Consider the following 55,962-nt stretch of genomic DNA (forward strand, 5'->3'; position numbering starts at 1 on the left):
GCGGAGTTAGCATGTCTTCACGTACCGCCCGCCGACCTTCCGCCGCCAGCCGAACGATGAGCGCGCTAGCGTCGGCAACGCTGTTGATGCTGGCCCTGGCCGCCCCGCCGGCCCTTGCCCAGTCCTCTCCCGTGGACGAGCTGCCGCTGGAGGACATCCAGACCTTCGCCGAGGTGTTCGAACGCATCAAGCGCGCCTACGTGGAAGAGGTGGACGACAGCACCCTTCTGCGCAACGCCATGCGCGGCATGCTCAGCGAACTCGATCCTCACTCCGCCTACCTCGACCGGAGCGAATTCCAGAGCCTGCGCGAATCCACCGAAGGCGAGTTCGGCGGTATCGGCATCGAGGTCGGCCTGGAAGAGGGGCGTCTGACGATCATCACGCCGATCGACGACACGCCCGCTTCCCGCGCGGGCCTGCAGGCCCGCGACGTGATTCTGGAGATCGACGGCAACCCCACCGAACGACTGTCGCTGCAGGAGTCGGTGACGCTGATGCGCGGCGAGCCCGGCAGCCAGATTCGCCTGAACATCCTGCGCAGCGGCCAGGAGGCGCCTCTCGACGTCACCCTGACCCGCGAGATCATTCGCACCGAAAGCGTGCGCAGCGAGATGCTGGAGCCAGGCTACGGCTACCTGCGGGTCAGCCAATTCCAGAGCCGCAGCGGCGAGCAGGTCAACAACGCCATTCGCCGAATGGAGCGCGACGGCCCGCTGCAGGGCCTGGTGCTCGATCTGCGTAACAACCCGGGCGGCGTACTGCAGGCCGCCGTCGCCGTGGCCGACGCCTTCCTGCAGAGCGGCTTGGTGGTCTACACCGAAGGGCGCCTGCCGGACACCCAGATGCGCTTCTCCGCCAGCCGCGAGACGGCCGCCCCCGACGTACCCCTCGTGGTTCTGATCAACGGCGGCAGCGCCTCCGCCGCGGAAATCGTCGCCGGCGCGCTGCAGGACCAGCGCCGCGGCGTGATCATGGGCACCGAGAGCTTCGGCAAGGGCTCGGTGCAGCAGGTGATGCCGCTGGGCAACGGTGAAGGGCTGAAGCTGACCACGGCGCTCTACTACACGCCCAACGGCCGCTCGATCCAGGCCATGGGCATCGAGCCCGACGTCAGGGTAGTACGCGGCCGCCTGGAAGTAACCGAGAGCAGCCGCCAGCTGCGTGAAGCGGACCTGGAAGGCCATCTGCGCTCGCGCAGCGAGCCTCGGGCCATGACCCAGGAAATGAGCGAGCGGCTGCGCGAGGACTACCAACTCGGCGAAGCGCTCAATCTGCTGAAGGCGCTCAACGTACTCGAGCGCCGCTAGCCCCTTGCTGGTTGATAGCTGAACGGGCTGGTGGTTGAATGGACTGATGCTTGAACGGACCGCAGGGAGCCGGCAGCGCTGGCTCCCTGCGTCCAGAGTCAACGGCAGGAGGCCGGCAGCCGCCCCCGCTCGCCGATGGCCTGACGCATCAGCAGGCGCTTGATCGGCACCAGCCGGTCGACCCCGGAAAGTCCCAGGTTGCGCGACAGCGTCACCAGCGGGTGACGGGTGCCGAACAGCAGCCGGAAGCCGTCCATCAGCGCCAGCATGGCGCTATTGTCGCCGCGTCGACGCCGCGCATAGCGCGCCAGCATGCGCGGCTCGCCCAGGTCGATGCCGCGCCGCCGCGCCGTGACGAGCTCTTCGGCCAGCACCGCCACATCCATCAGTCCCAGATTGACGCCCTGGCCCGCCAGCGGGTGAATGCTGTGCGCCGCATCACCCACCAGGGCGAAGCCGGACTGCACGTAATCCTGCGCGTGCCGCTGGGTAAGCGGCACCGACACTGCCCGGTCGACGACCTCTACCGCTCCCAGGCGCGCCTCGAAGGCGACCTCGAGCGCCTGCCCCAGTGCCTCGGCATCGAGCGCCGTGAGCCGCTCGGCGTCCTCAGGAATGGTCGACCAGACGATCGAGCAGTAGTGCGCGTCGCCGTCGATGGTCAGCGGCAGGAACGCCAGCGGGCCGCTGTCGCGGAACACCTGGCGCGCCACGCCGCCATGCCCCCGCTGGGTACGCACCGTCGTGACCACGGCCACGTGGCCGGTATCGCGGGCATCCACGGCGATGCCCGCCATCTCGCGCAGCGGCGACTGGGCGCCATCGGCGGCCACCACCAGCGGTGCCGTGAGACGGCGGCCATCCTCGAGCAGTACGCTGCGCTCACCGCCCGCCTCTTCGAGCCCGGTCACGCGCCTGCCCAGCTCGACGCAGACCGTGGGCAGCTCGGCCAGGCGCCGCTCCAGTGCGGCCAGCACTACGTCGTTCTCGACGATATGACCCAGCACCGGCACGCCGGCCTGCTCCGCCGAGAAGTTGACCTCGCCGCTGCCCTCGCTGTCCCACACCTGCATGAAGCGATAGGGCGTCACCCGGCGCACCGCCATCCACGGCCAGGCGCCGAGCCCCTCCAGCAGACGTTGGGAGATCGGCGTCAGGGCGCTGACACGCAGCGCCGGCCTGCCCGTACCCACCGCCTCGGCGGCCAGCGGCTCGGGGCGCGCATCGAGCAGCGCCACGCTGATGCCCGCCTGTCCCAGCAGCGCCGCCAGGGCAGCTCCTACCATGCCGCCACCGACCACGATCACCTCGAATCGGGTCGCTGGCTGCCGTGCCGTTTCCGTCATTGCTCGCTCCAACCTCATCTCTCCAACCCCATGGCGCGGCGCGCCAGTCCCCGGCGCAGCGGGCCGAACAGGTTGAGCCCCACCAGCCCGGCCGCCCGGGCGTGGGCCAGCAGGCCGCTGTCGATGCCGAACAGGCGTACCAGGCCATCGCTGAAGCGAATCACCTGATGACGGTCGACGATGCGCCTGGCCTCGAAGTCGCGCAGCGTCAGCATGCCGCCCAGCGACTCGCCGCTGGCCAAGGCCTGTTCGAGCGCAGCCGTCAGGTCGGTCACGCCGCGCAGCGCCAGGTTGAACCCTTGCCCCGCTACCGGGTGCAGCGAGTGGGCGGCGTTGCCCAGCACCGCCAGGCCGGGCCGTATGGTCTCCTTGGCGGTGACCAGGCTCAGCGGATAAGCGTGACGGCTGCCGACGCGGCGGAAGCGCCCGACGCGGTCGCCGAACGCTTGCTGCAGCTCGGCAAGGAAGTCGCCGTCACCAAGCGCGAGGTGGGCCGCTTCACGCCCGGCAGGCAGGGTCCAGATCAGCGCCATCTGCTGGCCCGGCAGCGGCAGCAGGGCGATGGGCCCCTCTCGAGTGAAGCGCTCGTAGGCGATACCGTCGTGAGGGCGACTGACTTCGACGTTGGCGATCAGCGCCACCTGGTCGTAGGACGCCGAGTCGCTGGCGATGCCCAACTGCTCCTTGAGCCCCGAGCGGCCGCCATCGGCCAGCACCGTCAATGCCGCCTGCAGCGTACAGCCATCGGAAAGGGTGAGCCGATGCCCCTCTCCCTCGGGCACGACCGCCTCGACGCCGGCCGGGCAGTGCCACTCGATGGGCAGCTCGGCCAAGCGTCGATGCAGCACCTGCCCCATCCAGGCGTTGGGCAGTACGTAGCCCAGCGCCGGCTGATCGAGCTCGGCGGCGGTGAGCCGGGTCACCCCCAGACGCCCCCTTTCGCTGACATGAATGCGCCGGATGGCGGCGGCCTGATCGGCCATCTCTTGCCACAGGCCCATGGCGCGAAAGCGCTCCGCCGAGCCCTGGGCGATGGCACTGGAGCGCGCATCGAAGCTGGGCTGCCACGCTGTGGCCGCCAGCTCCGGCATGGGAGCGGCCTCGATCACGGCCACCGACAGCCCGTGGCGCTCGATCAGCGGCGCCAGGGCACAGGCCAGACTGGCCCCCACCAGGCCGCCTCCGACGATGGCGACATCCACCTGACGCGTAGCGACCGCCGTCATGAGGCCAGACCCGTACTACAGCCTGCCGTTTCGTAACGTAAATTACGTAATAACATGAAGAAAACGTCCTTTACTGGTTACTCGCTAGCCATCAACGTCTCGATATCGGCCACCCGCTTTGGCACATCGCCAGTCAACACCTCGCATCCCTCGGCCGTCACCGCCACATCGTCTTCGATACGAATGCCAATGCCACGATAGGGCAGCGGGATGTCGTCATCGGCCGGCACGTACAGCCCGGGCTCCACCGTCAGCACCATGCCCGCTTCCAGCGGCCGCGGCTTGCCGTCGAGGCGATAGCTGCCCACGTCGTGCACGTCGAGTCCCAGCCAGTGCGAGGTCGAGTGCAGATAGAAGCGCTTGTAGCTTTCGTCCTCGATGCGTGCTTCCACTTCGCCCTGGAGCAGGCCCAGCCGGATCAGCCCGGCCGTGAGGTCGCGCACCACGCCGTCATGAATCTCGACCAGGGTCGCACCAGGGCGAACGGCGGCCACGGCGCGCTCCTGGGCGGCCAGCACCAACTCGTAGAGCTCGCGCTGGGCCTCGCTGAAACGGCCACCGACGGGAAAGGTGCGGGTGATGTCGCCGGCATAGAGATCGAACTCGACGCCAGCGTCGATCAGCACCAGTTCGCCGTCACGCAGCGGCTCGCTATTCTCGATGTAGTGCAGCACACAGGCGTTGGCGCCGCCACCCACGATGCTGGCGTAGGCCGGGCCGCTGCCGCCATGCCAGCGGAATTCGTGCTCCAGCTCGGCCTGCAGATGGTATTCGGCCAGGCCGGGGCGGGCAGCCAGCATTGCGCGCCGGTGAGCGCGGGCAGAGATTCCGGCCGCGTGGCGCATCAGGGCGAGTTCAGCCTCGCTCTTGATCAGACGCATTTCATGCAGCAGCGGGGCGAGATCGACATAGCGCTGCGGCGGGCAGGCGCCGCGCCGCACCCGTGCGGTCAGGCGCTCGCGTATCTCATCGGCCAGCGCCATGCTCTCGGCGTCGCCGAGCATCAGGTAGAGACTGGTACGCCCATCGAGCAGGGTCTCCAGCCGTTCATCGCGCTCGGCGTTCTCGAAGGCTTGATCGAGGCCATGCTCGCGCACCGCGCCCTCGGCGCCCAGGCGAATGCCGTTCCAGGCTTCGAGGCTCGGGTCGCGGTCCTGGCAGAACAGCACGCTTTCGCCTTCGCTGCGGCCCGGCAGGAGCAGCAGCAGGGCGTCGGGCTCGGCAAAGCCGGAGAGGTAGTGAAGGTCGCTGTTCTGGCGGAAGGGGTAATCGCTGTCCCGCGAACGGGTGACCAGGCCGGCGCCGGGCAGCAGCACGGCGCCGTCGGTAGGCAGCTGCGCCATCAGCGCCTGGCGGCGGGCGCGATATTCGTCGTTGCCGATCGGCTCAGGGCGGGGCAGGGGGGGGGCGGGCAGCATCGTGGCTCCTTGCGTGCTCCGGATGAATGGGGGTGGTTCGGGTTCAGTGCCGGGTGGACTCGCCGCGCTCCACCTGCGGCTGACCGGGATGCTGTTCGGTATAGAGCAGCATGGCGGCCATGCGCGCATGCTCGGTCAAGGCGAACAGGTCGTTCTCGTTCTCGGCGCTGTCGTCGATGTCGGTCTCGATGACCGCGAGCCCGGTCAGGTCCTCGATGGCTTCGCGCAGCGCCTGGGACCAACCTTCGCGCTTGGCCTCGCCGGCGTCGTCGATGACCTCGAGGAAGCCGAGCGTCCACTCCTGCAGGCCCCGAGCCCGTTCGGCCAGGGAGAAGAGCTCGTCGGGCAGTAGCGGTTCGTAGTTGAGACCACTGTCGGCCAGCGCGTCGAGGCTCTGGCGACGCCAGGCCAGCAGCGTCTCGCCGCTCTCGCGGTCGCGGGGCTGCTCGACGCCGAGCCCCAGGCATACCTCTTCGAGCCAGGCTTCGGCGGAGACGTCGTGCAGCGCCAGCTCGGCACACAGCCTGCCATCGAGAAAGGCCGGCGACTGCATGCTGCCGTGAAGCAGGAAGAGATCGGCCAGGGTGGAAAAATCCAGGCGTTCATCGGGCGAAGACATGCAACGATACCTCTTGAGAATCGCGGTGAGAGGCCTGATGCCGGCGGCGCTGCGTTGACCGCCTGCGAAGGGCTCTCTTATAGTTAGTGGATGATCGAATTGATGTGTCTTGATTCGCCGATGTTAACGCATCGGGCCGACAAGCCGACACCGGAGCCCTCCATGAGCGATGACGCCACTCGCCCCACCGCCCAGGTGACCCTGCTGGGTAGGCACTATGTGTTCGCCTGCAACCCCGGCGAAGAGCGCAAGCTGGAGCGGGCCGCACGCTATCTGGATCGCGCCATGCAGGGCATACATTCGCAGAACAATCTGCTCGCCAGTGAGAACGTGGCACTGATGGCCGCACTGAACATCGCCCACGAGCTGCTCGAGATCCAGGACGCCCGGCGTGACGAGGAGCAGCAGCTGGGGCAGCTCAGCGAGCGCCTGGAGCGGGCCATGGCAGGCGCGGCCCTGGGTAACAGAACTCCTTCCGAATGACATTGGACGCACCCGGCAGCTCTGTTAGGATGAAGGTGTTCCCTGGGGTGTTGGCCAGTCGTTGAAGTCCCTCGAGCCTATGAGCAATACCCAGGGCGGCCATTAGCTAGCCGGACCCGTGTGCATGTCCGTGCGTCGGAAAGCCTGACGGTTCGGCTGCGGCCACCCACCTTGAACCAAGGGTTCAAGGGCCAGAACGACAGCGGCATTCTGGGGAACCTTACCTTGCCATGAATCTTCCTATTGACGCTCTCAGCGCCGATGCTTTCTCTTCTCGTCGCGAGCTACGCCAGGAGCTGAGACGCCGACGCCGGGCTCTGAGCGCAAGCCAGCGCAAGCAGGCCGATCGCGCCCTGTGTCAGCGCCTGAAGCGACTGCCCGAGGTGCACCGGGCCAGGCGTGTCGCACTCTACCTGCCCAACGACGGCGAGATCGATCCGCGACCGCTCATTGCCTGGCTCGATCGGCGCGGAGTTCGCATTTACCTGCCGGTGTTGAAGCCGCTCTCGGACAACAGCCTGTGGTTCGTCCACTACCATCCGGGCACGCCCATGCGGCGCAATCGCTTCGGCATTCCCGAGCCCCATACCCGCCATGGCGCGCATCGCGCTCGCCGCATGCAGGCCTGGGCGCTGGATCTGATTCTGCTACCGCTGGTGGGTTTCGACGACCTGGGCCAGCGCATGGGCATGGGCGGCGGCTTCTACGACCGCAGCCTGGCCTTCACCCAGCGGCCTGGCCCCCGGCCGACCCTGATCGGCCTGGCCCACGACTGCCAGCGGGTGGACCGCCTGCCGGCAGCGCCCTGGGACGTACCGCTGGACGCCATTGTCAGCGATACCCGTGTCGTGCGCCCCTGAGCCTCGCGAAGGCTATAAAATGCGGGCGTAAAAAAACCGGCCGAAGCCTGGCTTCGACCGGTTTTATTGCTTTCGGATCCTGCGCTTATCTGATCATGGCACTGCCTGCCGACTCAGCCGCCTGTGAGTGCCTGGGCGTACCCGGTGACGACGACGCCAATGCCAAAGGCCAGCACCAGTGCCATGACCAGATCGGGCTTACGCTTCATTATTACCAACTCCTGACGTTCCCGTGATTGAACCGTGACGGCGGTAGCCGCGACAGCGCCGACTATAGGGCTTGACAGGCGTTGATGACAACCGCTTGAAGCGACGATTACAAAAAGAAACCCATGCCACTTCTCGCCTTTGCCGTAAGTCAGCGCTCACCCCACGGTTTTTCGGGCTCAGGCCATGAACAGGCGATAGGCGTCGTTGTCCGACTCCTTCCAGTAGCGATAGCCGATCTCGTCGAAGTGCTCCTCGACGTGGGAGCGATCGCCGTTGGGAATCTGCATGCCGACCAGTACGCGACCGAAGGCAGCGCCGTGGTTGCGGTAGTGGAACAGCGAGATGTTCCAGTCCTGGGGCAGGTGGGTGAGGAAGTTCATCAGCGCCCCGGGGCGCTCGGGGAACTCGAAGCGGTAGACCTCCTCGTCGAAGTGCTCCTTGGGCCGGCCGCCGCCAAGGTGGCGAATGTGCAGCTTGGCCAGCTCGTTGTCGGTGAGATCGACCACCGGGTAGCCGGCTTCACGCAGCTTTTCGATCACCGCCTGACGATCCTCGCCGTCCGGCTTGACCTGCACGCCGACGAAGATGTGCGCCTCCTCGGGGTCGGCGTAGCGATAGTTGAACTCGGTCACCATGCGCTTGCCGATGGTGCGGCAGAACTTCTTGAAGCTGCCGGGGCGCTCGGGAATGGTCACGGCCAGGATCGCCTCGCGCTGCTCGCCGAGCTCGGTACGCTCGGCGATGTGCTGCAGGCGGTCGAAGTTGGTGTTGGCGCCCGAATTGATGCACAGCAGGGTCTGGCCCTCGACGCCGGTCTGTTGGATGTACTTCTTCAGCCCGGCTAGCGACAGCGCCCCGGAGGTCTCGGATACCGCCCGGGTGTCGTCGAAGATGTCCTTCACCGCCGCGCACATCTCGTCGGCGTTGACGGTGATGACGTCGTCGATCAGGTTGCGCACGATCTTGAACGGTATCTTGCCGATCTGCGCCACCGCCACGCCCTCGGCGAACACCCCGACCTGCTCCAGCGTCACGCGCTTGCCGGCGGCCATCGCCGCCTTGAGACAGGCGCTGTCCTCGGCCTCCACCCCGATCACCTTGATGTCCGGGCGCAGGTACTTGACGTAGGCCGCCACACCGGCGATCAGCCCGCCGCCGCCCACTGGCACGAAGATGGCATCCAGCGGCCCGGTGTGCTGACGCAGGATCTCCACCGCCACGGTGCCCTGGCCGGCGATGACGTCGATGTCGTCGAAGGGCGGGATGTAGGTGTAGCCGTGCTCGGCCATCAGCTCCTGGGCATGCTCGGCGGCGGCGGCGAAGGCGTCGCCCTTGAGCACCACCTTGGCGCCGCGGGCGCGCACCGCCTGGACCTTGATCTCCGGGGTGATGCGCGGCATGACGATCACCGCCTTGACGCCCATCAGCTTGGCCGCCATGGCCAGCCCCTGGGCATGGTTGCCGGCCGAGGCGGCGATCACGCCCTTGGCCTTCTGCTCCTCGGAGAGCTGCGCCATCTTGTTGTAGGCGCCGCGAATCTTGAACGAGTAGACCGGCTGCAGGTCCTCGCGCTTGATCAGGATCTGGTTGCTGAAGCGCCGTGACAGGAAGGGGGCCGGGGAAATGGGCGTTTCACGGGCCGCTTCGTAGACGTGGGCCTGGAGGATCTTCTTGACGGTAGCTTCGAGCATCCTGACGTTTCCAAGGGTGGCGCAGAGGGGCGGCAGCCTGTGCTGCACTGCAGAGAACCCCTATAGGTAGCATTCTCGGCGCCTCGCCGTCCAGCGAACGCGTCGGCAGGAAGCATAACGTGGCCTATAATGGCGCGGCACCCGCCATCCACTCTGATACGAGCAAGACATGACCCAGGACGAACTGAAGGACGCCGTGGCCGCCGCCGCCATCGCCGAAATCGAACCGTGGCTCGAGCGCGACACCATTCTCGGCATCGGCACTGGCTCCACCGCCAACCTGTTCATCGACCGCCTGGCGCGGCTGCGCGACGACTTCAAGGGCGCCGTAGCCAGCTCGGAGGCCAGCGCCAAGCGTCTGCGCGACCACGGCATCGAGGTGTTCGAGCTCAACAGCGTCGGCACGGTGCCTTTCTACATCGACGGTGCAGACGAAGTGAACGCTCACCTTCATATGATCAAAGGCGGCGGTGCGGCGCTCACCCGCGAGAAGATCGTGGCGGCCTGCGCCGAACGCTTTATCTGCATCGCCGACGGCTCGAAGCGGGTCGAGCGCTTGGGCGCCTTCCCGCTGCCGGTGGAGGTGATTCCCATGGCCCGCTCCTATGTCGCACGCGAACTGGTCAAGCTGGGCGCCGACCCGGTCTACCGCGAGGGGGTGGTCACCGACAACGGCAATCAGATCCTCGATTGCTTCGAGTTCATGATCGACGACCCGGTGGCCATGGAGGCCCGCATCAACGCCATCGTCGGCGTGGTGACCAACGGTCTGTTCGCCGCCCGCGGCGCCGACGTGCTATTGCTGGGCACTGAGCAGGGGGTGGAGCGGATGACCCCGGCCTGACAGTTAGCAGGTGCTCACTCACCTGGCAGTAGCTGCTCAAGGCCGGCCATGGTGCGTGCCAGGGCGCCGCGGTTGGCTGCCACCACCGCCAGGCCGGCCTCGGCCAGGCGGTGGCGCTCGGCCTCATCGAGGAACAGGGTGACCAGCGTATCGGCCAGCATGGCGCTGTCCCTCACTTCCACCAGCGCGCCACCCTGACGCAGCGTCTCGGCCACGTCGGCGAAGTTGGCCAGCTCCGGGCCGGTCAGCACCGGTACGCCCATGGCGGCAGGCTCGAGCAGGTTGTGTCCGCCCACCGGCACCAGACTGCCGCCGACGAAGGCCAGGTCGGCGGCGCCGTAGAGCATCAGCAGCTCGCCCATGGTGTCGCCCAGATAGACGCCAGTTCGTCCATCCGGCCACTCATCGCGGGAGCGCCGCGCCAGCGCCATGCCGCGCTCGCGGCAGAGCTCGGCCACCGCCTCGAAGCGCTGCGGATGGCGCGGCACCAGGATCAGCAGCGCGTTGGGGTAGGACTGACGCAGGCGGGCATGCGCCTCGAGCAGCCGCTCGTCCTCGCCGGGGTGGGTGGAGCCGGCCACCCACACGGGACGCGAGCCCAGCCGCGTGCACAGCCGCTTGCTCTGCTCGCTCGCGGCATCGTCCGGGGTCAGGTCGTACTTGAGCGAGCCCACCACGTCGGTGCGGGTGGCCGGCATGCCCAGGGCACGGAAGCGCTCGGCATCGCCGCGGGACTTGGCAGCCAGCCAGTCGAGCTGGGCCAGCGCCGAGGCCATCAAGGGCCGCAGGCGGCGATAGCCGCGAAAGGCGCGCGGCGAGAGACGTCCGTTGACCACCGCCGTGGGCACGCCGCGACGGCGACACACCGTCAGCAGGTTGGGCCAAAGCTCGGTCTCGAAGAAGATGGCGAGCTCCGGGCACAGGCGTGCGACGAAGCGCTTCGCGGCCCCGGGGTAGTCCAGCGGCAGGAAGCGATGGGCAAGACGCTCGGGCTCGCCTGTCCGGCGTCGCGCCTCGATCAGGGCATGCACCCGCTCGGCGCCGGTGGCGGTCATGGTGGTCACCAGCAGCCGATGGCGGGGGTAGTGTGCCAGCAGCGCCTCGATCAGCGGGCGGGCCGCCTGCACCTCGCCCACCGAGGCGCAGTGCAGCCATAGCCAGGGGCCGCTGGCGGGTGAGCGAGACAGCAGCCCGAGCCGCTCCCAGCGGGAGTTAGTGAGCGCATGCTCACGCCATACCCTGCGCCAGACGAGAGGCGAGAGCAGATAGAGTGCCGCCGAGTAGAGCCAGCGCGGCCAGCGGCGCGGCGCCGACATCAGCTCTCGCGGTCGAGAATGGTGGCGATCATGGCGGTGGTGGAAACCCCGTCCTCGAAGCCCAGCACCTTCACCTCACCGCCGGCGGCACGTACGGCATTGCCACCGGCAATCTCGTCGACGCGATAGTCGCCGCCCTTGACCAGCACGTCGGGCAGCACCGCCTCGATCAGGCGCTGCGGGGTGTCCTCGCTGAACGGCACCACCCAGTCCACCGCACCGAGGCCGGCCAGCACCTGCATGCGCCGGGCGAGGGGATTGATCGGCCGCTTAGGCCCCTTGAGCCGACCGATGGAGGCGTCGTCGTTGACCGCCACCACCAGCCGGTCGCCGAGCTGCCGGGCGTGCTCCAGGTAGGCCACGTGGCCGGCGTGGAGGATGTCGAAGCAGCCATTGGTCATCACCACCCGCTCGCCGCGCATCTGGGCGGCACGCACCGCCTCGACCAGCGCCGTCTCCTCGATGACGCCGAACTCGGCCAGCTTGTCGCCATGCACGGCGGTATAGAGCTCGGCGATGGAGAGCGTGGCGGTACCGGGCTTGGCCACCACCAGGCCGGCGGCCAGGTTGGCCAGGGTCATCGCCTCGGGGAAGCCGTGGCCGGCCGCCAGCGCCAGCCCCAGTACGCCGATCACGGTGTCGCCGGCGCCGGTGACGTCGAACACTTCCCGCGCCCGGGTGGGCAGGTGCAGCGGTTCGTGATCGCCGCGAATCAGGGTCATGCCTTTCTCGCTACGGGTGATCAGCAGCGCCTCGAGCTCGAGCCGGGCGCACAGCGCCGCGCCCTTGGCGGCCAGCTCCTCGTCGTCGCGGCAGTGGCCGACCACCGCCTCGAACTCGGCCAAGTTGGGGGTGATCACGCTGGCGCCGCGGTATTTGGTGAAGTCGCTGCCCTTGGGATCGATCAATACGCGCTTGCCCGCGCTGCGCACCAGTGCGATCAGCTCCTCGACCCGGCTGAGCGTACCCTTGCCGTAGTCGGAGAGGATCACCAGGTCGCAGTCGGGAAGCCCCTGTTCGACCCGCGCCAGCAGTCCGCGGGTGTCGAGCTCGTCCAGGCCATCCTCGAAGTCGAGCCGGATCAGCTGCTGGTTGCGGCTCATCACGCGCAGCTTGGTGATGGTGGGAATACCGGGGCTGCTCTGGAAGTAGGTGTCGACCCCGGCGGCGTCCAGCCGCTCGACCAGTCGGCGGGCATTGTCGTCGTCGCCGACCATGCCGCTGAGGGCGGCATGCGCCCCCAGCGAGGCGATGTTGAGCGCCACGTTGGCCGCCCCGCCGGGCCGGTCCTCGCACTCTTCCACCCGGACCACCGGCACCGGGGCCTCCGGCGAGATGCGTGAGGTGCCACCATGCCAGTAGCGGTCGAGCATCACGTCACCCACCACCAGCACGTGCGCCTGTTCCAGCGCGGTCAGGTCAAGCTTCATCGGGACGTTCCTCTTCCTTGCGGTCGTTGGGGCGCACCAGCAGCGCATCGAGCCGTTCGACGACATCGTCGACGCGAATCAGCGTCATGGCATCGGGATGGCGTACACGCTGGCCCCAGGTGATGTCGTCGGGTTCGCGGTGCATGTAGGCACGCACCGCATCCGGGTAGCGGTTGACCACGTAGTCGCGCCACAGGTAGGGCGCGGCGCGGTCCGGATTGGTGGTAGCGAACAGCCCCACTACCGGCGTGCCCATGGCATTGGCCATGTGCACGGGGCCGGAGTCGGGAGCGATCACCGCCCGGGCGCCGGCGATCAGCGCCAACAGCCCCTTGAGCGAGGTAGCGCCGATGGCATCGATCACCGCTTCCGGCCGGCTGAGGGCAGCGATACGCTCGCCCATTTCGCGTTCCTGGGTGCTGCCGCCGCCGGTGAGCACCGTCTTCAGACCGTACTGAGCCCAGGCGTGTTCAATGACGGCGGCATAGCCCTCCGCCGACCAGTTGCGAAAATTGCGCAGCCGCGGGTTGGCGCAGGGGCTCATCAGCAGGTAGGCGGCTTCGCCGGTCAGCGCCGTGGCCTCTTCGAAGGCCGTCGCCGGCACCGGCATGTCCCAGGCCAGCGAGGTGTCCTCCACCCCCAGCAGGCGGGCGAAGTCGAGGAACGACTCCAGCACGTGGGCACGGGGATGGGGTGCCAGCTGACGATGGGTGAACCAGTGCTGGGCATCCTTGGCGCGCGCCTTGTCGTAGCCCACCCGCACCTTGGCCCTGAGCCCCAGCGAAAGCACGCTGGCCCGCAGCGCCTGCTGCATGTGCAGCAGCACGTCAAAGCGGGTATCGCCCAGCTCACGCCACAGCCGGCGCATACCGGCAAGCCCCGAGGCCTTGTCGTAGACCACGAATTCGACCCCCGACAGGCCAGCCAGTAAACTGTGTTCCGCCTTGCCGATGATCCAGGTGATGCGCACGCTGGGCCACTGGCGCTGCAGGGCGCGTATGGTGGGCACCAGGTTGCAGACGTCGCCGAGGGCGGAGAGTCGCAGCACGGCGATGTGACGCGGTTGGGCGGGCAGAGGATGCTTCATGCAGTTGGCAACGTGTCGAACGGGAAAGACCTTCATTCTATATGATGCGGACAGTGTATGTGACGCCGAGCCGGCGCCACAAATCGGCCCGCCGCTGTTCGACCCCGCGCATTGGCACCGCTGTGGAAAGGTGCTCGGCGAAGCCCCCGGGCGCGGCAGCAGCCTGTTTCTCGACGCCGGACGCGAGCAGTGGGTGCTGCGTCCCTACCGTCGCGGCGGCCTGATCGCCAGGTTGAGCGAGAGCCGCTATCTATGGACGGGGCTCGAACGCACCCGCGCCTTTCGCGAGCTGCGCCTCACCGCCCACCTGCACCGCGAGGGGCTGCCGGTGCCGCGACCGGTGGCCGCCTCGGTTACTCGCTGCGGGCCGACCTACACGGCCGCCCTGATCACCGTGCGCATCCCCGAAGCCGGGGCCCTGGCCGAACGCCTTGCCGAGGCCGAGCCGGCGCTGCTCGAACGGGTCGGCGCCACCATCCGCCGCTTTCACGCGGCGGGCCTCGATCATGTCGACCTCAACGCCCGCAACCTGCTGATCGATGCCGACGGTAGCGTCTGGCTGATCGATCTTGACCGCTGCCGGCTGCGCCCACCCGGCGCCTGGCAAGAGGCGAACCTGGCGCGACTGGCCCGCTCGCTGAGCAAGTTCGGCGCGCCCGCCGCGGCCATGGAGACGATACGCCGCGGCTACGCCTCCGATGACGCCGGCTGACGCGCCTTGCCGCGCTCGGGGTAGAGCCGCTGGAGCAGCTCCTCGAGGCCCTGCAGGATATCCATCCTGCCCGGCACCTGGCCGTCACGGTGGAACACCGCCTCGTGGCAGTCCTCGTAGCGCGGCCAGTAGCGAAACGGCACGGTCATGAAGAAGATCCCCAGCGTCGGGGTATGAGTCGCCAGCGCCAGGTTGCGCACGCCGGTATCCCCCGACACCAGCACGCTGGACGCCGCCATCCACGGCGCCAGCCGCTCCAGGTCCATGCGTCCCTCGATCTCCACATTGTCGTGGCGGGCCGCCACCTCGGCGAGGAAGTCGCCGGACTCCTCGGATTTGTGGCCTTCGAGCAGCACATGGCGATAGCCGGGAAATTCGACGGCTGCCTGCTCGATCAGTTGGCGCCATGACTCCTGGGACAGCGACTTTTCCGCCACGGCGGCATAGGGGAAGTAGACGATGCGCGGCTTCGCCAGAGCGCGCTGATGGCGCGGCATGGCGAATTCCAGCGGGTACTGCGGCTTGTGCCCCATGATCTTGAGAAAGTCGAGCAGTACCTCGGCTTCGTAGTGAAAGTCCGAGCGCAGGATGCCGACATCGAACAGCAGCTTGTTGAGCCCGCTGCGGTAGGGAAAGCCGAGCTTGACCCGCGCCGACGTCAGCAGGGTCTGCAGGCGCGAGCGGGCCGTATCGGCCAGATCGAAGAGCACGTCGACCTCGCGGTACTGGCGCAGGGAGTGCAACTGCTCACGCAGCGAACCGCGGGAGTCCAGCACGTGCACCTCGTCGACCAGGTCGTCGGGCACCGCATACTGGTACTTGCTCACCGTACTCAGGGTGATGTGCGCCTGGGGAAACAGGCGCCGGAGTTCGACCAGGAACGGCCGTGTCGCCATCATGTCGCCGAAGGCGCACTGGCGGATCACCAGAATGCGGCGCACCTGCTCCACGTGCAGCCGCGACAGCCATTTGCGACCGCGATTGTTGAGATAGCCGCCCTTTTCGATCCAGGCTTTCATGATGTTGGCTCCTTCCCGGCGTATTCTCGAATCAGGGCTTCGACATGCGCCGCCACGCCGAAATGGCGCTCGGCTCTTGCCCTTGCCGTCTGGCCGAGGCGCTCGCGCAGGGCCGCGTCCTGGCCTAGCTCCGCCATGGCCTCGGCCCAGGCCTGCGACTCCTCGGCTGCGGCAAGGCGCCCGCAGTCGGCCTCGAGCAGCTCGGGAATCGCCCCGCTGTCGGCACCGACGATGGCCTTGCCGGCGGCCATGGCCTCTACCACGGTAAGGCCGAAGGCCTCATTACGCGATGGCACGCAGACGATGTCCAGTGCCTCGAACAGGCGCGGCAGGTCAGGACGAAACCCGGCAAAAGTCACGCGCTGCCCCAGCTTCAGCTCCTCGATCCGCGAGCGCAAGTGCGAGACGTAACGTTCGTCGCTGCCTTCGCGGGCGCTGAGCCCGCCGATCAGCACGCCGTGCCAGGCCAGCTCGGGAGCGCGCTCGGCCAGTCGGGCCAGCCCTTCCAGCCACACCTCATGGCCCTTGCCGTCGGTCAGGCGCCCGGGCAGGCCGATCGCCACCTGGCCCGGCATGACGCCCAGCTCGCGGCGCAGCGCCTCACGAGCCGGCTCATCCAGTTGCGGCGCATAGGGCGTCAGGTCGATGCCCAGGTAGAGCCGGCGAATGCGCTCCGGCGGCAACGGAAAGGCCTTCAGGTTGCGCTGGCGGGTGGCCTCGCTGATGGCAAAGAGCCGGCTGACGCGCCCGTAGGCCCAGCGATGGTAAAAATCCTTCTTCGGCCGGGTCACGCCCATGTGATCGGTGAAGAACAGCTGGAGCGTCGGTCGCAGGGTCGCCAGCAGCGCGCCCAGGCGCAGGTCGCTGGACTTGTGACAGTGCAGCACCTCGATACCATGGCGCTTCAGGTAGCCCAGTATGCGCCCCACCTGCAGCAGCGCCCGGCCGCGCGAGGGCACCGTCAGCGGTGCGATACCGGTCGACGCCAGGCTCTCGGCGACCCGCGAACCGGCCAGGGCCAGGCCATGGGCCTGCCACCCCTGACGTTGCAGCTCGGGTATAATCCGCGCAGGATACATTTCGAGTCCGCCCCAGCCATCCGATAGGCAGATATGCATGACCTTGTACGACAAGGCTGTCTCCTTCGTCGGTCAACCGGGGCTCGGGAGCCCAGATGACGTCTTCTTCCCGCGTGGCCGCTCGCCACGCAGCGAATCAGCCGCCGCACATCCTGGTGGTGCGCAACGACAAGCTCGGCGATTTCATGCTCGCCTGGCCGGCGCTGGCCTGTCTCAAGGCCGCCGCTCCGCAAGCGCGGATCAGCGTGCTGGTGCCGGCCTATACGGCACCGCTGGCCCGGCTGTGCCCGTGGATCGACGCGGTCATCGTCGATCCCGGCGACGCCGCCGGCAAGCAGGCGCAGCGCGAACTGCTGGCCCAGCTGCGCAGCGAACGCTTCTGCGCCATGCTCACGCTCTACTCCACGCCGCGCATCGGCTGGCTCGGCTGGCGAGCCGGCATCCCTTGCCGCGTGGCACCGGCCACCAAGTGGGCGCAGCTATTCTACAATCATCGCGTCGTTCAGCGCAGGTCGCGCTCCGACAAACCGGAATACCTGTACAACGTCGAGCTGGCCGAGGCATTGCTGGCAGCCCAGGGCTGGCAGCCCCAGGCGCGCCCAGCGCCGCCGTACTGGCCGCTGTCGCCCGGCACCGCGGCAGCCCAGCGCGAGTCAATAGCCGGGGCCCTGGCGCTGGAGCCGTCACGACCGTGGCTGTTCCTGCATGCCGGCAGCGGCGGCTCGGCGGTCAATCTCTCTTCGTCTCAGTACGCCGAACTGGCCGCCGCCATCGATTCCAGGCTTGCCGCAGACGACATTCGCGCGCATTGGGTGCTGACCGCCGGCCCCGGCGAAGAGCCGGCGGCACACGAATTGTGTGAGATGCTGCACGACAGGCGGTTGCAGGCCAAGGTTCTGCCGCCGCGTACGGGTCTCGCCGACTTCGCCCTGGCGCTGAGCGCCGCGGACCTGTTCGTCGCCGGCTCCACAGGGCCGCTGCACATCGCCGCTTGCCTGAACCGGCCCACGGCCGGCTTCTACCCCGCGCGCCGTTCGGCCACTGCGCTACGCTGGCAAACCTGCAACGACGCGAGCCGCCGCCTCGCCTTCAGCCCCCCCGAGGGCGCCGGCGAAAGCGAGATGTCGGCCATCGACCTCGAGGTCGCGGCCACCGAGATCAGCGCTCTGGTGTCTCGTCGGGTGGCGGCGAAGTCCGCGTCCTGACCCACAGGTCGGCGTACTTGGCGAAGGTGGAGTGTGCCGACAGCAATGCCAGCAACAAGCCCTGGCGACCATCGAGAAAGCCCGCGCGCAGCAGGTACATGCGCAGGAAGCAGCCCACACCATGCACGAGCCCGGCCGAGAGACTGCCCTGTTTGCCACGGGCGGCACGCTGCTCGGCCCAGGCCTGGGCGTAGTGGGCCGACTTCTCGAGATAGTGACGCAGGTCGCGGTAGGTGTAGTGCAGCAGGTCGCCCACCAGCGCCTTGACCGGCAAGCCATCTGGATTGTGCAGCTTTTCGTGGACCAGGGCCGCATCGTAGCCGGCCTTGCCGCGAGGATAGAGCCGTGCCACCCGGTCGGGATACCAGCCCGAATGGCGAATGAAGTCGCCGAAACACCAGGATAGGCGCGGCAGGGTGTGGATCGCCGGCTCGCCGCTGGCGACAGCGGTCTGGATGCTCCGGCGCAGCTCCGGCGTCACCCGCTCGTCGGCATCGACCATCAGGATCCAGTCGCTCTCGACCATGGCTTCGGCACGCTGACGCTGAACGCCGAAGCCCTGCCAGTCGGCGTTCACCGCCACCTTGTCGGTGAATTCCCGGGCGATGGCGCAAGTGTCGTCGTCGCTGCCGGAATCGAGGATCACAATCTCATCCACCCAGCGCAGCGTCTCCAGGCAAGCGCGCAGATGGGCGGCCTCGTTCTTCACGATCAGTACCGCAGCCAGGCTCATCGACCTCTCCTCGTCGGTCCGGCGGGCTGGCCAGTTTACTGCCGCCGAGCGGATGGCGCCAAATCCGAAAACACCTTGCATGGTGCAGGGCGGCGAAGCCTTGTTAAGCTGACAGACGAACTCAATGGAAGCCCTCACCCCATGACGATTTCTTCCAAACTTCTCAAGCTGGCCCACCCACGCTGGCTATCGCTGCTTGTGATCGGACTCTGTCTGGGTTACGCACTGACCGCGTTGACCCGTCTGCCCCACTGGAGCCTGCCGCTGGTGGCCGCGCTGTGGATGGCCATGGGTACATGGCTGAACTGGGGCGCGCCGCAAAGCGCTCCGAGCGCTTCTTCATCGCGGCGTTGGCCATGGAGCCTGGTGCCGATCGCACTGTGGGGGCTTTACATCTACCTCTCCGAGAGCTTCGGCATCGTCGATCTCGGCGCAGTGTTCTTCCACCTGCAGGCCGGCATGACCGACCACGGCGGCGTCAGCCGTATCGGTGCGGCCATCGGCTATACCCTGACCATGGTGGCGCTGCTGGCGGCGATCACCTGGTTGATTCGCCATGACCGCCGCTGGAGCCTGACCGAACCCTTTCTGGCCATGGCGTTACTCGCCACCAATCCGCTGCTCTATGGCGTCACCCAGCGCGGCGCGGCCATCGTCACCGACGACGGCGCCTGGCTCGACCGCCAATACGTACAGCCGGTCATTCTGGAGGCGCCCGAAGAGCGGCCCAACCTCCTGCTCATGTATCTGGAAAGCATCGAGCGCACCTACGCCGACCGGGAGCGTTTCGGTGATGCCTATGCCGACCTGGATGCCATCGGCGAGCATGGCCTGGCCTATGAGGGGGTCTATCAGATCGACAACACCGGCTGGACCATGGCCGGCATGATCGCCAGCCAGTGCGGCAGCCCCCTGATGCCGGCCGGACTGCTGCACGACCGCCAGTTCACGCCGCTGGATAAGGTGGTACCCGGCGTCGACTGCCTGGGAGACCTGCTGGCCGAACAGGGCTATCGGCTCAGCTACCTGGGTGGGGCCAGCACGGCTTTTGCCGGCAAGGGGATCTTCTACAAGGGGCACGGTTTCGAAACCGTGCTCGGGCGTGAAGACCTGCAGCCCCTGCTGGACGATCCCGATTACGTCAACAACTGGGGACTCTACGACGACTCGCTCTATGATTTCACGCTCGAGGAGATGCGGCGGCTCGACCAGGAGCCAGGGCCCTGGGGAGTGGTCAACCTGACCCTTGCCGGCCATGCCCCCCGTGGCTATCCCGCCCAAGCCTGCATCGACCGCCAGGGTGAGTTCGACGGCGTCGACATCCTCTACTCGGTAGAGTGCTCAGCCTGGCTGGCCCGCGACTTCCTCGAGCGCGCCGATGCCGAGGGACTGCTCGACAATACTATCGTGATCATCGCCAGCGATCACCTGACCATGCGTGTCTCGGCCTGGGAGCAGCTGATCCAGGGCGAGCGTGACAACACCTTCATGCTGCTGGGGCCGGGGATTCCCGTGGGACGCGAGAGCCGCGAGGCTTCCATGGTGGATGTCTTCCCCACCATTCTCGAAGCCATGGGTTTCACCATCGACTGGCACCGCGCCGGCCTGGGGGTTTCGCTGCTCTCCGACGAGCCGACACTCCTCGAGGAGTACAGCAAGACCGAGATCAATGCCCGAATGCGTGAAGAGCGGGCGCTTCAGGAGCGCCTGTGGAATGGCCTGGCCCCCGAGCCGCAGCCTGCTCCCGAGCAGGAGAAACAGGAGCAGGTGGTGGAGACTCCGGTGGATTCCACCGGTGAAGAGCCTGCCGCGGTACAGTGAAACGGTCGCTCTGGCTTTCAGTCGCGAGTCACCGGGATGGCGGACTCTGCAAGCACGGCGGCCAGCACCCGCTGAGGCGACAGCTGCACCAGGCAGTTGGTGTGCCCCAGCGGGCAGGTGCGCTCGAAGCAGGGCGAACAACCCAGCCCCAGATAGTGGATCTCGGCCCTGTCGGTGAGCGGCGGCGTATAGGCAGGCGACGACGAGCCATACAGCGCATGCACGCGGGTACCCACCGCCGCGGCCACGTGCATCAGCCCTGAGTCGTTGGTCACGACCTGCTGGCAGTCGGCGAGCAGATCGACCGCATCGGCCAGCCGGGTCTGTCCGCACAGGTTGTGAACGTACGGCAGGCCTGCGGCGATTGCCTCCCCGGCGGCGACGTCCTTGGGGCCACCCATCACGCGAATCTCGAAGCCCTCGTCCACCAGGCGCTCGGCAAGCTCGCGGAAATGGCCCAGCGGCCACTGCTTGGCCGGCCCGTACTCGGCCCCGGGCATCATGCCGACGGCCGGCCGTGAGCTCAGGCCCAGGCGCGTGCGCAGCTCATCGAGGTTATCCGTGTCGATCCGCAAGCGCGGCCGGGGAATGGCGAAATCGCCGCGCCGGGCTTCCTCGGCTGTCAGTCCCAGCGCCACGAAGCGCTTCACGGTCTGGTCCAGCAGGGTCTTGTCGAGTTCGCGGCGATCGTTGAGCAGGCCATAGCGCTGCTCACCGGTGAAGCCGATACGACGCGGAATCCGAGCCAGAAACGGCACCAGCGCCGATTTCCAGGAGCGCGGCAGCACGATGGCCCGGTCGAAACGCCCGCGCAGCCGCCCGGCCAGGGCGCGCCGGGTGGACCAGCCGAACTCACCGTGGCCGACGTCCAGGCTCGCCACTTCATCGACCTCGGCCATGCGCTCCAGAATCGGCTGCGACCAGCCCGGCGCCACCACACCGATGCGGCATCCCGGCTGGTTTTGCTTGAGGGTCATGAACAGGCTCTGGGCCATGACCATGTCGCCGACCCAGGAGGGGCCGACCACCAGGATACGCGGGGCTGTGGAGGCAGCCGCCTGGCTCATCCCCTGGCCCCGGCCAGCCACTCAAGATACGCCTTCACGCCCTCGGCCACGGTGCGGAACTCGCTCTCGTAGCCGGCCTCACGCAGGCGCGAGATGTCGGCGCGGGTATAGCTCTGATAGCGCCCCTTGAGTTCGTCGGGAAAGTCGATGTACTCGATGCGCCCGCGGCCATGGAAGTCGATGACCGCCTCGGCGATGGCCTTGAACGGCTCGGCCCGGCCGGAGCCGAGGTTGAAGATGCCCGACTTGTCGGGGTTGTCGAGGAACCACAGGTTGACGTTCACCACGTCGCCGACATACACGAAGTCGCGACTCTGCATGCCCGCCTCGTAGCCGTCCCAGCCACCGAACAGCCTGAGGCCCTGGCCCGCCGAAATCTGGGTGTGGTTGTGGTAGGCCACGCTCGCCATCTTGCCCTTGTGCTGCTCACGCGGGCCGTAGACGTTGAAGTAGCGGAAGCCCACCACCTGGCTGGTGAACTCATCCCAGTGCTGGCGCACGTACTGATCGAACAGCAGCTTGGAGTAACCGTAGACGTTAAGGGGCTTCTCGTGTTCGGGCTCCTCGCGGAACACCTGGCTGCCGCCGTAGGTGGCCGCCGACGAGGCATAGAGAAAGGGGATGCCCTGCTGCTGGCAGTAGTGCAGCAGCATCTTGGAGTACTCGAAGTTGTTGTCGAGCATGAAGCGGCCGTCCCACTCGGTGGTATCCGAGCAGGCCCCCTCGTGGAAAATCGCCTCGATCGGCGGCAGGCGCGAGGGCTCACCGCGCAGTGCCGCCTCGACGCGGGCACGGAAGTCGTCCTTGTCGAGATAGTCGCCCAGGGTGCAGTCCGCCAGGTTGACGAACTTGGTGCCGTCGGAGAGATCGTCGACCACCAGCACGTCGTTGCGCCCACGCTCGTTGAGAGCCTTGACCAGATTCGAGCCGACGAAGCCGGCGCCACCTGTCACTACGATCATGTAAACCTCGCTGGGGCGCAAGCGCTGCGCCTATAACCCATGTGCCTGTGATTGTATACTTGACGCCCTGTGAATTCATGGCCAACGGTGCTTCCGCAATGACACTCTCGTCAAACCCGTCGCAGACGCTCTCGTCGACCTCGGCCTCAGGGTCGACGCCAGACGCGACCACTTTTCAGGGCCTAATACTCGCCTTGCAGCAGTACTGGGCCGAACACGGCTGCGTAGTGCTCCAGCCGCTGGACATGGAGGTCGGGGCCGGCACCTTCCACCCCGCCACCTTCCTGCGCTCCATCGGCCCGGAGACCTGGAATGCCGCCTACGTGCAGCCTTCCCGTCGCCCCACCGACGGTCGCTACGGCGAGAACCCCAACCGCCTGCAGCACTACTACCAGTTCCAGGTGGTGATGAAGCCCTCCCCCGCCGACCTGCAGGAGCGCTTCCTGGGCTCGCTCGAGCGTATCGGCATCGACCCGCTGGTGCATGACATTCGCTTCGTCGAGGACAACTGGGAGTCGCCGACCCTGGGCGCCTGGGGCCTGGGTTGGGAGGTCTGGCTCAACGGCATGGAGGTGACCCAGTTCACCTACTTCCAGCAGGCCGGCGGACTCGAGTGCTACCCCGTCACCGGTGAGCTCACCTACGGTCTCGAGCGCATCGCCATGTACCTGCAGAACGTCGACAGCGTCTACGACCTGGTGTGGACCATCGCCCCGGACGGCACCAAGGTCACCTACGGCGACGTCTATCTGCAGAACGAGCGCGAGCAGTCGGCCTACAACTTCGAACATGCCGACGTGCCGGTCCTGTTCAACGCCTTCGACCACCACGAGCGCGAGTGCACCAAGCTGCTCGAGGCAGGATTGCCGCTGCCGGCCTATGAGCAGGTGCTCAAGGCCTCTCATACCTTCAACCTGCTGGATGCCCGCCACGCCATCTCGGTGACCGAACGGCAGCGCTTCATCCTGCGTGTGCGCACCATGGCCCGTGACGTGGCCCATGCCTATTACGCCTCGCGCAAGGCCGCCGGCTTCCCGCTGGCCCCCGAAGCCCTGCGCCAGGAGCTGCTGGCTCAGGACATGAACGCCGAACAGGGAGACGCGTGATGGCTGCCAATACCTTTCTGATCGAGCTGGGCGTCGAGGAATTGCCGCCGAGCGCCATCGACACGCTCTCCGACGCCCTGGCCGACGGCATTCGCCGCGGCCTGAGCGAGGCCGAGATCGCCTTCGGCGACATTCGCGCCTATGCCACGCCGCGCCGCCTGGCGGTGCAGGTGATGGAGCTGGCCGACAAGCAGCCCGACCGCGAAGTCGAGCGCCGCGGCCCGGCCTTGGCCGCGGCCTACAAGGACGGCCAGCCGACCAAGGCTGCCGATGGCTTCGCCCGCTCCTGCGGCGTCGAGGTGGTCGACCTGATCCACCTGGAAACCGACAAGGGCACCTGGCTCGGCTACCGCGAACAGCAGCAGGGCGAAGCCACCACACGGCTGCTGCCGGCCATCGTCGACAAGGCCATTGCCGCCCTGCCGGTACCCAAGAACATGCGCTGGGGCGCCTCGCGGATTGAGTTTTCTCGCCCGGTGCACTGGCTGGTGATGCTCTACGGCAGCGAGGTGGTGGCAGCCCAGGCGCTGGGCCTGACCTCGGGCCGCACTACCCGCGGCCACCGCTTCCATGCCCCCGAGACCATCGAGCTGGCCCATGCGAACGACTACCTGGCCACCCTCGAGCAGGCCTGGGTACTGGCCGATCGCGACCGTCGTCGCGAGCGTATCCGCGAGCAGGTACTGGCCGAGGCCGAGGTCCAGGACGCCCAGGCGGTGATCGACGAGGCACTGCTCATCGAAGTGAGCGGTCTGGTGGAATGGCCGGTGGCACTGGCCGGCAGCTTCGACGAACGCTTCCTCGAGGTTCCCGCGGAGTGCCTGATCTCGTCGATGAAGGCCAACCAGAAATACTTCCACCTGCTCGACGACCAGGGCCGGCTCAAGCCGCAGTTCATCACCATCTCGAATATCGACAGCCAGGATCCGCAGCAGGTGATCGAAGGCAACGAGAAGGTCATTCGGCCGCGTCTGGCCGATGCCGCCTTCTTCTACGACACCGACCGCAAGCAGCCGCTGGCGGCACGCATCCCCGGCCTGGCCAACGTGGTGTTCCAGCAGCAGCTTGGCACCCTGGCCGACAAGGCGCACCGCAGCGCCGCCGTGGCCGCCTTCATCGCCGGCCGCATCAACGGCGACGTGGCCCAGGCACGCCGTGCCGCCGAGCTGGCCAAGTGCGATCTGGTCACCGAGATGGTGCTCGAGTTCCCCGAGCTTCAGGGCATCATGGGGCGCTACTACGCGACCCACGACGGCGAACCGGCCGAAGTGGCCCAGGCCCTCGAAGAGCAGTACCTGCCGCGCTTCGCCGGCGACGAGATCCCCGCTTGCCGTACCGGCCAGGCCCTGGCGCTGGCCGACCGCCTCGACACCCTGACTGGCATCTTCGGCATCGGTCAGCGCCCCAGCGGCACCAAGGACCCCTTCGCCCTGCGTCGCGCCGCCATCGGCGTGCTCAACATCATGATCAAGGGCGAACTGGATCTCGACCTGCGCGAGCTGCTGGAGCTGGCCGCTGCGCAGCACCAGGAGCTGCCCTACGCCGAGACGCTGGTCGACGAGGTGCTGGGCTACATGCTCGACCGCTTCCGCGCCTGGGGTCAGGACGAGGGCATTCCTGCCGAGGTCTACCTGGCCGTTCGTGCGCGCCCGGTGACCAAGCCGCTGGATTTTGCCCGCCGCATGCGCGCGGTGCACGTCTTCACCCAGCGTGATGAAGCCGCTGCTCTGGCCGCCGCCAACAAGCGGGTTTCCAACATCCTGGCCAAGCAGGCCGGCGAGCTGGGCGGACAGGTCGACGCGGCACTGTTGCAGGAAGCGGCCGAGCGCACGTTGCACGAAGCCGTTTCGACCAGCCGCGAGCGCGTCCTGCCGCTGTTCGCCGAAGGCCGCTATCGCGAGGCGCTGGACGTTCTTGCCGGCCTGCGCACCCCGGTGGATGCCTTTTTCGATGACGTCATGGTCATGGCCGATGACGACGCCGTGCGACGCAACCGCCTGGCGCTGCTGGCCGGTCTGCAGGCCCTGTTCCTCGAAGTGGCCGACATCGCTCTGCTGCAACAGTAAGCGGTCATGCCGAAAGCCGGCCGGGAGCAAGTAGCCCGGCCGGCTTTTTCATGCCTGCTCTTTCATTGCCTGCCCTGCTGTTTGATACGGACTGTCGCTACGCCTGTGTTTCACGTGAAACATCCCAGCCACAAGCACAGGCTTGGCATGTGGTGTTTCACGTGAAACACTGCCCCTTCTCTTCTTCTGCTTATGGTGCAAGATGCCCAGCGCACCCCGACTCGTGATCCTCGACCGCGACGGCGTCATCAACCGCGATTCCGACGCCTACATCAAATCTCTCGAAGAGTGGATTCCCTACCCCACTTCCATCGAGGCAATAGCCCGGCTGAGCCGAGCCGGTTGGTTGGTGGCCATCGCCACCAACCAGTCCGGCATCGCACGCGGCTACTATGACGAGGCCACCCTGGCCACGATGCACGCCGAGCTCGAACGGTTGGTGGCCGTCGCCGGAGGCGAGATCGCTCATATCGCCTACTGCCCCCACGGCCCGGACGACGGCTGTACCTGTCGCAAGCCCCTGCCCGGCCTGCTCGAGGAGATACGCACCGCGCTGGGGCTGGATAGTCTAGAGGGCAGTTGGATAGTGGGCGACAGCCTGCGCGACCTGCAGGCAGGAGATGCAATGGGCTGTCGTTCCGTGCTCGTACGCACCGGCAAGGGCAGCCGCACCGAGGCGAAAGGCATGGGGTTGGAAAACGCGCAGATTTTCAATGATCTGGCCGCGTTTACTGACTGGCTGCTGAGCCAAGCCTAGACGATTTTCGTACAAGTCCTAAAACGGAGCACTCAACAAGTACCCGAACGTAGCTCGCATGAAAAAGCCGACCTTCGAAGGGTCGGCTTTTTCTGCTCTTGTCACGCACTGTCTGTCACTCACTGCAGGCAGCGGGGGCGATGTTTCACGTGAAACATCGCCGTGTGCACATCACACGTCCAGGTTGGCCACCAGCGCGTTGCTCTCGATGAAGGCACGCCGCGGCTCGACTTCGTCGCCCATCAGCGTGTTGAACATCATGTCGGCGGCCACTGCATCCTCGATGGAAACACGCAGCAGGCGCCGCGTATCGGGATCCATGGTGGTCTCCCACAGCTGATCCGGGTTCATCTCGCCCAGTCCCTTGTAGCGCTGCACCGCAAGGCCGCGCTGGGCCTCGGCCATCAGCCATTCCAAGGCCTGGTAGAAGGTAGTGACCGTCTTCTTGCGCTCACCCCGCGCGATGTAGGCGCCCTCTTCTAGGAGACCGTCCAGCGTCTCGCCAAGCGCTGCCATGGCACGGTAGTCGGCGCTGGTGAAGAAGTCGATGCCCCACACGTAGTCGGAGCTGACACCGTGCGCCGTCAGCGTGACCGCCGGCAGGAACAGTTCGCGCTCGGAGTCCTCTTCGAGACGGAAGGTATAGCGCGGCCCGCCTTCGTAAGCGACCAGCGCGTCCATCTCCTGCTGCAGGTACTCGATCCAGTTCTGCATGGTGACGCGATCCTTGAGGCTCGTTTCACCTTCCAGGCGCGCGGCGTGGACCACCTTGCGCAGCACCTCGTTTGGATAGACACGCGAGAGGCGATCGATTCGCTTCATCACGTCGCGGTACTGGCCCACCAGCGATTCCAGCTGCGCACCGGTAACGGGCGGCGCTTCCGGATTGACGTAGAGCCGGGCGCCGTCCATCGCCGTGGTGGTGAGATAATCGATCAGCGCCTGCTCATCCTTGAGGTAGGTCTCCTGCTTGCCACGCTTGATCTTGTACAGCGGCGGCTGAGCGATGAAGACATGCCCACGCTCGATCAGCAGCGACATCTGACGGAAGAAGAAGGTCAACAGCAGCGTACGAATGTGCGAGCCGTCGACATCTGCGTCGGTCATGATGATGATCGAGTGGTAGCGCAGCTTGTCCGGGTTGAACTCCTCGCGCCCGATGCCGCAGCCCAGGGCAGTGATCAAGGTACCCACCTCGGCGGAAGAGAGCATCTTATCGAAGCGCGCCTTCTCGACGTTCAGGATCTTGCCCTTGAGCGGCAGAATCGCCTGGGTGCGGCGGTCGCGGCCCTGTTTGGCACTGCCGCCGGCCGAGTCACCCTCGACTAGGAACAGCTCGGAGAGGCTTGGGTCCTTTTCCTGGCAGTCGGCCAGCTTGCCCGGCAGGCCGGCGATGTCCAACGCGCCCTTGCGGCGGGTCATGTCGCGCGCCTTGCGCGCCGCTTCACGTGCACGGGCCGCGTCGAGCATCTTGTTGACGATCGACTTCGCGTCGTTGGGACTCTCGATCAGATAGTCCGAGAACAGGCGCCCCATCTCCTGCTCCACCGCGGTCTTGACCTCGGAAGAGACCAGCTTGTCCTTGGTCTGGGAGGAGAACTTGGGATCCGGCACCTTGACCGAAATGATCGCCGTCAGCCCTTCGCGGGCATCGTCCCCGGACGTGGCCACCTTGGACTTCTTGAGCAGCCCTTCGGACTCGATGTAGCCATTCAAGGTACGGGTCAGTGCCGCTCGAAAGCCTGCCAGGTGAGTGCCACCGTCGCGTTGCGGTATGTTATTGGTATAACAGAAAATATTCTCGGCGAACGAGTCGTTCCACTGCATCGCCACCTCGACCACCACGCCGTCCTCGCGCTCGGCTTCGAAGTGAAACACGGGGTTGAGCACGGTTTTGTTGCTGTTGAGGTGATTGACGAACGCTTTCAGCCCGCCCTCGTAGTGGAACAGCTCCTCCTTGCCGCTACGCTCATCGGTCAGACGAATCGCCACCCCGGAGTTGAGGAAGGAGAGTTCGCGCAGCCGCTTGGCCAGAATATCGTAGTGAAACTCGATATTGGCGAAGGTGCCGGGGGAGGGTTTGAAGTGCACCCGGGTACCGGTCTTTTCCGTCTTGCCGACCACGCTGAGCGGCGCCTGGGGCACCCCGTGGTGGTAGATCTGCTCATGCACCTGTCCGGCCCGCCAGATCGTCAGCTTGAGCTCCTCGGACAGCGCATTCACCACCGACACACCTACGCCGTGAAGTCCTCCCGACACCTTGTAGGAGTTGTCGTCGAACTTGCCGCCGGCGTGCAGCACCGTCATGATCACTTCCGCTGCCGACACGCCCTCTTCCTCATGAATGTCGGTAGGTACGCCGCGGCCGTTGTCACTGACGGTGATGGATTCGTCAGGGTGGATGATCACGCGTACTTCGCTGCAGTATCCGGCCAGGGCTTCATCGATGGAGTTGTCCACCAGCTCGAACACCATATGGTGCAGACCTGTCCCGTCATCGGTATCGCCGATGTACATGCCGGGACGCTTTCGCACGGCATCCAGGCCCTTGAGAACCTTGATGCTCGATGAGTCGTAAGCTTGCTCGCTCATTGACTACTCCATGATGAAGTCTATCTGTGCCTCAGACCCTAGCTGCCCTGCTCCGGAATCCGCTTGTTTCACGTGAAACATCGCGATGGGCGTCTGGGGCTCCCATGGCCCCGCCAGGGCGTCGTGTTCGACACTCGTGATGAATGCCTGGCAGCGCATCGATTCGAGCAGGCGACAAAAGACGCGCCTATGCTCGGCATCGAGTTCTGCAGGCAAGTCGTCGATCAGGTAAAGACAGTTTCGTCCTGTCGACAGCTCAAGCAGCCTTCCTTGCGCCAGCTTGAGCGCACTCACTACCAGTTTCTGCTGTCCGCGGGACAGCACCTCCACTGCAGGCCGTCGCCCCAGCCGGATTCTGAGATCGGCACGCTGGGGTCCATGCTGAGTGAAGCCCATATGAAAATCCTGCTCGCGGCCCTGCTCGAGCACTTCATGCAGGTCGCGCTGCTTGTCCCAGCCGCGGGAGTAGCGCAGGCGCAAATCGGGCAGCTCGATCAGGCGGCCGAGGGTTTCCTCGAATACCGGCACGAAGCTTGCCATCCATTCACGGCGCAGCGCATCGACGCGCTCTCCCCAGTGGGCCAGCTCCTGTTCCCAGGCAGCCAGACTGCTGACGTCCATTCTATCACGCCTGAGGAGCGCATTCCGATGCTTCAGCGCACGCTTGGCGCGGCGCCAGGCGTCATAGAAGTCGTGTTTCACGTGAAACACACCCCAGTCGAGAAACTCTCTTCGTCCGGCCGGGGCGCCCTCGAGCAGGCGGAAGGCATCGGGGTTGACCAGCTGAAGAGGAAGGGCCTCGATCAGCTGCGCCAGCCGTGGCACCCGCTCCCCCGCCATGCGCATTTCGAGCTCGCCGCCTTCACGCTCACGCCGCACGCCGATGGGCACGGGAGGCGTACCTGCCAGCCGGGCAAACAGCGTCATTCCCGCTGCGTCATGGGCAATCGCATGCTTCAGCTGCCGTGTGCGGAAAGAGCGGCCCATACCCAGGATGTGCAGCCCCTCGAGCACGCTGGTCTTGCCGCTACCGTTGCGCCCTACGATCAGATTGATACCGGGGCTCGGCGTGACATCGAGCGGGGCCAGATTTCGCAAGCCGGTGAAGGCCAGGCGTTCAATCAGCATGCGGCGTAGCGCAGTACGTGGCGACGGTACCCAGCCGACATTCGCTGCGGCTGGGTACCCAGAGAGGAAAGAGCGGCGTTCGCGAGCCCGGAGATGCCCTGCACGCGTAGCGGTGCGAGAATCGGCGCGAACACGAGGTCATCGCTCCTACAGGCGCATGGGCATGACGACATACATGGCATCGCCGCCACCGGGCTCTTCCATCAAGGCGCTGCTATTGGAATCGGCGAGCGTCATCTGCACGCGATCTTCTCCAATAACATTAAGCACATCAATGAGATACCCAACATTGAAGCCGATTTCGAGCGAGTCGCCGCCATACTCGACCGCCACGTTTTCCTCGGCTTCTTCCTGCTCGGGGTTGTTGGCCATGACCTGCAGATTGCCCTCCTGCAGATGCAGACGCACGCCGCGATACTTCTCATTGGAGAGAATGGAGGTGCGCGAGAGTACCTGGCGCAGCTCGGCGCGCTCGGCAATGAAGACCTTGTCGCCGCCGCGCGGCACCACACGCTCGTAGTCGGGGAACTTGCCGTCGACCAGCTTCGAGGTGAAAGTGAAGTCGCCGGTATGAGCACGTACGTGGCTCGCGCTGAGAGTCAGCGTCACCGGCTCGTCGCTGTCGTCGAGCAGCCGGACCAGTTCCAGCACGCCTTTGCGCGGCACGATCAGCTTGCGCGCCGGCTCGACCTGGATCTCAGCCGAACGCGAGCAGACCGCCAGCCGGTGGCCGTCGGTTGCCACGGTACGCACCAGGCCTGCACGCAGCTCCAGCAGCATGCCGTTGAGGTAGTAGCGCACGTCCTGCTGGGCCATGGCAAAGGAGGTGGCATCGATCAGGTGCTTGAGCGTGCCGCGCGGCAGGCTCAGCTCGACATCGCCGGCGCTGTCCTCGATGTTGGGGAATTCCGCCACCGGTAGCGTCGACAAGGTGAAGCGGGAACGGCCGCTGCGCAGCACGGCGCGGCCGTCCTCCAGGCTGAACTGCAGCTCGGCCTGATCGGGCAGCGACTTGCAGATGTCCATCAGCTTGCGGGCAGGTACGGTGATGGCTCCGGGCACTTCGACCTGAGAGGCGGCCGTGCGACCGATGAGTTCGACCTCGAGGTCGGTACCGGTGAGCGCCACCTGCTCCTGGTCGACCTGGATCAGCACGTTGGATAGCACCGGCAGGGTCTGGCGGCGCTCCACCACGCCAGCCACCAACGCCAGCGGCCGCAGCAGCGCTTCACGGGTAATGGAAAATCTCATGTCGGCTCCACGTCTAGTCCTGTAGATGGGTGTCGGGCATTGATGTCAGACGTCCTGGCGAACCTGCACTCAGCTGGTCAAGAGCCGCAGCAGGTTCTTGTAGTCCTCGCGGATATCCGCGCTCTCCTCCTGCAGTGCCTGCACCTTGCGGCAGGCATGCAATACCGTCGTGTGATCGCGTCCGCCGAAGGCGTCGCCGATTTCCGGAAGGCTGTGATTGGTCAACTCCTTGGCCAGTGCCATGGCGACCTGACGCGGCCTGGCCACGGATCTCGAACGGCGCTTGGAGAGCAGGTCGGCGAGCTTGATCTTGTAGTACTCGGCCACGGTGCGCTGAATGTTGTCGACGCCGACCTGCTTGTCCTGCAGCGCCAGCAGATCCTTCAGCGACTCGCGAATGAAATCCTGGGTGATAGGCTTGCCCATGAAGTGGGAGTCGGCAATGACTTTTTTCAGCGCCCCCTCCAGCTCCCGCACGTTGGAACGAATCTTCTGGGCAATGAAGAAAGCGGCGTCGTGAGGCAAGTCCACCTTGGCCTGATCCGCTTTCTTCATCAGGATGGCGACCCGGGTTTCCAGCTCCGGTGGCTCGATGGCCACGGTAAGGCCCCAGCCGAAACGTGACTTGAGACGCTCCTCGACGCCGCTGATCTCCTTGGGATAGCGGTCCGAGGTCAGGATCATCTGCTGACCGCCCTCAAGCAAGGCATTGAAAGTATGGAAGAATTCTTCCTGAGAGCGCTCCTTGCCGGCGAAGAACTGGATATCGTCGATCAGCAGCGCATCGACGCTTCTATAGAAGCGCTTGAAATCATTGATGGCATTGAGCTGCAGCGCCTTGACCATGTCCGCCACGAAGCGCTCGGAGTGCAGATAGACGACCCGTGCGTTCTCGCGCCGTGTTGCCAGGGCATTGCCCACGGCATGCATCAGGTGGGTCTTGCCCAGACCGACCCCACCGTAGAGAAACAGTGGGTTGTAGGCACCGCCGGGGTTCTCCGAGACCTGCCGCGAGGCGGCCCGAGCCAGTTGGTTGGACTTGCCCTCGACGAAGGTTTCGAAGGTGAAGCTGGGGTTGAGACCGCTGCTGTGCTTGAGACTACCCTCGACCTGCACTTCGCGCTCGCTGCCGGAACGCCGCGCCGAGCCGCCCTCTTCGCGCAGTTGGTCGATCTCGCGCTCATCGCCGATGTCGCCGCGCGGCGGTACCTGAACGGCAGGCGCCAAGGGGGAGTGAGGATTGGCCGAGACCGGAGCCCCGAGTTCGCGTGTCTGGGGTTTGACCGCAGCCACCTTGCGACTGCCCACAGCCAGTACCACCCGCGGTGGTTTGGCAGGCGCCAGCTCCCTGAGCAGCTCATTGATGCGCTTGGCATACTTGTCGCCGACCCAGTCACGCACGAAGCGGTTGGGCGCCAGCAGTCGCAGCTCGTTGGCTTCGCCCTCCTCGGCCTGAAGCGGGCGAATCCACGTATTGAACTGCTGGGCGTTCAGCTCGTCCTGCAGGTAATCCAGACACTGTTGCCAGAGAGCAAGAGACACTCGACCTCACCATGACCCGTTGATGCGTGACCGGCCATTGTATCCTTCGACCGCCGGGTTATCCACAGCGGAAAACGCCGGAAAATGGCTGTGGAAAAGCCCGGGTGGCGCCAGTGATCATCGTGTTCATCCATGGCGAACCACATCGGCGTGTGGATGAGTCGGACAATCATCAACCGACCAGTCACAGCATGAGCACTCCTTTCCCAACGCTTTTCCACAGACCCAGACATCAGCCAACCAGCTGATGAGAAAAGCAAATACTACTTTATCAACAGAATCGATCCCCATTATTAGTCACAGTAGATTCAAGAAAACCTCTTATGATGATTACCCCAGTGGCGTTCGCTGCGGATGCCCTGAGGTGATGCGGGAAGGTGAGGAACAATTGCGTCGGGCAGCCGAAGTCTCTACAATTTCCGGTCTTGAACCGAATCTGCCCCTGGTTCCTGTCGGGAATCAGGGCATTCCTGTAAGACGATCCGTCAACAAACCACGTGGGAATCAAGAGTTATGAAACGCACCTTTCAACCCAGCGTTCTGAAGCGCAAGCGTGTCCACGGCTTCCGTGCTCGCATGGCTACCAAGAATGGTCGTGCCGTTCTGGCTCGCCGCCGCGCCAAGGGCCGCAAGCGTCTGAGCGCCTGATCGCGGATTGCGCGTGTCCGGTCATGGTTTCCCCAAACAGCTGCGACTGCTGACAGCCGGGGATTATCGATACGTTTTCGATCACGCTGCACTCAAGGTACATGGCAAGGGGCTGATGGCCCTGGCGTGCCCCAATGGACTGGACCACCCCCGCCTTGGCCTGGTCATCAGCAAGAAGAACGTCCGCAGAGCCGTGGATCGCAACTGCCTGAAGCGTGTGGTGCGCGAATCCTTACGTCTGCGCCAGTGCTCATTACCCGCCGTGGATATCGTCCTGCTGGCACGTCGCGGCGCGAGCGAACTGGACAAGGCCACGCTGCATCGCCAGCTTTTCGGCATGTGGCGGCGCCTGGAGCGTGACGCGCAGAAGTCGATGACCTCCTGACCGGATGCGGTATTTGTCTCCGCTTCGATGGCCTGCCTCGGCAGGCTGTCGCCCTCTTTCACATGGCAGCGGATCTCGTTCCAGCGGCATGTTCACTACCCACCGGGCAGAACCCTCATGGACGTAAAACGACTCCTATTGCTGATTCCACTGGCCGTGCTCACCTACCTGCTGGTGGTACAGTGGAACCAGGATTATGGCCAGGTTGCTCCTGAGCCAGATGCTCCCACCATCACCGCCCCGGCACCCGGTGACGCGCAGGCCCCCGATGACGACGCGTTGGCCGTGCCGGCCGCCCCCAGGGCGGAGCAGGAGATGACCGGCGACATGCCGGCGGAACCTGCCGAGCCGACCAGCACCCGCGACCTGGTCGCCGTGGTGACCGACGTGCTCGACGTGCGCATCGACCCCCAGGGGGGAGACATCGTCTATGCGGCACTGCCCCGCCATCGCATGACGCTGGGCTCGGACCGCCCCTACGTGCTGCTCTCGGACAGTGAGACGCGCAGCTACGTGGCCCGCTCGGGCCTGCAACTGGACGGTCACGGTGGACGCATCGGCTTCACCGCGGAGAACACCAGCTATCGTCTGGCCGACGGCGAGGGTCGTCTGGACGTGGACCTGCACGGAGAAGTGAACGGCGTCGATGTGATCAAGCGCTTCTCCTTCGAGCGCGGCAGCTATGCGGTCGAGGTCAGCTACTACCTGGCCAACAACACCGAAGCGCCGGTCACTGCCCGTTTCATCGGTCAACTGGCCAGGGACAACAGCCCCGACCCCTCGGCGGGCGTGGCACTGGGCATGAGCTCCTATCTGGGTGCGGCCTACTCATCGCCGGACGAGCGCTACCAGAAGGTCGATTTCGACGACATCCAGCGCGGACGCTTCAACAACCGAGACGTTCAGGGCGGATGGGTCGCGATCATCCAGCACTATTTCGTCTCGGCCTGGGCGCCGCCCCAGAACCAGCAGAACCTGCAGTACGCCACCACCGACTCGCGTAACCGCAACGTCGCGGCTTTCGCCGGCCCGGTGACCACGGTGGCGGCAGACGGCGAGGCACGCCTGGGTGCCACCCTCTACGTGGGCCCCAAGGTTCAGGACTATCTCGAGCAGGTCGCCCCGCATCTGCGCCTGACCGTCGATTACGGCTGGCTGTGGTTCATCGCCAACCCGCTGTTCTGGCTGCTCGACCAGATTCATAACCTGGTGGGCAACTGGGGCTGGTCCATCGTCTTCCTGACCATCCTGGTCAAGCTGGCCATGTGGCCGCTCTCCGCCAAGGCCTACAAGTCGATGGCCCGCATGCGCAAGCTGGGCCCGGAGATGCAGCGCCTGAAGGAGCAGTACGGCGACGACCGCCAGAAGATGTCCCAGGAGATGATGAAGTTCTACCAGAAGGAGAAGATCAATCCTCTGGGCGGCTGTCTGCCGATCCTGGTGCAGATGCCGGTGTTCATCGCCCTGTACTGGATGCTGCTGGAGTCGGTGGAGCTGCGCCACGCGCCCTTCATGTTCTGGATTCAGGACCTGTCGATGAAGGATCCCTTCTTCATCCTGCCGATCCTGATGGGCGTGTCGATGTACGTGCAGCAACTGCTCAACCCGACGCCTCCGGACCCCATGCAGGCGAAGATCATGAAGATGCTGCCTATCGTCTTCACCTTCTTCTTCCTGTGGTTCCCGGCCGGCCTGGTGATCTACTGGGTGGTCAACAACATCATCTCGATCGCGCAGCAGTACGCCATCACCCGCAAGATCGAGAACGACCCCAGCGTCGGCAAAGGGTTGAAGACCAAGTAACCCTGTCCCGGCACTACCTGGACCCCTGCCTCGGCAGGGGTTCGGCGTTTAGGCCTTACCAGCGAGGGAATAGCGCATGGCCGAGCGGCTCTACCATCAGGACACCATCGCCGCGCTGGCCACGCCGCCAGGGCGCGGCGGGGTCGGTATCATTCGCGTCTCGGGCCCCCTGTGCGCCACGATTGCCGAGGCCGTGGTGGGTCACCGCCCGGAGCCGCGCCGCGCCCACTACGGTCCCTTCCACGGCGCTGCCGGCATCATCGACGAAGGCATTGCCCTCTATTTCGCCGGGCCGCACTCCTTCACCGGCGAGGACGTGCTGGAGCTGCAGGGCCATGGCGGCCCGGTGATCATGGATCTGCTGCTGGAGCGCTGCGTTCAGCTCGGCGCCCGCCTGGCCCGGCCGGGGGAGTTCTCCGAGCGCGCCTTTCTCAACGACAAGCTCGACCTGGCCCAGGCCGAGGCCATCGCCGACCTGATCGAGGCCAGCTCGAGAAGCGCCGCCGAGAACGCCCTACGCTCGCTGCAGGGGGAGTTCTCCCGCCGGGTGGCGAGCCTGGTGGACAAGCTCATCGAGCTGCGCATGTACGTGGAGGCGGCCATCGACTTTCCTGAAGAGGAAATCGACTTCCTGGCCGACGGCCGAGTGGCCGAGATGCTCGCCGGGGTGCAGGCGGAGCTCGCCGAGGTGCGCACCGCCGCCGGCCAGGGGGCGCTGATGCGTGAAGGCATGAACGTGGTGATCGCCGGGCGGCCCAATGCCGGCAAGTCGAGCCTGCTCAATGCCCTCACCGAGCAGGAGACCGCCATCGTCACCGATATCGCCGGTACCACCCGCGACGTGCTGCGCGAACACATTCACCTGGACGGCATGCCGCTGCACGTGATCGATACCGCGGGGCTGCGCGACACACCGGACGCGGTGGAACAGATCGGCGTGGCCAGGGCCTGGGCCGAGATCGAGAAGGCCGACCGCGTGCTGCTGCTGGTGGATGCCACCACCACCGCGGCGACCGATCCCATGGCGATCTGGCCGGAGTTCGTCGCCCGCCTGCCCGATCCGACCCGCCTGACCCTGGTGCGCAACAAGATCGATACCAGCCAGGAGCAGGCCGGCTTCGACGGCGCCGACACCACGCCGGTGATCCGCCTGTCGGCGCGCACCGGTGCAGGCCTGGAGAATCTCAAGGCGCACCTCAAGGCGGTGATGGGGTTCACCGCCACCACCGAAGGACGCTTCTCGGCCCGGCGCCGCCATCTGGATGCCCTGGACCGGGCGCAGCGAGCCCTCACCAACGGCGAAGAGCAGCTATCGGGCTACGGCGCCGGCGAGCTGCTGGCGGAAGATCTGCGCGACGCCCAACAGGCGCTGGGAGAGATCACCGGCGAGTTCAGCGCCGACGACCTGCTGGGAGAGATCTTCGGCAGCTTCTGTATCGGCAAGTAGCCCTTCATCGGCAAGCTAAGAGAGGCTACTCCCCCACCCACCAATCGGCACGGTAACGGCTGGCCTCGCCCAGCAGCGGCGTGACCCGGGCCATGGCGGCGGCAAGGCGCTCGTCCAGCCCCCAGGGCGGGTTCACCACCAGCATGCCGCTGCCGTACATGCCGCGCTCCTCGCCCGGCTCGCGCAGCGTCAGTTCGCTGCGCCAGATCTTGCGCAGGCCGCCGTCGCGCAGCCGCTCCAGCAGTTCGAGATGCCTCGCCGCGGGCAGCAGCGGGTACCACACCAGCACCACCGCATGGCGCGCCTTGCGCATGGCGCCGAGCACGCTCTCGGCCACCTCGGCGTACTCGGCCTTCAGCTCATAGCTGGGGTCGAGCAGGGCACACACCCTGGGCGTGGCCACCGGCAGCGCGGCACTCAAGCCCGCCAAACCGTCGGCGTGGATGCGCCGCACGTTGGCCGGTAACGCCTGCTGCGTCAGATGTTCGTGCTCAGCGGGATGCAACTCGAACAGCTGCAGGCGGTCGTCCCGCCGCAGCCGCTGGCTCAGCCACCAGGGCGAGCCCGGGTAGCGTTCGAGCCGGCCGGCATTGGACTGCAAAGCGGCGATGGCCTCCAGCCAGCCGGCCAGCAGCGGCTCGTCGCTCAGTGCCTCACGCGCTTGCCACAACGGCAGCACGCCGTGGCGATACTCGCCCAGGCGCTGGGTCTCGCTCGCCTCCAGCGGGTAGAGGCCGCGACCGGCATGGGTATCGAAGAAGGTGATCGGCGAGGTCTTGCGCAGCAGATGATCGATGACCGCATGGAGGGTGAGATGCTTGTGAACGTCGGCGAAATTGCCGGCATGGTAGGCATGCTGATAGGAGAGCATGGCGAATCGCCTTCGGCTGGTACGGAACGAAAATGCACAGGCCCGTCATCTGAGCGATGACGGGCCTGCCGATGCCACGGATGCGTCGTGCTTACTGGAACTGCGACTCGATGGGAGTCAGGGTGATCTCGACGCGACGGTTCTGAGCGCGGCCCTCTTCGGTGGCGTTGGTGGCGATCGGCTGGCTGGGGCCGTAGCCGGTCATGTAGAGGCGATTGCGTGCCACCCCGGACTGGGCCAGGTAGTTGCCCACCGACTCGGCGCGACGCTCGGAGAGACGCTGGTTGTAGCTGACGCTGCCGGTGCTGTCGGTATGACCGGCGATGTTGACCCGGGTATCGGTGTATTGGGTCAGCACGTTGGCCACATCGTTGAGGGCGTTGCGCGCCTGCACGGTCAGCTCGCTGGAGTCGAAGCCGAAGGTCACGCTGCTGGGCATGTTGAGCACGATGTCGTCGCCGCGACGCTCGACCTCGACGCCGGTGCCGCGCATGCTCTCGCGCAGCTGCTGCTCCTGACGATCCATGTAGGCGCCGATACCGGCACCTGCCGCGGCCCCCACGGCCGCGCCGATCAGCGCACGATCACGACGACTGGTGCTACCGCTGCCCGAGAGCGCCCCGGCGGCGGCACCCACGGCCGCGCCAACTCCGGCGCCGGTCATGGTGCTGGAGCGCTGGGTCTGGCCCGAGTAGGGGTCGGTCGTTGCACAGCCCACGAGCAGGATGGCAGCGGCAAGAGGGGCAACGAGTCGAGACGCTTTGAACATGGACAATCTCCGGATCAGGGGAACGAGCTCATTCTGTGCCAGCTTCACTCACGAGCGCCAGCAGCTCGTTCAAGAATAATAGACCTTGGGGCGAAGCCTGAAGCCTTTGTGCATCTTCCACGAGAAGTCCTTTTTTGCGTGCCGCCACGAGCCGTTCACCGAGCAGCGTTCGCGGGCGACCGGTATGCGCCGCCCAGTCCGCCATGGCAACACCTTCGACGAGGCGCAGCGCATTCATGGCGAACTCCAGCGGCAGCTCGTCGTCGCCGACCTCGCTGCGACCGGCAACGAAGCCGCGGGGATCCTCGCGCCGCCGCAGATAGGCCTCGGGCTGGCGCGTCTTCCAGCGGCGCTCGATGTGCAGCCGCCCTGACTCACCATCGGCGACACTGAGCTTGCCGTGGCTGCCGGCACCGATGCCCAGGTAGTCACCGAAGCGCCAGTAGTTGAGGTTGTGTCGCGAGCGCCGCCCGGGCCGCGCGTAGGCAGAGATCTCGTAGCGTGCCATGCCCGCCGCCTCGAGCCGTTCGTGGCCCAGGTCCTGGATGTCCCACAGCACCTCCTCATGGGGCAGAGCAGGCGGATGCGAGTGGAATTCGGTGTTGGGCTCGAGGGTGAGCTGATACCAGGAGAGGTGCTCCGGCTCCAGCGCCAGAGCACACTCCAGATCGGCCAGGGCCAGCTCCGGGGTCTGGCCGGGAAGGCCGTGCATCAGGTCGAGGTTGAGGTTGTCGAACCCGGCGGCACGCGCCTCCGCCACCGCGGCCACCGCATCGTCACCGCTGTGAATGCGCCCCAGCGCGCTCAGCTGGGCCGACTGGAAGCTCTGCACGCCGAGCGAGAGCCGATTGATGCCGGCCTGGCGATAGCCCTGGAAGCGACCGCGCTCCAGCGTGCCGGGGTTGGCTTCCAGCGTGATCTCGATGTCCTGCGCTAGCGGTAACCGCTGCGCCAGGGCCTCGAAGAAACGCGCATAGAACTCGGCCGACATCAGGCTCGGCGTTCCACCGCCAATGAAGACGCTGACCAGAGGGCGACCCGCAGCCAGTGGCAGATCGGCCTCGAGATCGGCAAGCAGGGCAGCCAGGTACTCCGCTTCGGGCAAGTCCGTACCTCGGCCCACGCCATGGGAGTTGAAGTCGCAGTAGGGACACTTGCGCACGCACCAGGGCACGTGGACGTAGAGCGCCAACGGTGGCCCGATCGTATCTCGAGGCGAAGCAGGCATCAGGGTCGGGACGTCTCGCGCAGGGCCGCCAACATGGCGTCGAGGGCGCGGCCACGATGGCTCACGCGATTCTTCTCCTCGGCATCGAGTTCCGCCACGCTCTTGCCCAGCGCAGGCAGCCAGAACAGCGGGTCATAGCCGAAGCCGCCCTCGCCGCGCGGCTGCTCGAGGATCTCGCCTTCCCAGCTGCGCTGCACGATGAGAGGCACCGGGTCGTCGGCATGACGCAGGTAGACCAGCGCACACCAGTAGCGGGCACTGCGGCCGCTACCCGTAACCCCCTTCAGCGATTCGATCAGCTTGGCATTGTTGCGCCGATCGCTCTTGGGTTCGCCGGCAAAGCGGGCCGAGTAGATGCCCGGCTGCCCCGCAAGAGCATCCACTTCGAGTCCGGAGTCGTCCGCCAGTGCAGGCAAGCCGCTGGCCCGGCTGGCTTCGCGCGCCTTGAGCAGCGCGTTTTCGACGAAGGTCAGACCGGTTTCCTCGACGTCGGCCACGCCGAAATCGGACTGGGGTCTGATGCGTAGCCCGAGGGACGCGAAAAGCTGGCCGAACTCCCGAATCTTGCCGGGGTTACCGCTGGCCAATACCAGTTCGTCCGTAGATGTCACGATGGCTCCTTGGGCAGGTCGTTGTCTCCGGCACATTTTACACGAGGCGGCAGTCAGGCCGAAGCAGAACCGCTGGATTCGACGCATAGGAAGTCCGCTACCCGCGAGCTAATCGATTCGGCACACATACCTGGCGAGGCTTGTTGAAAGCGTTCTTGTAACCTATCTTTACAAGCTGTGGTCCTTGACGCTACAGGAGGTGACGAGAGACATCAGCATAGCAATAAAGCCGTTTACAAAATAAACAACGCTTTGATTCTAGAGGCGTTTTTATTACGAACATAGACAACCAATATTCCTGTTGGCTTATGGAGTAAGACAAGCAAAGAAAAGTCGTAATTGCATTTCAATTGTAATTAAAAGAAACCAACGCTTGCTTCAATGTCGAAGGATTCGAAAGGGACGAGCGACAATGGATAACAAGGCAAGACTCTTGATGGTGGGCACGCTGGGCAGCGGCCAGCAGCGGCTGGTAGAGCGCATGACCGATAAAGGTTGGAGCGTCAGCACGGCAGGCACGCTGGCCCAGGCGGAGTCTCGGCTGGTCGAAGGTGAGCACGAAGCAGGGATCTTCTGCTTGCACGACAGCGTCATCAGCGATCTGAAGCGGGTCGAGCGACTGGTCGTTCGCTCGGACATGGAGTGGATGGCACTGCTGCGTGAGCCGGAGCTGGACGACCCGCTACTTTGCAGAACGCTGGGCGATCTTTTCATGGCCTACCAGCCGGAGCCGGTGGACATCGATCAAATCGACTGTCTGATGCAGCACGCCGTGGCCATGAAGCGGCTGCGTTCCGAAGAGGCTTCATCCGTGGCGCCCCAAGGGGCCGAATTCGAAATGGTCGGCACCGTACCGGCCATGCACAAGGTATTCGAGACCATACGCCGGGTCGCCTCGGTCGATGCACCGGTCTTCATCAGCGGCGAGTCGGGAACGGGCAAGGAGCTCGCCGCCCGGGCCGTCCACGAACGTTCGCAGCGCGCCACGGCGCCTTTCATTGCCGTCAACTGCGGCGCCCTACCCAGCAGCTTGATTCAGTCCGAGCTGTTCGGCCACGAAAAGGGTGCCTTCACCGGAGCCAGCCAGCAGAAGATCGGCCAGATCGAGGCGGCCGCAGGCGGCACGCTGTTTCTGGACGAGATCGGCGACCTCCCCCTCGAGCTGCAGGTCAACCTGCTGCGCTTCCTGGAGGAGAAGACCATTCAGCGCATCGGTGCCCTGGATGAGATCCATGTCGACGTCCGGGTACTCTCGGCAACCCATGTCGACCTCGAGAAAGCCGTCGAGGAGGGTCGCTTCCGCGAAGATCTCTACCACCGCCTCAACGTGCTGCAGGTCAACATCCCGCCGTTGCGGGAACGTCAGGAGGACATCGAGATCCTGGCTCGCTTCTTCTTCAACAAGTTCATCGAGGAGAAGTCGATGAAGGTTCGCGGTTTCAGCCTGGAGGCGCTGGCTCTGATGCGCCAGTACCACTGGCCGGGCAACATCCGCGAACTGATCAACCGGGTACGCCGTGCCATGGTCATGTGCGAGCAGCGGCTGATCAAGCCGGCGGACCTGGGGCTGGAGCGGCGCACCTCGAACCGCCATGCCATCACGCTGGAGGAGGCACGCAACAGCGCCGAAAAAGAAGCACTGATCGGCGCCTTGAGCCGCAACAAGCACAAGGTCAAGAAAGCGGCCGACGAGCTGGGCGTATCCCGGGTGACGCTCTATCGTCTGATGGAGAAGCACCAGCTGGGGCGCAAGGGCGAGGAAGCCATCTCTCTTACTGCCACCTGATCGAGCCCGCCATGATGCCCCGAACCTTGGATGTCACCTGTTCGGGGCATTCTTCTCACATCTGGAACGGCATGCGGAAGGTCAGGGTGATGTCCGGGGCATCGTCGGTCATGCCGATGCCCACGTTGGTCACGATCGACGTGGTATCGCTCATGGCATAGGTGGCGCCGAGATTGACCGCGCCGGATGTGGCACCGCTTCCGGTCAGGGTCTCCCGCGACTCGCCCTCGAAGGTCCGCTTCGACTCGAAGGCATGCTGATGGCTATAGGAAATCGACAGGCTGAAGCGAGGGTTGAGCGCGAAGGCCGTGCCAAAACCGAAGCGCAAGGCATCGCCCAGGTCGATCCGACCCGGATGATCGCCCGGATCGCTGGAAATATCGGAAAAGCTTCTCTCGAAATTGTACGTATAACCCAGGTTGGCGAAGATGATGGCCGGATCCAACGTCTTTAGCACCGACAAGCCCGTCGAGACTCCCCACACGCCGTTGCCCGTCGGCAGCTCCTCGGGCACGGTCAGGTTTCCTTCACTACCTTCGACCTCACGCGTCTCTATCCCGTAGGGATGTTTGCCGGTCGGAGCGCGCACACCCAGGTTCCAGACCACGTCCGGGCGCGTGGCCGTCTCGGGCAGCAGGCGGTAATAGAGCGAGCCGCGAACGTCACCGAGCCCACCCTGGGTGACGTCCTCCTCGATGTAACGATCCGTCGCCCCGCCCGCCCCTACGCTTTGATACGTGGTGGAGCGATATACGTATGGCAGATTCAGCTCCAGCTCCAGTCGGTTGGTCAGGCCGTAGCGCAGGTTGAGATCGAAGGTGGTGGTGTGGCTCTCGACGGTATCGACGCTGATATTGCCGAGAAAGATCGCATCGAGCACCAGGAAGCCGCTCAGCGCCAGTTGGCTGCGATCCGAGTAGGTGTAGGTGATACCCGGCTCGATGGTGAGACGATCGGAAAAGAGCGTGTGCTCTTCCCGCAGTACGTCACGCACGCTCTGGCTCGGCTGCGCTTCGCGCACCGGCTCACCGTCGACCTGGCCGGGCGCGCTCTGTGCCAGGGCAGCGGTACTCAGCAGAGTGGCGGCCAGCAGACCCGGCAGTGCTATGGCACTCCTCATGCGCTCAGGTGTTGTCATTGGTTACCCCTTGTCGAATCCGTCCAACCGATGCTAGCCACATGGCAAACGCGCAATGGGTGGGCGGCGTCGCCGAAGTATTCTGGGGCTAGCGCTTGGCCCACCTTACAAGGATTCAAAATGAAATAAAACGTTACATAAAAAGTGACTTCAGAAACCTCTCTCGAGATTGCGTGCCGATTCCAAGGCATTACGCAAATCTCCCGTTGGTGCATTTGCCCCCATATTTCGGTCCATCTGGATCTGCATTCGCGCCAAGTTGTGCACTTCCTGATGACTGCCCGTCAGCGACACCGACTGATGCACCCCCCGCCCGGCGTGTATGCCCTGCGTTACCTCGCCCTGCCCCGGCATGACGATGCTCATGCCCAGACCGCTTGCCCCACCTTGAATGGACATCTGCACGCCGGTATCGCTGGTCAGTTGAGTCTCGCCATTGCCGATGCCTGCCTGGCCGAAGTCACCATGATTGATGTCGAGCTGGAAGTCGTTGCCCGCCACATTGAAATCACCGCCCGACTGCACCACCTGCACGACCCCGGTGGCATTACCGCTACCGCTATCGATCACCACCGCCTGGTGGCCGGAGGCATCGATATACTCCTGGTAAGCGTCATCGGTAGTGGCCGTGACATGGGGCGTGAAAGTCACCGCCGGGGCGGCGCCGGAAAGGTCGACCTGCAGATCGGCGCGCGTCTCGAAGACCTCTCCCGTCGGCGACTGCCACACCGTCGACATCTCCATACCGAACAGCACCACACTGTTGCCCTGCACGTAGCGGCCGCGTATGTCGGCCAGCTCGCTGGCATCGAGCTGACGAAACTGCCGCTGCTCTGCCTGCGATTCGAACTCGACCGACATGCCGGATGCGCTCGCCGCATCGCCAGCGACGATACCGACAACGATGAGGCTCATGTTGCTGAAGAGCGAGATTCCTTGTTTGCGGGTCATGCTGATGTTCATGGTGCCAACCTCTCAGTTGGGCTCGGCTCAGAACACTTCCGAGTGCTTGAAGCCGAAATCCAGCAGCTGCTGTTCGGGTACCGGGGAGAACACGTCGGTCATGCGCCGGGCGGTCAACGGCTGGGCCGGATCGAGCAGCACCGTCGAGGTATCGAAACCGTCGCCTACCACCGCGAAGATGATGTCATTCCAGGAGGCGAGAAAGTCGTCACGATCCATGACCTTATTGCCAAGCGCCGGATCGCCGATATAGACCCTGTCACCGCGCGCCTTCTTCATCACCACGAAGTGCTCGTAGCCGTCGAGGTTGAGCAGGACGATGACGGGTATCGAAACCTCTTCGAGGGATTCGGGACCGATCTCGTAGCCCCTGCCACGCAATCCGATGCTCTGCACGTAATTGTTCAGGTCGAGCAGCGAGAACCCCAGGCTTCTCACCCGCTCGGGATCGGCCACCTCCATCAACCCGGCCAGCACCGTCTCCTCGGTAACGTCGGTCCAGCCATAGGCGTACTTGAGAATGGTGGCGAGGGATGCCGCCCCACACGAGAAATCCGTCTCCTGCTCGACCAGATTTTCGAAACGCCTTTCCCGTATCGACTGCACTTCCTTGGTCACGACCGTGCCAGGCACCACACCGGCGAACTGAACCGGTGCCGCCTGGACTTGGGAGTATGCGACCGATGCCATGCCGAACATGGCTAACAGAAGGAATGGATTGCGCATCTTCCGTCTCTCGGATGGCTTGAGTTGGGGTCCAGCCGGCCCGCCTGCCGGGCCGGCTGGGCGGATCGTCGATCCGCTGTGGCGACGTTTACTGAGTGCCGGCCACAGCCAGGCTGTTGCGCTGCTGGTTGCCGGAACCGCTGGCGACGCTGACGCCGATGTTGCCGCTGGCGTTCTGGAAGGAACCGCCGCTGACGTAAGCGCTATTGGTCGTGGTCGGACCACCGTAGGTCTTCTCGCCGATGGGCCAGCCATGGTCGACGGTCACTTCCGCCAGGCCGTTGTCGGTCACGTTGGCGTAGGTCTGCTGTACGCCGACGGAAGTCGCCTCGGCGGAGTCGCCCTCGGTCACGGCGGCAGAGAAGGCATTCTGCTGACCGTTGCCGGTACCCGCCGCGGCGTTGACGGCAATGTTGCCGCTGGCACCTTGGAAGGCGCCGCCACTCACGCCGGCAGAATTGGAGGTGCCGGCATTGCTCGCCGCATTGTCGGAAGAGGACTGGAAGGAGAAGTTGGAAGCGCGAGCGAACACCTGGTTGGCATCGGAAGCCGCCAGTGCCGCATCGTTGGCCTGCTGGTTGTTGTCGCCGCCGGCCACGTTGGCGCCGATGTTGCCGCTGGCTCCCTGGAAGGCACCGCCGCTGAGGTTGGCCCGGTTCTCGGTGCTGGCGTTGTTGACCGTATTGCCTTCGTTGAGCTGCTTGCTATCGACGGTTGCGCCGGCGTAGCTCTCGAAGTCGTAGAGATAGAGACCGCCCTCGACTTCGATATCGCTGGAGAAGCTGGCATCGTGCTCGATGCTGACGTCCTTGCTGTTGTTGACGGTTGAAGTGATGCTGCTGCTGGCAGAATAGCCTTCCTGGGCTTCATCGCCGCCACCTGGGCCGGGGTTCCAGAAGTTCGGCTCCGCCTCTTGAGCTAACGCTGCGCCAGAGGCAAGCAGAGCAGTAACCGCGATGGCAATGGGTGCTTTCTTGAAAGTCGTCATTGAGAGTACTCCTGAATGAACCAATGGTTTGCGAGGTTGTAATGGCAACTACGCCGCTCAGTTCTGCCCCATCCTGAAGCGGAAACTGTTGCTGGACGCATTGCCCCTTCCTGCGGACTGGTTGACTTGAACCACACCCGTCGTGCCACGGAAGGCCGAGGTTTCCACCTCGACGTCGCGCCGCGACGAGCGGGAGTCGTCCGAGCCTTGTTCCTGCCCGCTGCCACCGGAAAGCACCTGACTGAGATTCTCACTGGTCAGTGAACTTCCCCGCACGCCCAGGGCCACACTCAAGGTGTTGCTCTGGACATTCTGTGCCCCCGCCGCCTGATTCACGGATATCCAGCCAGCGGACTGGCTCAGGGCGTTGTCCCCGATCCGTACGCTGGCCCGATCGGGCTCGAGGGCGCTGTCTCCGGTTATCTGCTGAACCACGATATTGTTGGCGAGCGCGTTGGAGCCGATGGCAATGGCTCCGGAATTGCTCTGCAGGTTGCGATCGCCCGAGGCGATATTGACGTTGACCGCGCCGGTGACGCCGCTCAGCGCATTGCCACTGATCGAGCTGGCCGCACTGTAGGTAGTGGTAAAGACCTGATGGCGTACTTCACCCTCCTGAGCGAATGAGTGCACGGGTGGTAAGAGCGTCATGGCGCCCAGCACCAGCGAAGCGGCCTTCGCTACGAACACGCGACGCTTCGTATGGCGTGTTGCTGCCGTCTCGAAGTAAGGCATGAGGCTCACCTGATCGTCTCGGTACGCATGGATTGGCGTTGCTGATTGTTCCCGGCCTCCGTCTGCCGTCCGCCAGAGCCGCTCTTGGAGCCGCCACCTCTCTCGTCCCAGAGCACCACGCCCCACGGCTGATCCAGCTCGAGTTCCGAGGAAGGGACATAGCGTCCACGAACGTCATCGAGATGAACCGCATCCAACTCCTGCCAGGCAGCGGTTCTCGTTTCCTCGGCGAGGAAAGCCTCACCTTCCCCCAGGGCGGCGGCAGGGACACACCAGGCCACGCCGAAGAAAAGAGCGGCCAGCATGGCGTGGTTACCCATCGGGCGCTGTCGCTGCGCTTCTCCGGTGCTGGCTTTGACGGCGTTGCGAGTGTTCATCGATTCATCCTCAGCGTGGCTCATCTAGTACCGGGCAAAGACCATGCCAAAACCATAACCTGTTGTTTTAAATAGACTATGCTGAATCGGTGCAAAAGGAGGGTGTAACCAAAAAGAAACGGGGTCTGAGAAACCTCTGTGGAAAAGAGGTGATATGAGCCAGACCACATGCATGGCTCTAGTGCTACTGACAAAAAACGACAACTGGAAACCTGGCTTAACAAGCCAGTGGAACGACATGGGCAAGTGTTTTGCAAGACGCTGATAGAAAAGAATATTTCTTACCAATCAATGGGTGAAAAGGTGGCTTCGGTAGAGGTAGGCCGGCTGATCGACTGATCGCCACGCTGTAAGGAGTATGAAACGTTAAATCCAAATGGAATAAGTCTTTATAACGCAATGCAAAAAACGTATTAACGCATTCTCCTTTTTTGTCCGAGACTCCAGAGACGGTCTTTCGATTACAATAATTTACATTTAGAGATACGAATGTAAGGGAGGGGGAACATGGCCAGTCAATCGCGGATCCTGCTCGTAACCGATATCAATCCCCAGTCCAAGCTGTTCATCGAGCACCTTCAGCAACAGCTGGGGCACGCGGTGACGGCCACCGAAACGGAAGCCATGCCAGCCCTGTCGGAGGACAACATTCTGGTGATTCTCGACCTGGATCATCTGAGCGAAGCCGGCATGCAAAAATGGCAGGCAGCAGTGGATGGTAAAGACAATATCAGTCTGGCCGCTTTCAATGTCCGCGGCGAAGACCATGCCGTAGAGCTGCTCTCATCACTCAATCTCCAGGGGATCTTCTACCGCAACGACAGCGTCGAGCTGATCTGCAAGGGAATCGAGGCCCTGCAGAGCGGTAGCCTGTGGATGTCCCGCGCGCTGATGTCACGCATGATCCAGTTGCTGCGGCGCCAGCAGATGAATTCGTATCGGCCGGCCTGCGGCCTGACACAGCGTGAGCTGGAGATCATCGGCCTGCTCGGCACCGGCGCCACCAATGCGGAAATCGCCGAAAAGCTGTTCGTCAGCGAGCATACGGTGAAATCCCATCTCTACAACATTTTCAGGAAAATCAAGGTGCACAACCGGCTGCAGGCCATGAATTGGGCTCGACGTAACCTGTTCAGCGTTCCCCCCAGCTACAAGCGCGAGATCAGGCATTGATATGACCAGGCGCGATTACCCACAGGAGCGCACCGAAAGGAACATGGTCCATGGAGATGCACCCTCACGTCATACTGGTGGATCGGATACCTGCCAGATCCCGGGACATGCTGGACGCACTGAGCGCTCATGGCTACAGCGTAACGCTATGTGAGAATCCCGAGACAGCAGGCCAGCTCAGTCCGGCAACCGTCTTCCACGCCGGGCTCCTGTATATCGAGAACGACACCCCTGATGCCCTGCCAGCGGTGGAAAGACTCATTGTCGCGAGCGACTTCGAGTGGGTGGCATTGATCGACCCCCAGCGCTCCACGCATCCGAGTGTTAGGCACGCTCTGGGAAAGCTGTTTCACAGTGTGCACACGCCCGACGATCTTCCCGGCTTGCACTGCCTGCTGCTGCATATCGTCAGGCGGCACGCCATAGCCGCCATCGCAATGAAACATTCGTCGCTTCAGGTGGCCGGCAAGAAAATGATCAGCCGCGCACCATGCATGCGTCGCGTCATAGAGCAGATCCAGGTCGTCGCCGGCGTCGATGCGCCGGTATTCATCACCGGTGAATCGGGGACCGGCAAGGAGCTTGCGGCAAGAGCGGTCCATGAACTGTCCGCTCGTGCCAAGGCCCCCTTCATTGCCGTCAACTGCGGTGCGATTCCTCCCAATCTGATCCAGTCCGAACTGTTCGGCTACGAGAAGGGAGCCTTCACCGACGCCTACAGCCGCCGCATGGGAAAGATCGAGGCCGCGTCGAGTGGCACCCTGTTCCTGGATGAGATCAGCGAGCTTCCTTATGACCTGCAGGCCAATTTTCTGCGCTTCATCGAGAGCGGCAGCATCTCGCGCCTGGGCAGCCACCGGGAAACCCCCATAGACGTGCGCATCATTGCCGCCTCCAACCGAGACGTGTCGTTGCTGGCAGAGGAGGGCCGTTTCCGACATGACCTCTTCTACCGCCTGAACGTGCTCGAAATCAGGATGCCACCGCTGCGTGAGCGCAAGCAGGATCTCGAGACGCTGGTCGAACTCTTCTTCGAACGCTTCAAGCAATACCGACCGCCCGGCCTGGTGGGCATCAGTCCCCAGGCCATGCGCCTGCTTCACGAGCATGACTGGCCGGGCAACGTCCGTGAGCTGATGAACACCGTGTGTCGCGCCATGCTCATGTCGGATACGCCATACATCGAAGCCGCGGACCTCCCTATCGGCAAACCGGACCGTCCACGCCGACCGGCAACCTTGGAGGAAATACGCCAACAGGCGGAACGCACCACCATCGTCAACGCCCTCAAGAGAAGTCGTCACAACATCGCGCGCGCATCGCGGGAGTTAGGGGTCTCTCGCGTCACGCTGTACCGCCTGATGGACAAGTACGACATCCAGCGCCTTGACGAACGGCCCTAATCACAACGGTTCCTTGGAACCAGGCATCAAGGGAAACGAAATCATGAGCACAAGAACAGCCATACTGTTGTCCGCCGCAACTGGCCTGGGACTGGCCTTGTCACAAACCGTGGCCGCCCAGGAAACGGCTGCACCCGCTGGTATCACCTCCCCAGTGGGCCAGGCGCCGGTGGCGGAACAGCCGCAGCAGCCCGAAGTGCAGGCCATCGCCGATATCGGCGGCGTGCTGACACCACGCGGCCGCCTGGTGATCGAGCCCTCCCTGCAGTACTCCCACTCGGGGGTCAACCGACTGACGTTTCGCGGCATCGAGATCCTCAGCACCCTGTTGATCGGAGTGTTCAGCGCCGAGGAGGCAGAACGCGACATCTGGACGGCCGCGCTGACCGGCCGCCTGGGCGTCACCGACCGGCTGGAGCTGGAGCTCAGAGTGCCCTACGTCTATAGGGACGACACCCTGAGAGCCACGGTTCCAACGGTGGGAGACGATAGCTTTGATATTGACCGAGACCTGTCGGGCAACGGACTCGGGGATATCGAGATCACCGCCCGCTATCAGCTCAACCGCGGCCAAGGTGGCTGGCCCTTCTTCGTCGGCAACCTGCGCTACAAGAGCGTCACCGGAGACGGCCCCTTCGATATCGCCCGGGACTCCGACGGCATCGAACAGGAGCTGGCAACCGGCTCCGGTTTCCACGCCATCGAACCCAGCATCACGGCGCTGTTCCCCTCCGACCCGGCAGTGTTCTTCGCCAACCTCGGCTATCTCTACAACATGAGTGACAACGTCGACACCCAGCTCACCGAGGAATTACGCATTACCAAGGTGGATCCGGGCGATGCGGTACGGCTCAGCTTCGGCATGGCCTACGCCATCAACCCGCGCGCCTCCTTCACCCTGGGCTTCAAGAACGACTTCATCGACAGGACCAAGACCACCTATTTCCAGGATGGGCGTACCGCGACCCAGAGTTCACGTACGTTGAACGTCGGCTCGCTGCTGCTAGGCTGGTCCTACCAGATCAACCCGGACGTCTCGGTCAATCTGGGGCTTGAGCTGGGCGTCACCGACGACGCACCCAATACCGTGCTGACCCTGCGGGTACCTTTCGGCACCAACGCCTTGGCGAGATGGTAGACGCGAGCATGTGGAAAATGGGGGTTGGAAACGTGGGTCGGTGCCGGGCACCGACCCACGTTATCGCCCAGATTGCATTCAGCGTGCCAAGGATTCGGTAATGGCGTGACGCTGCTGCGCCGCCCGCAGCGCGGGCAGGTTGTTGATCTGCACGCCAATATCGAGCCGCTGCTGGATGTCCCGCTCCGAGGCATCGCTGACCACACTGCCGAGAATGGCGTTCTTGGTGGCCGAGTGGAATACCGCGGTAAAACCCTTGGTATCGTTCACCACCAGCCCGGAAAGATCTTTCATGCCGGCCAGATTGATACCGTTCGGTGTCAGCTCCATGATGGTACTGCCGCTACCTTGACCTACCCGACTGACCACCTGGCCTTCGATCGTTCCCTGCTGACTGACGGTCTGCGACACCATCTCCGCCCCGGTGGGATGGATGACGAAGACGGTATCCATGCGCACGTTGTCGACCAGGGTCTGCAGCGTGGCACCGAAACTCATGTCGAGCCCTGCCAGCTGAAAACCGCCTCTCAGCTCCTCGAGCTCCGCCTCTTCGAGAGGCTGCAGGTAAGAGAAGTCGGTCGCCTGAAGCGCAGGACTGGCTGCCCACAGCGAGGCGATGCATATCCAGCCGAGAGCGCGAGATGCGGCAGCGCAAAACGGTTGACGGACTTGCGTCTCCCTTGGGAGTCGGCGTGCTTTCATCTCTATCGTCCCAGTTCATTGATGGCGGGCAGCTGCAGCAGCATCGAGGCCACGTCGGCACGACCGATACCCTTGCCGACGGGAGCCGATGGGCGGATCTGCCAGTCACGCTCATGGTTGAAGTTGGCTCTGGCAATTTCCGTTTCGGCTCGCGCACCCAGTACCAAGCCGCTCCAGATCGACTCGAAGTGGTCCTTCGGCACTGCTACGGTGCCCACCGCGGGGTCACCCACCAGCACAGCGCCTTCATCCATACCCTTGATGACGACGAAATGGCGGTAACCTCCAGTGTTGATCAGTGTGATGGCGGGAATCCCGATGCGAGCCAGATCGTCGAGCCCGACGCGAAAACCGTCCGATTGCAGTCCTTGGGCATCCAGGTAGCGCTTCATGTCGAGCATGGAGAAGCCGTGCTCCTTGATGTGCTCCACCTCGCCGGCATGGATCATCGCCTCGAATACCTCGGCCTCGGTGGTAGGTCTGTCGTAGTGGTAGGTGAGCAGCGTGGCGACCGATGCCGCGCCGCAGCTGTAGTCATACTGCTGGGCGACGACACCGTCCCAGCGCATCTCCTGATGGCTCCTGGCAGGAACCGTCAGCGAACCGAAGCCGCCATTCAGCGCTATCGTCACCCCCGCCTGTGACGGCAAGGCCTGCAGCAGTGTGACGAGACACAATGACGGTACGCTCAGCCAGCGCATGGTCCTTCCTCCCCCTTGTCGTCTCGCGCCCCTACTGGGGGGCGTAGATACTGATGCTGACTCCCGTCGAGACGGCATTGGCATGCCCCGTCATGAGGTTCATCAAGGTGATGCCCGAGATCCTGTCCATGGCATTGGCCTCGATGGTGATATTGCCCGAGACGATGGTATCGGCCGTGAAGGACGCTCCCTTTGCCGCCGACTCCAGGTTCTGAATGCTCTGTACGTTCACCAGATCGCGGAAACCCTCTCTGCCCGAGATGGTCTCGAGCTCACTGGCATCGATGTGCTGCAGCTCGGCGAACCCTGTCGCTCGCACATCCGCCAGTGCTATGGAACAGGCCCCCCCCAGTCCTAACAGCAACGCAATCCCGATTCCCTGCCCGATTCGTTTCATGGCCCCGTTTCCTCTTCGGCTGTCTATCCAGACTACCCACAGGGTCGAACAGGGCCGGCGGTTGCCCGCCGGCCCTCGCCTGTGGCCTCACAGGACCCCGTCAGTTGCCGATATGGACGTTGCTGTGTGCCGCCACGTTGGTACCTGCCAGCTGCGAGTTGTAGATACCGGTGGAGAGGTTCATGTTGGCGATACCGCCGAAGGTCCCGGCGCCAGCCGCCATGGAGGCGCCTCCGGTGACCAGCGAGGCACTGCCACCGTTGCCGCCGTTGCCGCCGTTGCCGCCATTGCCGGCATTGGCGTAAGCATTGCCACTGGTGCCGGTTCCGCCGCCGCCGCCGCCGCCGTTGCCGGTGGAGCTTCCCCCATTGCCGGCCAAGGCATCGCCACCTGCACCACCATCACCACCAGTGCCAGTGCCGGTGCCACTGCCACCGCCAGTACCGCTGCCAGCGCCACCGGTGCCACCAACCACTGAGGGGGAAGACGTAGCATCACCGCTACTGCTGCCGCCAGCTTCAGCGTATCCATCGTCGATATCATCCCCAGCAAGGTTCCCGGCAATTCCGCCATAGGAGCTGTTATCGGCGCCAGCACTGTTGTTACTGCTATTGGCATTACCTCCCTGACCTGCTCCCAGACCTAGGCCCAAACCAAGGCCGGTACCATCACCGCCATCGTCACCATTCCCGCCAGCCGCCAGAGAATGGCCACCACTGCCACCAGTGCCATCACCGCCAGCGCCGCCAACACCAACGCCGACAGTCACGGCCAGCGCATCACCACCGCTGGCACCAGCGCCACCAACGGCACCATCACCTGCCGTGATATTGATGCGTGAGCCCGTGACAGTGGACCTCAGGTCCTGGATCGCCACCACGCTGGTGCTGGTGTTGTAGGATTCGCTCAATGCCCAGGCATCGCCACCGGCTCCGCCAGCACCACCGGCTCCACCCATACCACCGGCTCCACCAGTCCCAGTACCTGACGTAGCGTTGCTGCTAGCCTGGTTGTTATTGTCATCGTCCATTTCGTCAGAGAAGGTTCCGGAGAGAGCGTTGGCGTTACTGCTACCAGAGCCACCACTTCCACCATTTCCACCTTGGCTACTGCCACCGCTGCCGCCAATGGCTATAGCGGTTGAGTTCACTTCCTGATCGACAGTTTCCGCTGAGCCCGAACTGGGGTTGGCATGCGCATTGGAAATGGCCAGCACCAGCGCCAGCAACGATGACCCCGCGATTACGTAATACTTTTTCATGGTACATCTCCCTATCATGCATGATGATATCTTCCAGAAAATGACCAAGTTGGCTGACGCATTTCGGCCGGACCCTTCTCGGGAATACCTTCCCAATCCCCTCTCCATTTCCGTCGAAAGCCCATAGCTAACGGTCGGACAATCTATCGCATACTTCATGCCGGGAGTTAAAAATTGACATATAGATCAAAGAAATAAGGGTTGGGAGATCATGCCCTCTTGGCTAGCATAGGGAGAATCAGAAGCGCAGAAGTCACAAAAGTACAAAAAGCGTATCACAATTCTAACATTAAATTCAGCCAAGCAGATCCTCACTGGAAAACAGCTTAATATTCAATCCACTATGAAAGACAAGCCATGTACCGGCTTCATTACACATAGATACTAAAAAAATTTTAGGCAATTGAAGGCCCACAGGTTTTTGCAGAACACGACATTTTAAGATGCCGTGCGCAACAAGGCAGGCATTTATCTGCATGAACAAGGAAGTAATTTCGCTAATCCAGCACTACCAGAAGTACAACACCCGAGTATCAAATACTCAATAGTACAGCAGGAAGAATTGAAGCGTGCCTGTCACCCCGGCGAGAAAATACATGGAAGGTTGGCAGCACTCCCGTTGACTGCCAAAACAGAGCATGAAGAGTGGTCTGGCCTGCAGTATGACGGAAACCATTCGAGTATCGTAATGTAACATAACGCATTTCGAATGAAAATAATTCACTTGTCTGTCAATTTATCTGTAAGAAACCTCACGAGGAATGAGAGGAACCATCGAACATCTTATTGTTTTATATGATTTTTCAGATCAAGTATGGGAAAAATCAGCCGATTGGGATTAGGTTAAACATGCGATAACATATATTTACAAAGTGAGTGCCTTGGACGAGGCTTCCCTGTACCCTTTTCATCGGGGCTTGGAAATATCACACCCAGAAAGGCAGGTACATCAGGAGAAGACAAGCATGGAAACAGGTAAAGGGATCGTCCTGCTAGCTACTGAAATCAACCCACAGACCCAACTTTTCGTCAATTACATTTACCAGGAATTGCAGCATAACTTGAGCATCGTCTCACCCAATTCATCCCTGGAGGCCGCCAGGCACGTGGGCGAAGATGGAGAGGCTTGCAACGTCGTTCTTCTCGACCTGGATCATCTCGACGAAACAGACCTGCAGGCCTGGCAGACGCAGTACCATAACCAGCCTCAGTGGGTACTGACTGCGTTCAATCTCAGGGATGAAGAACATGCAGCTCAACTGCTCAGCTTCATGCAGCTCAAGGGAGTTTTCTACCGCAGCGACAGCCTCGAGCTGATCTGTAAAGGCATTCAGAGCCTTCTTGATGGCGACCTGTGGATGTCACGTGCGCTGATGACACGCCTGATAGAGTTTTACCGCCGTCAGCAGTTCAACTGCTATCGCCCCGTTTGTGGCATCACGCAGCGCGAGCTGGAAATTATCGGGCTGCTGGGCTCGGGCGCATCCAATACGAAAATTGCCGAAATTCTTTTTGTGAGCGAGCACACGGTAAAATCCCACCTCTACAATATATTTAGAAAGATCAATGTCAGTAATCGCATACAGGCAGTGAACTGGGCTAGGCAAAACTTGGGGCCCCCTCCCCCCTTATCGCTTCAGCGCTACGAAAGAACCTCACCCAGACACTGACAAGAGAGCGGGCTATCGCCATGGCTTTCCCCCCCAAAACGCCGGCAATCGGCATCGTCCTGATCACGTTTGGATCCCTTGCCCTGGCGGAGCCGCAGGCCCCGGCCCCAGACCTACCGACGTTTCCCGGGGAATCGCAGCCCCTCCAAAGCGCCATAGAAG

The 55,962-nt window shown here is 64.1% G+C and carries 52 protein-coding genes and 1 other RNA gene (1 of these 53 running past the window's edge); 22 read left to right on the forward strand and 31 right to left on the reverse strand.

Translation table 11 applies throughout. The annotated features are described in order from the left end of the window. Window positions 1–11: 11 nt before the first annotated feature. Window positions 12–1,310, forward strand: a complete 1,299-nt coding sequence (locus HOP59_RS07490; RefSeq protein ID WP_026037816.1) for a S41 family peptidase — start codon at window positions 12–14, stop codon at window positions 1,308–1,310. A gap of 98 nt (window positions 1,311–1,408) precedes the next feature. Here the strand turns inward: HOP59_RS07490 and HOP59_RS07495 are convergent, their stop codons facing one another. The 4 genes from HOP59_RS07495 to HOP59_RS07510 all read right to left on the reverse strand — a co-directional run bounded on the left by HOP59_RS07495 (window position 1,409) and on the right by HOP59_RS07510 (window position 5,919). Then, window positions 1,409–2,656, reverse strand: coding sequence for a UbiH/UbiF/VisC/COQ6 family ubiquinone biosynthesis hydroxylase (locus HOP59_RS07495; protein WP_234253380.1), 1,248 nt, complete (start codon window positions 2,654–2,656; stop codon window positions 1,409–1,411). Between the two features lie 14 nt (window positions 2,657–2,670). Next, the gene (ubiH, locus tag HOP59_RS07500; RefSeq protein ID WP_234253381.1) at window positions 2,671–3,882 is read right to left on the reverse strand and encodes a 2-octaprenyl-6-methoxyphenyl hydroxylase; all 1,212 of its coding nucleotides are present in this window, start codon (window positions 3,880–3,882) and stop codon (window positions 2,671–2,673) included. Window positions 3,883–3,959: 77 nt separating this feature from the next. Continuing rightward, window positions 3,960–5,300: a Xaa-Pro aminopeptidase gene (pepP, locus tag HOP59_RS07505; protein ID WP_234253382.1), complete on the reverse strand. Its 1,341-nt coding sequence runs from the start codon at window positions 5,298–5,300 to the stop codon at window positions 3,960–3,962. 43 nt (window positions 5,301–5,343) lie between these two features. Next, complete coding sequence (locus HOP59_RS07510; RefSeq protein ID WP_010626027.1) at window positions 5,344–5,919, reverse strand: UPF0149 family protein; 576 nt, start codon at window positions 5,917–5,919, stop codon at window positions 5,344–5,346. 162 nt (window positions 5,920–6,081) lie between these two features. Here HOP59_RS07510 and HOP59_RS07515 point away from each other — a divergent pair, with 162 nt between their 5' ends. From HOP59_RS07515 to HOP59_RS07525, 3 genes are all read left to right on the forward strand, one after another. Then, window positions 6,082–6,402, forward strand: coding sequence for a cell division protein ZapA (locus HOP59_RS07515; protein ID WP_234253383.1), 321 nt, complete (start codon window positions 6,082–6,084; stop codon window positions 6,400–6,402). Between the two features lie 36 nt (window positions 6,403–6,438). Continuing rightward, a non-coding RNA gene (ssrS, locus tag HOP59_RS07520) (6S RNA) lies at window positions 6,439–6,623 on the forward strand. Window positions 6,624–6,632: 9 nt separating this feature from the next. Then, window positions 6,633–7,262: a 5-formyltetrahydrofolate cyclo-ligase gene (locus tag HOP59_RS07525; RefSeq protein ID WP_234253384.1), complete on the forward strand. Its 630-nt coding sequence runs from the start codon at window positions 6,633–6,635 to the stop codon at window positions 7,260–7,262. Window positions 7,263–7,648: 386 nt separating this feature from the next. On the opposite strand, the gene ilvA is transcribed toward HOP59_RS07525, so the two are convergent. After that, the gene (ilvA, locus tag HOP59_RS07530) at window positions 7,649–9,163 is read right to left on the reverse strand and encodes a threonine ammonia-lyase, biosynthetic (protein ID WP_234253385.1); all 1,515 of its coding nucleotides are present in this window, start codon (window positions 9,161–9,163) and stop codon (window positions 7,649–7,651) included. A gap of 169 nt (window positions 9,164–9,332) precedes the next feature. Between ilvA and rpiA the strand changes: the two genes are divergently transcribed. After that, entirely contained in the window at window positions 9,333–10,007 is a 675-nt protein-coding gene (rpiA, locus tag HOP59_RS07535) for a ribose-5-phosphate isomerase RpiA (RefSeq protein WP_010626023.1), read from the forward strand. Window positions 10,008–10,021: 14 nt separating this feature from the next. On the opposite strand, the gene waaA is transcribed toward rpiA, so the two are convergent. Genes waaA through HOP59_RS07550 form a run of 3 tightly spaced genes read right to left on the reverse strand, consistent with a single transcriptional unit; the run spans window position 10,022 to window position 13,840 of the window. Further along, window positions 10,022–11,323, reverse strand: coding sequence for a lipid IV(A) 3-deoxy-D-manno-octulosonic acid transferase (gene waaA / locus HOP59_RS07540; RefSeq protein ID WP_234253386.1), 1,302 nt, complete (start codon window positions 11,321–11,323; stop codon window positions 10,022–10,024). Beyond that, the gene (gene hldE, locus HOP59_RS07545) at window positions 11,323–12,753 is read right to left on the reverse strand and encodes a bifunctional D-glycero-beta-D-manno-heptose-7-phosphate kinase/D-glycero-beta-D-manno-heptose 1-phosphate adenylyltransferase HldE (RefSeq protein WP_010626021.1); all 1,431 of its coding nucleotides are present in this window, start codon (window positions 12,751–12,753) and stop codon (window positions 11,323–11,325) included. The genes waaA and hldE overlap by 1 nt, the downstream gene beginning before the upstream one ends. Beyond that, window positions 12,743–13,840 (reverse strand): glycosyltransferase family 9 protein, encoded by a 1,098-nt coding sequence (locus HOP59_RS07550; RefSeq protein ID WP_234253387.1) that lies wholly within the window; start codon window positions 13,838–13,840, stop codon window positions 12,743–12,745. The genes hldE and HOP59_RS07550 overlap by 11 nt, the downstream gene beginning before the upstream one ends. On the opposite strand from HOP59_RS07550, the gene HOP59_RS07555 reads away from it, so the two are divergent. Then, window positions 13,839–14,552: a 3-deoxy-D-manno-octulosonic acid kinase gene (locus HOP59_RS07555; protein WP_234253388.1), complete on the forward strand. Its 714-nt coding sequence runs from the start codon at window positions 13,839–13,841 to the stop codon at window positions 14,550–14,552. The genes HOP59_RS07550 and HOP59_RS07555 overlap by 2 nt on opposite strands. Here the strand turns inward: HOP59_RS07555 and HOP59_RS07560 are convergent. Beyond that, window positions 14,528–15,571, reverse strand: a complete 1,044-nt coding sequence (locus HOP59_RS07560; RefSeq protein WP_010626018.1) for a glycosyltransferase family 9 protein — start codon at window positions 15,569–15,571, stop codon at window positions 14,528–14,530. The two genes, HOP59_RS07555 and HOP59_RS07560, sit on opposite strands and share 25 nt — an antisense overlap. After that, entirely contained in the window at window positions 15,568–16,704 is a 1,137-nt protein-coding gene (locus HOP59_RS07565; RefSeq protein WP_234253389.1) for a glycosyltransferase family 4 protein, read from the reverse strand. Before HOP59_RS07565 ends, HOP59_RS07560 begins: the two co-directional genes overlap by 4 nt. 41 nt (window positions 16,705–16,745) lie before the next feature. Between HOP59_RS07565 and HOP59_RS07570 the strand changes: the two genes are divergently transcribed. Further along, window positions 16,746–17,855 carry a glycosyltransferase family 9 protein gene (locus HOP59_RS07570; protein ID WP_234253390.1) on the forward strand — a complete coding sequence of 370 codons (1,110 nt, stop codon included), beginning with the start codon at window positions 16,746–16,748 and terminating at the stop codon, window positions 17,853–17,855. On the opposite strand, the gene HOP59_RS07575 is transcribed toward HOP59_RS07570, so the two are convergent. Then, window positions 17,809–18,588, reverse strand: coding sequence for a glycosyltransferase family 2 protein (locus tag HOP59_RS07575; RefSeq protein WP_234253391.1), 780 nt, complete (start codon window positions 18,586–18,588; stop codon window positions 17,809–17,811). The genes HOP59_RS07570 and HOP59_RS07575 overlap by 47 nt on opposite strands. 141 nt (window positions 18,589–18,729) lie before the next feature. Here HOP59_RS07575 and HOP59_RS07580 point away from each other — a divergent pair, with 141 nt between their 5' ends. After that, window positions 18,730–20,409, forward strand: a complete 1,680-nt coding sequence (locus HOP59_RS07580; RefSeq protein WP_234253392.1) for a sulfatase-like hydrolase/transferase — start codon at window positions 18,730–18,732, stop codon at window positions 20,407–20,409. Window positions 20,410–20,426: 17 nt separating this feature from the next. Here the strand turns inward: HOP59_RS07580 and waaF are convergent, their stop codons facing one another. Together waaF and rfaD are read right to left on the reverse strand one after the other, a co-directional pair. After that, window positions 20,427–21,476, reverse strand: coding sequence for a lipopolysaccharide heptosyltransferase II (waaF, locus tag HOP59_RS07585; RefSeq protein ID WP_234253393.1), 1,050 nt, complete (start codon window positions 21,474–21,476; stop codon window positions 20,427–20,429). Beyond that, window positions 21,473–22,438: an ADP-glyceromanno-heptose 6-epimerase gene (gene rfaD / locus HOP59_RS07590; RefSeq protein WP_234253394.1), complete on the reverse strand. Its 966-nt coding sequence runs from the start codon at window positions 22,436–22,438 to the stop codon at window positions 21,473–21,475. The genes waaF and rfaD overlap by 4 nt, the downstream gene beginning before the upstream one ends. 98 nt (window positions 22,439–22,536) lie before the next feature. Between rfaD and glyQ the strand changes: the two genes are divergently transcribed. The 3 genes from glyQ (at window position 22,537) to gmhB (ending at window position 26,367) form a co-directional block, all read left to right on the forward strand. Continuing rightward, window positions 22,537–23,544 carry a glycine--tRNA ligase subunit alpha gene (gene glyQ / locus HOP59_RS07595; RefSeq protein WP_051004582.1) on the forward strand — a complete coding sequence of 336 codons (1,008 nt, stop codon included), beginning with the start codon at window positions 22,537–22,539 and terminating at the stop codon, window positions 23,542–23,544. Continuing rightward, on the forward strand, window positions 23,544–25,610 hold the full coding sequence (glyS, locus tag HOP59_RS07600) for a glycine--tRNA ligase subunit beta (RefSeq protein ID WP_234253395.1): 2,067 nt from the start codon (window positions 23,544–23,546) through the stop codon (window positions 25,608–25,610). The genes glyQ and glyS overlap by 1 nt, the downstream gene beginning before the upstream one ends. A gap of 202 nt (window positions 25,611–25,812) precedes the next feature. Continuing rightward, complete coding sequence (gmhB, locus tag HOP59_RS07605) at window positions 25,813–26,367, forward strand: D-glycero-beta-D-manno-heptose 1,7-bisphosphate 7-phosphatase (RefSeq protein ID WP_234253396.1); 555 nt, start codon at window positions 25,813–25,815, stop codon at window positions 26,365–26,367. Between the two features lie 171 nt (window positions 26,368–26,538). Here gmhB and gyrB read toward each other — a convergent pair whose 3' ends face one another. The 4 genes from gyrB to dnaA form a co-directional block, all read right to left on the reverse strand. Then, entirely contained in the window at window positions 26,539–28,959 is a 2,421-nt protein-coding gene (gene gyrB, locus HOP59_RS07610; RefSeq protein WP_010626007.1) for a DNA topoisomerase (ATP-hydrolyzing) subunit B, read from the reverse strand. 3 nt (window positions 28,960–28,962) lie between these two features. Further along, window positions 28,963–30,087 carry a DNA replication/repair protein RecF gene (gene recF / locus HOP59_RS07615; RefSeq protein WP_234253397.1) on the reverse strand — a complete coding sequence of 375 codons (1,125 nt, stop codon included), beginning with the start codon at window positions 30,085–30,087 and terminating at the stop codon, window positions 28,963–28,965. A gap of 147 nt (window positions 30,088–30,234) precedes the next feature. Next, window positions 30,235–31,338 (reverse strand): DNA polymerase III subunit beta, encoded by a 1,104-nt coding sequence (dnaN, locus tag HOP59_RS07620; protein ID WP_010626005.1) that lies wholly within the window; start codon window positions 31,336–31,338, stop codon window positions 30,235–30,237. A 69-nt stretch (window positions 31,339–31,407) separates the two neighbouring features. Beyond that, the gene (gene dnaA / locus HOP59_RS07625; protein ID WP_010626004.1) at window positions 31,408–32,880 is read right to left on the reverse strand and encodes a chromosomal replication initiator protein DnaA; all 1,473 of its coding nucleotides are present in this window, start codon (window positions 32,878–32,880) and stop codon (window positions 31,408–31,410) included. A 513-nt stretch (window positions 32,881–33,393) separates the two neighbouring features. Between dnaA and rpmH the strand changes: the two genes are divergently transcribed. From rpmH to mnmE, 4 genes are all read left to right on the forward strand, one after another. Further along, entirely contained in the window at window positions 33,394–33,528 is a 135-nt protein-coding gene (gene rpmH / locus HOP59_RS07630; RefSeq protein ID WP_010626003.1) for a 50S ribosomal protein L34, read from the forward strand. Between the two features lie 13 nt (window positions 33,529–33,541). Then, on the forward strand, window positions 33,542–33,913 hold the full coding sequence (gene rnpA / locus HOP59_RS07635) for a ribonuclease P protein component (RefSeq protein ID WP_026037812.1): 372 nt from the start codon (window positions 33,542–33,544) through the stop codon (window positions 33,911–33,913). 117 nt (window positions 33,914–34,030) lie between these two features. Next, on the forward strand, window positions 34,031–35,716 hold the full coding sequence (yidC, locus tag HOP59_RS07640; protein ID WP_026037811.1) for a membrane protein insertase YidC: 1,686 nt from the start codon (window positions 34,031–34,033) through the stop codon (window positions 35,714–35,716). Between the two features lie 76 nt (window positions 35,717–35,792). Beyond that, entirely contained in the window at window positions 35,793–37,163 is a 1,371-nt protein-coding gene (gene mnmE, locus HOP59_RS07645) for a tRNA uridine-5-carboxymethylaminomethyl(34) synthesis GTPase MnmE (RefSeq protein WP_234253398.1), read from the forward strand. 25 nt (window positions 37,164–37,188) lie between these two features. Here the strand turns inward: mnmE and HOP59_RS07650 are convergent, their stop codons facing one another. The 4 genes from HOP59_RS07650 to rdgB all read right to left on the reverse strand — a co-directional run bounded on the left by HOP59_RS07650 (window position 37,189) and on the right by rdgB (window position 40,642). Then, window positions 37,189–38,034, reverse strand: coding sequence for a 23S rRNA (adenine(2030)-N(6))-methyltransferase RlmJ (locus HOP59_RS07650; protein WP_234253399.1), 846 nt, complete (start codon window positions 38,032–38,034; stop codon window positions 37,189–37,191). Window positions 38,035–38,125: 91 nt separating this feature from the next. After that, a complete protein-coding gene (locus tag HOP59_RS07655; protein ID WP_086510203.1) occupies window positions 38,126–38,803 on the reverse strand; it encodes a YiaD family glycine zipper/OmpA-like lipoprotein in 678 nt (225 codons plus the stop codon). A gap of 28 nt (window positions 38,804–38,831) precedes the next feature. Continuing rightward, window positions 38,832–40,031, reverse strand: a complete 1,200-nt coding sequence (gene hemW, locus HOP59_RS07660; RefSeq protein WP_234253400.1) for a radical SAM family heme chaperone HemW — start codon at window positions 40,029–40,031, stop codon at window positions 38,832–38,834. Beyond that, on the reverse strand, window positions 40,031–40,642 hold the full coding sequence (rdgB, locus tag HOP59_RS07665) for an RdgB/HAM1 family non-canonical purine NTP pyrophosphatase (protein WP_026037809.1): 612 nt from the start codon (window positions 40,640–40,642) through the stop codon (window positions 40,031–40,033). Before rdgB ends, hemW begins: the two co-directional genes overlap by 1 nt. 412 nt (window positions 40,643–41,054) lie before the next feature. Between rdgB and HOP59_RS07670 the strand changes: the two genes are divergently transcribed. After that, complete coding sequence (locus tag HOP59_RS07670) at window positions 41,055–42,428, forward strand: sigma-54 dependent transcriptional regulator (protein ID WP_010625995.1); 1,374 nt, start codon at window positions 41,055–41,057, stop codon at window positions 42,426–42,428. A gap of 55 nt (window positions 42,429–42,483) precedes the next feature. Here the strand turns inward: HOP59_RS07670 and HOP59_RS07675 are convergent, their stop codons facing one another. The 6 genes from HOP59_RS07675 to HOP59_RS07700 all read right to left on the reverse strand — a co-directional run bounded on the left by HOP59_RS07675 (window position 42,484) and on the right by HOP59_RS07700 (window position 47,355). Next, window positions 42,484–43,566: a transporter gene (locus HOP59_RS07675; protein WP_141638480.1), complete on the reverse strand. Its 1,083-nt coding sequence runs from the start codon at window positions 43,564–43,566 to the stop codon at window positions 42,484–42,486. Between the two features lie 150 nt (window positions 43,567–43,716). Then, window positions 43,717–44,517 carry a hypothetical protein gene (locus HOP59_RS07680; protein WP_141638479.1) on the reverse strand — a complete coding sequence of 267 codons (801 nt, stop codon included), beginning with the start codon at window positions 44,515–44,517 and terminating at the stop codon, window positions 43,717–43,719. Window positions 44,518–44,556: 39 nt separating this feature from the next. Then, window positions 44,557–45,255, reverse strand: coding sequence for a C39 family peptidase (locus tag HOP59_RS07685; RefSeq protein ID WP_010625992.1), 699 nt, complete (start codon window positions 45,253–45,255; stop codon window positions 44,557–44,559). 88 nt (window positions 45,256–45,343) lie between these two features. Continuing rightward, window positions 45,344–46,243: a hypothetical protein gene (locus tag HOP59_RS07690; protein WP_010625991.1), complete on the reverse strand. Its 900-nt coding sequence runs from the start codon at window positions 46,241–46,243 to the stop codon at window positions 45,344–45,346. Window positions 46,244–46,300: 57 nt separating this feature from the next. Next, entirely contained in the window at window positions 46,301–46,978 is a 678-nt protein-coding gene (locus HOP59_RS07695) for a hypothetical protein (RefSeq protein WP_010625990.1), read from the reverse strand. 5 nt (window positions 46,979–46,983) lie between these two features. Beyond that, window positions 46,984–47,355: a hypothetical protein gene (locus tag HOP59_RS07700; protein ID WP_010625989.1), complete on the reverse strand. Its 372-nt coding sequence runs from the start codon at window positions 47,353–47,355 to the stop codon at window positions 46,984–46,986. 507 nt (window positions 47,356–47,862) lie between these two features. On the opposite strand from HOP59_RS07700, the gene HOP59_RS07705 reads away from it, so the two are divergent. From HOP59_RS07705 to HOP59_RS07715, 3 genes are all read left to right on the forward strand, one after another. Continuing rightward, entirely contained in the window at window positions 47,863–48,528 is a 666-nt protein-coding gene (locus HOP59_RS07705) for a LuxR C-terminal-related transcriptional regulator (RefSeq protein ID WP_010625988.1), read from the forward strand. Between the two features lie 107 nt (window positions 48,529–48,635). Beyond that, window positions 48,636–49,931, forward strand: coding sequence for a sigma-54 interaction domain-containing protein (locus HOP59_RS07710; protein ID WP_234253401.1), 1,296 nt, complete (start codon window positions 48,636–48,638; stop codon window positions 49,929–49,931). Between the two features lie 43 nt (window positions 49,932–49,974). Next, a complete protein-coding gene (locus HOP59_RS07715; protein WP_141638478.1) occupies window positions 49,975–51,069 on the forward strand; it encodes a transporter in 1,095 nt (364 codons plus the stop codon). A 78-nt stretch (window positions 51,070–51,147) separates the two neighbouring features. On the opposite strand, the gene HOP59_RS07720 is transcribed toward HOP59_RS07715, so the two are convergent. The 4 genes from HOP59_RS07720 to HOP59_RS07735 all read right to left on the reverse strand — a co-directional run bounded on the left by HOP59_RS07720 (window position 51,148) and on the right by HOP59_RS07735 (window position 53,248). Next, entirely contained in the window at window positions 51,148–51,771 is a 624-nt protein-coding gene (locus HOP59_RS07720) for a hypothetical protein (RefSeq protein WP_234253402.1), read from the reverse strand. 2 nt (window positions 51,772–51,773) lie between these two features. After that, window positions 51,774–52,472 carry a C39 family peptidase gene (locus HOP59_RS07725; protein ID WP_010625984.1) on the reverse strand — a complete coding sequence of 233 codons (699 nt, stop codon included), beginning with the start codon at window positions 52,470–52,472 and terminating at the stop codon, window positions 51,774–51,776. 31 nt (window positions 52,473–52,503) lie between these two features. Continuing rightward, window positions 52,504–52,869 carry a hypothetical protein gene (locus HOP59_RS07730; protein WP_010625983.1) on the reverse strand — a complete coding sequence of 122 codons (366 nt, stop codon included), beginning with the start codon at window positions 52,867–52,869 and terminating at the stop codon, window positions 52,504–52,506. Between the two features lie 100 nt (window positions 52,870–52,969). Next, complete coding sequence (locus HOP59_RS07735) at window positions 52,970–53,248, reverse strand: hypothetical protein (RefSeq protein ID WP_010625982.1); 279 nt, start codon at window positions 53,246–53,248, stop codon at window positions 52,970–52,972. Window positions 53,249–53,575: 327 nt separating this feature from the next. Between HOP59_RS07735 and HOP59_RS23460 the strand changes: the two genes are divergently transcribed. The 3 genes from HOP59_RS23460 to HOP59_RS07745 form a co-directional block, all read left to right on the forward strand. Beyond that, window positions 53,576–53,710 carry a hypothetical protein gene (locus HOP59_RS23460; RefSeq protein WP_267965879.1) on the forward strand — a complete coding sequence of 45 codons (135 nt, stop codon included), beginning with the start codon at window positions 53,576–53,578 and terminating at the stop codon, window positions 53,708–53,710. Between the two features lie 1,385 nt (window positions 53,711–55,095). Next, window positions 55,096–55,800: a LuxR C-terminal-related transcriptional regulator gene (locus HOP59_RS07740; RefSeq protein ID WP_010625981.1), complete on the forward strand. Its 705-nt coding sequence runs from the start codon at window positions 55,096–55,098 to the stop codon at window positions 55,798–55,800. Between the two features lie 20 nt (window positions 55,801–55,820). Then, a protein-coding gene (locus tag HOP59_RS07745) for a CsgE family curli-type amyloid fiber assembly protein (protein WP_234253403.1) crosses the window boundary here: on the forward strand, window positions 55,821–55,962 show its beginning. It continues 386 nt past the right edge of the window; the window shows 142 of its 528 coding nt (coding positions 1–142); the start codon lies at window positions 55,821–55,823; its stop codon lies beyond the right edge, outside the window.

It is taken from the genome of Billgrantia aerodenitrificans (genome assembly GCF_021404405.1).
GTDB lineage: Bacteria > Pseudomonadota > Gammaproteobacteria > Pseudomonadales > Halomonadaceae > Halomonas > Halomonas aerodenitrificans.

What these genes read in the sequence shown, in the direction of transcription:
- yidC (WP_026037811.1), top strand. Translation starts at nt 34,031, where the DNA reads ATGGACGTAAAACGACTCCTATTGCTGATTCCACTGGCCGTGCTCACC.
- HOP59_RS07560 (WP_010626018.1), bottom strand. Translation starts at nt 15,571, where the DNA reads ATGAAAGCCTGGATCGAAAAGGGCGGCTATCTCAACAATCGCGGTCGC.
- HOP59_RS07650 (WP_234253399.1), bottom strand. Translation starts at nt 38,034, where the DNA reads ATGCTCTCCTATCAGCATGCCTACCATGCCGGCAATTTCGCCGACGTT.
- HOP59_RS07490 (WP_026037816.1), top strand. Translation starts at nt 12, where the DNA reads ATGTCTTCACGTACCGCCCGCCGACCTTCCGCCGCCAGCCGAACGATG.
- gyrB (WP_010626007.1), bottom strand. Translation starts at nt 28,959, where the DNA reads ATGAGCGAGCAAGCTTACGACTCATCGAGCATCAAGGTTCTCAAGGGC.
- HOP59_RS07675 (WP_141638480.1), bottom strand. Translation starts at nt 43,566, where the DNA reads ATGACAACACCTGAGCGCATGAGGAGTGCCATAGCACTGCCGGGTCTG.
- HOP59_RS07550 (WP_234253387.1), bottom strand. Translation starts at nt 13,840, where the DNA reads ATGAAGCATCCTCTGCCCGCCCAACCGCGTCACATCGCCGTGCTGCGA.
- HOP59_RS07495 (WP_234253380.1), bottom strand. Translation starts at nt 2,656, where the DNA reads ATGACGGAAACGGCACGGCAGCCAGCGACCCGATTCGAGGTGATCGTG.
- waaA (WP_234253386.1), bottom strand. Translation starts at nt 11,323, where the DNA reads ATGTCGGCGCCGCGCCGCTGGCCGCGCTGGCTCTACTCGGCGGCACTC.
- hldE (WP_010626021.1), bottom strand. Translation starts at nt 12,753, where the DNA reads ATGAAGCTTGACCTGACCGCGCTGGAACAGGCGCACGTGCTGGTGGTG.
- HOP59_RS07715 (WP_141638478.1), top strand. Translation starts at nt 49,975, where the DNA reads ATGAGCACAAGAACAGCCATACTGTTGTCCGCCGCAACTGGCCTGGGA.
- HOP59_RS07555 (WP_234253388.1), top strand. Translation starts at nt 13,839, where the DNA reads ATGCAGTTGGCAACGTGTCGAACGGGAAAGACCTTCATTCTATATGAT.
- recF (WP_234253397.1), bottom strand. Translation starts at nt 30,087, where the DNA reads ATGCTGATTGAACGCCTGGCCTTCACCGGCTTGCGAAATCTGGCCCCG.
- rfaD (WP_234253394.1), bottom strand. Translation starts at nt 22,438, where the DNA reads ATGATCGTAGTGACAGGTGGCGCCGGCTTCGTCGGCTCGAATCTGGTC.
- rpmH (WP_010626003.1), top strand. Translation starts at nt 33,394, where the DNA reads ATGAAACGCACCTTTCAACCCAGCGTTCTGAAGCGCAAGCGTGTCCAC.
- HOP59_RS07655 (WP_086510203.1), bottom strand. Translation starts at nt 38,803, where the DNA reads ATGTTCAAAGCGTCTCGACTCGTTGCCCCTCTTGCCGCTGCCATCCTG.
- HOP59_RS07570 (WP_234253390.1), top strand. Translation starts at nt 16,746, where the DNA reads ATGACGTCTTCTTCCCGCGTGGCCGCTCGCCACGCAGCGAATCAGCCG.
- hemW (WP_234253400.1), bottom strand. Translation starts at nt 40,031, where the DNA reads ATGCCTGCTTCGCCTCGAGATACGATCGGGCCACCGTTGGCGCTCTAC.
- HOP59_RS07575 (WP_234253391.1), bottom strand. Translation starts at nt 18,588, where the DNA reads ATGAGCCTGGCTGCGGTACTGATCGTGAAGAACGAGGCCGCCCATCTG.
- waaF (WP_234253393.1), bottom strand. Translation starts at nt 21,476, where the DNA reads ATGAGCCAGGCGGCTGCCTCCACAGCCCCGCGTATCCTGGTGGTCGGC.
- glyQ (WP_051004582.1), top strand. Translation starts at nt 22,537, where the DNA reads ATGACACTCTCGTCAAACCCGTCGCAGACGCTCTCGTCGACCTCGGCC.
- HOP59_RS07690 (WP_010625991.1), bottom strand. Translation starts at nt 46,243, where the DNA reads ATGACGACTTTCAAGAAAGCACCCATTGCCATCGCGGTTACTGCTCTG.
- HOP59_RS23460 (WP_267965879.1), top strand. Translation starts at nt 53,576, where the DNA reads ATGGCCACCACTGCCACCAGTGCCATCACCGCCAGCGCCGCCAACACC.
- HOP59_RS07580 (WP_234253392.1), top strand. Translation starts at nt 18,730, where the DNA reads ATGACGATTTCTTCCAAACTTCTCAAGCTGGCCCACCCACGCTGGCTA.
- mnmE (WP_234253398.1), top strand. Translation starts at nt 35,793, where the DNA reads ATGGCCGAGCGGCTCTACCATCAGGACACCATCGCCGCGCTGGCCACG.
- pepP (WP_234253382.1), bottom strand. Translation starts at nt 5,300, where the DNA reads ATGCTGCCCGCCCCCCCCCTGCCCCGCCCTGAGCCGATCGGCAACGAC.
- HOP59_RS07515 (WP_234253383.1), top strand. Translation starts at nt 6,082, where the DNA reads ATGAGCGATGACGCCACTCGCCCCACCGCCCAGGTGACCCTGCTGGGT.
- HOP59_RS07740 (WP_010625981.1), top strand. Translation starts at nt 55,096, where the DNA reads ATGGAAACAGGTAAAGGGATCGTCCTGCTAGCTACTGAAATCAACCCA.
- HOP59_RS07695 (WP_010625990.1), bottom strand. Translation starts at nt 46,978, where the DNA reads ATGCCTTACTTCGAGACGGCAGCAACACGCCATACGAAGCGTCGCGTG.
- gmhB (WP_234253396.1), top strand. Translation starts at nt 25,813, where the DNA reads ATGCCCAGCGCACCCCGACTCGTGATCCTCGACCGCGACGGCGTCATC.
- HOP59_RS07670 (WP_010625995.1), top strand. Translation starts at nt 41,055, where the DNA reads ATGGATAACAAGGCAAGACTCTTGATGGTGGGCACGCTGGGCAGCGGC.
- HOP59_RS07680 (WP_141638479.1), bottom strand. Translation starts at nt 44,517, where the DNA reads ATGACCCGCAAACAAGGAATCTCGCTCTTCAGCAACATGAGCCTCATC.
- dnaN (WP_010626005.1), bottom strand. Translation starts at nt 31,338, where the DNA reads ATGAGATTTTCCATTACCCGTGAAGCGCTGCTGCGGCCGCTGGCGTTG.
- HOP59_RS07700 (WP_010625989.1), bottom strand. Translation starts at nt 47,355, where the DNA reads ATGAACACTCGCAACGCCGTCAAAGCCAGCACCGGAGAAGCGCAGCGA.
- ilvA (WP_234253385.1), bottom strand. Translation starts at nt 9,163, where the DNA reads ATGCTCGAAGCTACCGTCAAGAAGATCCTCCAGGCCCACGTCTACGAA.
- HOP59_RS07510 (WP_010626027.1), bottom strand. Translation starts at nt 5,919, where the DNA reads ATGTCTTCGCCCGATGAACGCCTGGATTTTTCCACCCTGGCCGATCTC.
- HOP59_RS07525 (WP_234253384.1), top strand. Translation starts at nt 6,633, where the DNA reads ATGAATCTTCCTATTGACGCTCTCAGCGCCGATGCTTTCTCTTCTCGT.
- HOP59_RS07710 (WP_234253401.1), top strand. Translation starts at nt 48,636, where the DNA reads ATGCTGGACGCACTGAGCGCTCATGGCTACAGCGTAACGCTATGTGAG.
- HOP59_RS07705 (WP_010625988.1), top strand. Translation starts at nt 47,863, where the DNA reads ATGGCCAGTCAATCGCGGATCCTGCTCGTAACCGATATCAATCCCCAG.
- HOP59_RS07720 (WP_234253402.1), bottom strand. Translation starts at nt 51,771, where the DNA reads ATGAAAGCACGCCGACTCCCAAGGGAGACGCAAGTCCGTCAACCGTTT.
- HOP59_RS07730 (WP_010625983.1), bottom strand. Translation starts at nt 52,869, where the DNA reads ATGAAACGAATCGGGCAGGGAATCGGGATTGCGTTGCTGTTAGGACTG.
- rpiA (WP_010626023.1), top strand. Translation starts at nt 9,333, where the DNA reads ATGACCCAGGACGAACTGAAGGACGCCGTGGCCGCCGCCGCCATCGCC.
- ubiH (WP_234253381.1), bottom strand. Translation starts at nt 3,882, where the DNA reads ATGACGGCGGTCGCTACGCGTCAGGTGGATGTCGCCATCGTCGGAGGC.
- glyS (WP_234253395.1), top strand. Translation starts at nt 23,544, where the DNA reads ATGGCTGCCAATACCTTTCTGATCGAGCTGGGCGTCGAGGAATTGCCG.
- HOP59_RS07725 (WP_010625984.1), bottom strand. Translation starts at nt 52,472, where the DNA reads ATGCGCTGGCTGAGCGTACCGTCATTGTGTCTCGTCACACTGCTGCAG.
- HOP59_RS07685 (WP_010625992.1), bottom strand. Translation starts at nt 45,255, where the DNA reads ATGCGCAATCCATTCCTTCTGTTAGCCATGTTCGGCATGGCATCGGTC.